At 66.6% G+C, this 47,365-nt stretch carries 39 protein-coding genes, 1 tRNA gene and 3 pseudogenes; 31 read left to right on the top strand and 12 right to left on the bottom strand.

Annotation, left to right across the window (positions count from 1 at the left end; genetic code table 11):
* Window positions 1-708, top strand: a 708-nt coding sequence (gene hutG / locus BFE01S_RS41425; protein ID WP_042339711.1) for an N-formylglutamate deformylase, incomplete at its 5' end; no start/stop codon positions are given.
* A 647-nt stretch (window positions 709-1,355) separates the two neighbouring features.
* Here the strand turns inward: hutG and BFE01S_RS34450 are convergent.
* Window positions 1,356-1,446, bottom strand: a tRNA-Ser gene (locus BFE01S_RS34450).
* A 206-nt stretch (window positions 1,447-1,652) separates the two neighbouring features.
* Here BFE01S_RS34450 and BFE01S_RS34445 point away from each other — a divergent pair.
* Both BFE01S_RS34445 and BFE01S_RS34440 read left to right on the top strand, forming a co-directional pair.
* Window positions 1,653-2,822 (top strand): porin, encoded by a 1,170-nt coding sequence (locus BFE01S_RS34445; RefSeq protein WP_028229402.1) that lies wholly within the window; start codon window positions 1,653-1,655, stop codon window positions 2,820-2,822.
* A 101-nt stretch (window positions 2,823-2,923) separates the two neighbouring features.
* A complete protein-coding gene (locus BFE01S_RS34440) occupies window positions 2,924-3,595 on the top strand; it encodes a nitroreductase family protein (RefSeq protein WP_028229401.1) in 672 nt (223 codons plus the stop codon).
* Window positions 3,596-3,646: 51 nt separating this feature from the next.
* Here BFE01S_RS34440 and BFE01S_RS34435 read toward each other — a convergent pair whose 3' ends face one another.
* Window positions 3,647-4,063, bottom strand: coding sequence for an HIT family protein (locus BFE01S_RS34435; RefSeq protein ID WP_028229400.1), 417 nt, complete (start codon window positions 4,061-4,063; stop codon window positions 3,647-3,649).
* Between the two features lie 184 nt (window positions 4,064-4,247).
* Between BFE01S_RS34435 and cfa the strand changes: the two genes are divergently transcribed.
* The gene (cfa, locus tag BFE01S_RS41420) at window positions 4,248-5,417 is read left to right on the top strand and encodes a cyclopropane fatty acyl phospholipid synthase (protein WP_042339706.1); all 1,170 of its coding nucleotides are present in this window, start codon (window positions 4,248-4,250) and stop codon (window positions 5,415-5,417) included.
* 61 nt (window positions 5,418-5,478) lie between these two features.
* On the opposite strand, the gene crcB is transcribed toward cfa, so the two are convergent.
* Window positions 5,479-5,859, bottom strand: coding sequence for a fluoride efflux transporter CrcB (gene crcB / locus BFE01S_RS34425; protein ID WP_028229399.1), 381 nt, complete (start codon window positions 5,857-5,859; stop codon window positions 5,479-5,481).
* Window positions 5,860-5,911: 52 nt separating this feature from the next.
* Between crcB and BFE01S_RS42180 the strand changes: the two genes are divergently transcribed.
* The 7 genes and pseudogenes from BFE01S_RS42180 to BFE01S_RS41405 all read left to right on the top strand — a co-directional run.
* Entirely contained in the window at window positions 5,912-6,091 is a 180-nt protein-coding gene (locus BFE01S_RS42180; protein WP_028229398.1) for a hypothetical protein, read from the top strand.
* A gap of 627 nt (window positions 6,092-6,718) precedes the next feature.
* Window positions 6,719-7,462 (top strand): (Fe-S)-binding protein, encoded by a 744-nt coding sequence (locus BFE01S_RS34410; protein ID WP_028229396.1) that lies wholly within the window; start codon window positions 6,719-6,721, stop codon window positions 7,460-7,462.
* A complete protein-coding gene (locus tag BFE01S_RS34405) occupies window positions 7,459-8,853 on the top strand; it encodes a lactate utilization protein B (RefSeq protein WP_028229395.1) in 1,395 nt (464 codons plus the stop codon). The genes BFE01S_RS34410 and BFE01S_RS34405 overlap by 4 nt, the downstream gene beginning before the upstream one ends.
* The gene (locus tag BFE01S_RS34400; RefSeq protein ID WP_028229394.1) at window positions 8,840-9,427 is read left to right on the top strand and encodes a LutC/YkgG family protein; all 588 of its coding nucleotides are present in this window, start codon (window positions 8,840-8,842) and stop codon (window positions 9,425-9,427) included. Before BFE01S_RS34405 ends, BFE01S_RS34400 begins: the two co-directional genes overlap by 14 nt.
* Window positions 9,428-9,544: 117 nt before the next feature.
* The gene (locus tag BFE01S_RS41410) at window positions 9,545-11,758 is read left to right on the top strand and encodes a cation:proton antiporter (RefSeq protein WP_084170404.1); all 2,214 of its coding nucleotides are present in this window, start codon (window positions 9,545-9,547) and stop codon (window positions 11,756-11,758) included.
* On the top strand, window positions 11,755-12,573 hold the full coding sequence (locus tag BFE01S_RS34390) for a bestrophin-like domain (protein ID WP_028229393.1): 819 nt from the start codon (window positions 11,755-11,757) through the stop codon (window positions 12,571-12,573). The genes BFE01S_RS41410 and BFE01S_RS34390 overlap by 4 nt, the downstream gene beginning before the upstream one ends.
* 35 nt (window positions 12,574-12,608) lie before the next feature.
* A pseudogene (locus BFE01S_RS41405) lies at window positions 12,609-12,857 on the top strand (hypothetical protein); the annotation flags it as partial.
* Between the two features lie 332 nt (window positions 12,858-13,189).
* On the opposite strand, the gene BFE01S_RS34380 reads toward BFE01S_RS41405, so the two are convergent.
* Window positions 13,190-14,641: an NYN domain-containing protein gene (locus tag BFE01S_RS34380; protein WP_084170403.1), complete on the bottom strand. Its 1,452-nt coding sequence runs from the start codon at window positions 14,639-14,641 to the stop codon at window positions 13,190-13,192.
* A gap of 327 nt (window positions 14,642-14,968) precedes the next feature.
* On the opposite strand from BFE01S_RS34380, the gene BFE01S_RS34375 reads away from it, so the two are divergent.
* Both BFE01S_RS34375 and BFE01S_RS41400 read left to right on the top strand, forming a co-directional pair.
* Window positions 14,969-16,249 (top strand): alkaline phosphatase family protein, encoded by a 1,281-nt coding sequence (locus tag BFE01S_RS34375; protein ID WP_028229391.1) that lies wholly within the window; start codon window positions 14,969-14,971, stop codon window positions 16,247-16,249.
* Window positions 16,250-16,251: 2 nt separating this feature from the next.
* Window positions 16,252-17,613 (top strand): cytochrome-c peroxidase, encoded by a 1,362-nt coding sequence (locus BFE01S_RS41400; RefSeq protein ID WP_084170401.1) that lies wholly within the window; start codon window positions 16,252-16,254, stop codon window positions 17,611-17,613.
* On the opposite strand, the gene BFE01S_RS41395 is transcribed toward BFE01S_RS41400, so the two are convergent.
* Complete coding sequence (locus BFE01S_RS41395; RefSeq protein WP_042339702.1) at window positions 17,610-18,485, bottom strand: IclR family transcriptional regulator; 876 nt, start codon at window positions 18,483-18,485, stop codon at window positions 17,610-17,612. The genes BFE01S_RS41400 and BFE01S_RS41395 overlap by 4 nt on opposite strands.
* Window positions 18,486-18,692: 207 nt before the next feature.
* On the opposite strand from BFE01S_RS41395, the gene BFE01S_RS34355 reads away from it, so the two are divergent.
* Together BFE01S_RS34355 and BFE01S_RS34350 are read left to right on the top strand one after the other, a co-directional pair.
* Window positions 18,693-21,032, top strand: coding sequence for a cytochrome P450/oxidoreductase (locus tag BFE01S_RS34355; RefSeq protein WP_028229390.1), 2,340 nt, complete (start codon window positions 18,693-18,695; stop codon window positions 21,030-21,032).
* A gap of 54 nt (window positions 21,033-21,086) precedes the next feature.
* Window positions 21,087-22,460, top strand: a complete 1,374-nt coding sequence (locus BFE01S_RS34350) for an MFS transporter (protein WP_028229389.1) — start codon at window positions 21,087-21,089, stop codon at window positions 22,458-22,460.
* A gap of 187 nt (window positions 22,461-22,647) precedes the next feature.
* Here the strand turns inward: BFE01S_RS34350 and BFE01S_RS34340 are convergent, their stop codons facing one another.
* On the bottom strand, window positions 22,648-22,848 hold the full coding sequence (locus BFE01S_RS34340; protein ID WP_028229387.1) for a hypothetical protein: 201 nt from the start codon (window positions 22,846-22,848) through the stop codon (window positions 22,648-22,650).
* 25 nt (window positions 22,849-22,873) lie between these two features.
* Complete coding sequence (locus tag BFE01S_RS34335) at window positions 22,874-23,941, bottom strand: hypothetical protein (RefSeq protein ID WP_028229386.1); 1,068 nt, start codon at window positions 23,939-23,941, stop codon at window positions 22,874-22,876.
* Between the two features lie 484 nt (window positions 23,942-24,425).
* On the opposite strand from BFE01S_RS34335, the gene wecB reads away from it, so the two are divergent.
* From wecB to BFE01S_RS45245, 9 genes and pseudogenes are all read left to right on the top strand, one after another.
* The gene (gene wecB / locus BFE01S_RS41390; protein WP_042339701.1) at window positions 24,426-25,634 is read left to right on the top strand and encodes a non-hydrolyzing UDP-N-acetylglucosamine 2-epimerase; all 1,209 of its coding nucleotides are present in this window, start codon (window positions 24,426-24,428) and stop codon (window positions 25,632-25,634) included.
* 214 nt (window positions 25,635-25,848) lie between these two features.
* Window positions 25,849-28,161, top strand: coding sequence for a cellulose biosynthesis cyclic di-GMP-binding regulatory protein BcsB (locus BFE01S_RS41385; RefSeq protein ID WP_063834461.1), 2,313 nt, complete (start codon window positions 25,849-25,851; stop codon window positions 28,159-28,161).
* A gap of 2 nt (window positions 28,162-28,163) precedes the next feature.
* Window positions 28,164-30,341, top strand: a complete 2,178-nt coding sequence (locus BFE01S_RS41380) for a glycosyl transferase family protein (RefSeq protein WP_084170399.1) — start codon at window positions 28,164-28,166, stop codon at window positions 30,339-30,341.
* The gene (locus BFE01S_RS34315) at window positions 30,338-32,881 is read left to right on the top strand and encodes an NfrA family protein (RefSeq protein ID WP_084170398.1); all 2,544 of its coding nucleotides are present in this window, start codon (window positions 30,338-30,340) and stop codon (window positions 32,879-32,881) included. Before BFE01S_RS41380 ends, BFE01S_RS34315 begins: the two co-directional genes overlap by 4 nt.
* Window positions 32,882-32,897: 16 nt before the next feature.
* Window positions 32,898-33,797 carry an alpha-amylase family protein gene (locus BFE01S_RS34310; protein ID WP_042339714.1) on the top strand — a complete coding sequence of 300 codons (900 nt, stop codon included), beginning with the start codon at window positions 32,898-32,900 and terminating at the stop codon, window positions 33,795-33,797.
* Between the two features lie 142 nt (window positions 33,798-33,939).
* A pseudogene (locus BFE01S_RS41375) lies at window positions 33,940-34,776 on the top strand (RNase A-like domain-containing protein).
* A 6-nt stretch (window positions 34,777-34,782) separates the two neighbouring features.
* Window positions 34,783-35,076 (top strand): contact-dependent growth inhibition system immunity protein, encoded by a 294-nt coding sequence (locus tag BFE01S_RS43690; protein ID WP_084170397.1) that lies wholly within the window; start codon window positions 34,783-34,785, stop codon window positions 35,074-35,076.
* Between the two features lie 520 nt (window positions 35,077-35,596).
* Window positions 35,597-36,428, top strand: a pseudogene (locus tag BFE01S_RS41370) (RNase A-like domain-containing protein).
* Between the two features lie 12 nt (window positions 36,429-36,440).
* On the top strand, window positions 36,441-36,725 hold the full coding sequence (locus BFE01S_RS45245) for a contact-dependent growth inhibition system immunity protein (RefSeq protein WP_028229383.1): 285 nt from the start codon (window positions 36,441-36,443) through the stop codon (window positions 36,723-36,725).
* A 198-nt stretch (window positions 36,726-36,923) separates the two neighbouring features.
* Here BFE01S_RS45245 and BFE01S_RS34290 read toward each other — a convergent pair whose 3' ends face one another.
* The gene (locus BFE01S_RS34290; RefSeq protein ID WP_028229382.1) at window positions 36,924-37,541 is read right to left on the bottom strand and encodes a LysE/ArgO family amino acid transporter; all 618 of its coding nucleotides are present in this window, start codon (window positions 37,539-37,541) and stop codon (window positions 36,924-36,926) included.
* Between the two features lie 134 nt (window positions 37,542-37,675).
* Here BFE01S_RS34290 and BFE01S_RS34285 point away from each other — a divergent pair, with 134 nt between their 5' ends.
* Together BFE01S_RS34285 and BFE01S_RS41365 are read left to right on the top strand one after the other, a co-directional pair.
* The gene (locus BFE01S_RS34285) at window positions 37,676-38,569 is read left to right on the top strand and encodes a LysR family transcriptional regulator ArgP (RefSeq protein WP_028229381.1); all 894 of its coding nucleotides are present in this window, start codon (window positions 37,676-37,678) and stop codon (window positions 38,567-38,569) included.
* 744 nt (window positions 38,570-39,313) lie between these two features.
* A complete protein-coding gene (locus BFE01S_RS41365; RefSeq protein ID WP_042339695.1) occupies window positions 39,314-39,787 on the top strand; it encodes a DUF3331 domain-containing protein in 474 nt (157 codons plus the stop codon).
* Between the two features lie 232 nt (window positions 39,788-40,019).
* Here the strand turns inward: BFE01S_RS41365 and BFE01S_RS34275 are convergent, their stop codons facing one another.
* Both BFE01S_RS34275 and BFE01S_RS34270 read right to left on the bottom strand, forming a co-directional pair.
* On the bottom strand, window positions 40,020-41,288 hold the full coding sequence (locus BFE01S_RS34275) for an MFS transporter (protein WP_028229380.1): 1,269 nt from the start codon (window positions 41,286-41,288) through the stop codon (window positions 40,020-40,022).
* Complete coding sequence (locus BFE01S_RS34270; protein ID WP_028229379.1) at window positions 41,285-42,304, bottom strand: PRC-barrel domain-containing protein; 1,020 nt, start codon at window positions 42,302-42,304, stop codon at window positions 41,285-41,287. Before BFE01S_RS34270 ends, BFE01S_RS34275 begins: the two co-directional genes overlap by 4 nt.
* Before the next feature lie 422 nt (window positions 42,305-42,726).
* On the opposite strand from BFE01S_RS34270, the gene BFE01S_RS34265 reads away from it, so the two are divergent.
* From BFE01S_RS34265 to BFE01S_RS42170, 3 genes are all read left to right on the top strand, one after another.
* Window positions 42,727-44,118 (top strand): NCS2 family permease, encoded by a 1,392-nt coding sequence (locus BFE01S_RS34265; RefSeq protein WP_028229378.1) that lies wholly within the window; start codon window positions 42,727-42,729, stop codon window positions 44,116-44,118.
* Between the two features lie 192 nt (window positions 44,119-44,310).
* Entirely contained in the window at window positions 44,311-44,532 is a 222-nt protein-coding gene (locus BFE01S_RS41360; protein WP_052421074.1) for an ArsR/SmtB family transcription factor, read from the top strand.
* 29 nt (window positions 44,533-44,561) lie between these two features.
* On the top strand, window positions 44,562-44,753 hold the full coding sequence (locus BFE01S_RS42170) for a hypothetical protein (RefSeq protein ID WP_156967261.1): 192 nt from the start codon (window positions 44,562-44,564) through the stop codon (window positions 44,751-44,753).
* Here the strand turns inward: BFE01S_RS42170 and BFE01S_RS34250 are convergent.
* Both BFE01S_RS34250 and BFE01S_RS34245 read right to left on the bottom strand, forming a co-directional pair.
* Window positions 44,750-44,932, bottom strand: coding sequence for a hypothetical protein (locus tag BFE01S_RS34250; RefSeq protein ID WP_028229376.1), 183 nt, complete (start codon window positions 44,930-44,932; stop codon window positions 44,750-44,752). The genes BFE01S_RS42170 and BFE01S_RS34250 overlap by 4 nt on opposite strands.
* 114 nt (window positions 44,933-45,046) lie before the next feature.
* Window positions 45,047-45,952, bottom strand: a complete 906-nt coding sequence (locus BFE01S_RS34245; protein WP_028229375.1) for an NAD-dependent epimerase/dehydratase family protein — start codon at window positions 45,950-45,952, stop codon at window positions 45,047-45,049.
* Between the two features lie 101 nt (window positions 45,953-46,053).
* Here BFE01S_RS34245 and BFE01S_RS34240 point away from each other — a divergent pair, with 101 nt between their 5' ends.
* Both BFE01S_RS34240 and BFE01S_RS41355 read left to right on the top strand, forming a co-directional pair.
* On the top strand, window positions 46,054-46,977 hold the full coding sequence (locus BFE01S_RS34240) for a LysR substrate-binding domain-containing protein (protein WP_028229374.1): 924 nt from the start codon (window positions 46,054-46,056) through the stop codon (window positions 46,975-46,977).
* A gap of 119 nt (window positions 46,978-47,096) precedes the next feature.
* Window positions 47,097-47,365, top strand: a 269-nt coding sequence (locus BFE01S_RS41355; RefSeq protein WP_042339692.1) for an aromatic amino acid lyase, incomplete at its 3' end; no start/stop codon positions are given.

Genomic DNA, 47,365 nt, shown 5'->3' with positions numbered 1-47,365 from the left:
AATATCGCGCTCACCGTCGCCGATACCGACTGGCACCTCGATCGTCTCTACGCGTTCGCGAAAGAGCTCGGTGCGACGATGCTCGGCGCGCGCGTGTCGCGCTACGTGATCGATCTGAACCGCCCGCCGAACGACGAGAGCCTGTATCCGGGCCAGACGACCACCTCGCTGTGTCCGGCCGAGACCTTCCGCGGCGAGCCGCTCTATCGCGCGGGCTGTGCGCCCGACGCTGCGGCGCGCGCGCAGCGTGTCGCGACTTACTGGCAGCCGTATCACGAAACGCTGCGCGCGGAGTTGCAGCGGCTGCGCGGTCTGCATGCGAACGTGCTGCTGTGGGAGGCGCACTCGATTGCGAGCGTGCTGCCGCGGCTGTTCGAAAGCAAGCTGCCGGACCTGAATATCGGCACGCAGGATGGCCGCACGGCAGCGGCCGAAGTGCAGGCAGCGGCGGCGAGTGCGGCGCAGGCGAGCGCCTATACGTGGGTGGCGAATGGGCGTTTCAAGGGGGGCTATATCACGCGCCATTTCGGCGCGCCGCAGGACGGCGTGCATGCCATTCAGCTCGAGATGTGCCAATCCACCTATATGAGCGAGACGGCGCCGTTCGATTATGTGCCGGCGCTTGCGGGCAAGGTCGAGCCTGTGCTGCGGGGGATGGTGGGGGGCGCGCTTGCAGTTGTGAAAGCGCTTAACTCTGCGGGGATGTGAGGGATTCGAGGATTTGCGGAGGAATACTGCGACTAGCGGCTTTGCCGAAATGCTTGCCCAGGAAGTGACGACGCCCGCGGACGCGGGCGTTGCTTTATGCGAAGCCGGATTAACGTTGGCGGATTAACGTTGGGTTAGTCGGCTGTGATGGTGGGCCGGCCGTGTTCTGGAATGTATTTAGAAGAACAATGGGCTATTCGCGGCCTGAATCAAGTTCATTTGCGGTGCTTTATCTTGATGGTAGACGCTTTCGCTGGCCGGTTTAGCGTAGGTGGGTCACATATCGATGAGCACGGAAGAACAAGATTTGGTGGAGTTGAAATTTCCCGTGCTGATCTGATTGTCATGCCATCCCGAAAGCGGTTCGAGAGACCTTGATCTCTATACGAAGGAGCAGAAAGGTCTCGTGAAGCCAGGCACATATGCGTTGCCAATACCGTCAACTCCACAGCGGATGCAGACGCCGCAAGTGTCCCAATAGGCGTTATCGCATCTGAGATGACCGGAGTAGAACAGTCGGTTACTTCGGCGCGCCACGACTTGAGCGCAGCGCGCCTGCTGCCGTTCGTTCTGGGTGTTGGATAGCCGGGCTGTGGGTCAAAAAAAACCCCGCAAATCATTGATTTTGCGGGGTTTTCCACATCTTTTGGCGGAGAGACGGGGATTCGAACCCCGGATAGGTTATTAACCTATACACGCTTTCCAGGCGTGCGACTTAAACCGCTCATCCATCTCTCCAGCGGGACGCGAATTATAGCAGAGTCCGCGCGCGAGGGGAAACCGGCCCATCGGTACTCCGCCTCCAGCGCCAAAACCTCGCCGCAAACAACCAAAATCCCCCGCCCATATAAGCAACGCAGAATTCCTTTGTTCCGCCCCCGCGCGGCCTTCCCGTATCGTTGCCGCCTGATTGGCCCAACAACACAAACACTACGGGAACCCGCATGAAAGCGCTCTCACGTCTCGCCGTCCCCACCGCACTGGCGCTCGCCGCCGCCGGCGCCCACGCGCAAAGCAGCGTCACCCTGTACGGCATCGTCGATGCCGGCATCGCCTACGTCCACAACGCTCAAGGCACGGGCGGCGTGAACCAGGCGACGCTCGTGAAGTTCAGCAGCGGCAATCTCTCGGGCAGCCGCTGGGGCCTCAAGGGCACCGAAGATCTCGGCGGCGGTCTCTCGGCGATCTTCCAGCTCGAAAGCGGCTTCAACGTCGGCACCGGCGCGCTCGGCCAGGGTTCGCGCGAATTCGGCCGCAAGGCGATCGTGGGTCTCGCCAGCAACACGTTCGGCACGCTCACGCTCGGCCGCCAGTACGATCCGCTCGTCGATCTCGTGCAGCCGCTCACGGAAGACGGTCCGTTCGGCGGCGTGTTCGGCACGCCCGGCGACCTCGACAACTACGACAACAGCCTGCGCGTGAGCAATTCGCTCAAGTACACGAGCCCGCTGATCGCCGGCCTGCAGTTCGAGGCCCTGTACGCCCTCGGCGGCGTCGCGGGCGCGACCGGCAACGGCCAGACGTACAGCTTCGGCGCAGGCTACGCGAACGGCCCGCTCTCGCTCGCCGCGGGCTACTTCTTCGCCAACGGCGGCAACACGCTCACGTCCGGCGTGCGCACCTGGACCAGCAGTTCGGACAGCCTCTTCAACACCGTCATCAACCAGGGCTTCGCCAGCGCGAACTCCATCCAGATCGTGCGCGCGGGCGGCGAGTATGCGATCGGCGCGGTCACGTTCGGTCTCGCGTATTCGAATACGCAGTACGGCAGCGACGCATTCTCGGCTTTCCACGAGACGGCGAAGTTCAACAACGGTTCGGCGTTCGTGAACTACCAGTTCACCCCGGCGCTGCGCGCGGGCCTCGGCTACAACTACACGTCGCTCACGGGCCCGGTTTCGGCGCACTACAACCAGGTGAACCTCGGCGGCGACTACGCGCTCTCGAAGCGCACCGAGCTCTATGCGCTCGCCGGCTACCAGAAGGCAAGCGGCCATACGCTCGGCACCAACGGCCACGCGGTGGCGGCACAGGCGTCGATCGGCGACTTCGGCGTGAGTTCGGGCACCGATACGCAGGAACTCGTGGCCGTCGGCATCCGCCACAAGTTCTGATGCGCCTTCGCTGAGCGCCGGCAACGGCAGCGACTGCCCTTCATAATGCAAGACGCCGGGTTCGCCCGGCGTTTTTATGCCTGGAACAGGGGAGGGTGCGCTTGAAGGTCAGCGAAGCAGTCGAAAGCCGCAAATCCGTGCGGCAGTTTTTGTCGGATCCCGTGGACCCGGCCGTGATCCGCCATGTGCTTTCGCGTGCCGCGCGTGCGCCTTCGGGCGGCAACCTGCAGCCCTGGCGCGTGCATGTGACGGGCGGCGAGCCGCTCGCGAGGCTCAAGGCCATCATGGCCGCCCGCGTGGCGGAGGCCCCCGCGGGCGAGCAGGCCGAATACGATGTTTATCCGCGCGAGCTTTCTTCTCCGTATCGCGAGCGGCGCCATCAGGTCGGCGAGGATCTGTATCGCAGCATCGGCGTGACGCGCGAGGATCGTCCCGGCAGGCTGCGCCAGTTCGCGCGCAACTACGCGTTCTTCGACGCGCCGCTCGCGCTCTTTTGCAGCGTGGACCGGCAGATGGGGCCGCCGCAGTGGGCCGATCTCGGGATGTTCCTGCAGACGGTCATGCTGCTCTTGCGCGAGGCCGGTCTGCACAGTTGCCCGCAGGAGTGCTGGGCGCGCTATCCGCAGACGGTGGGCGAGTTTCTCGCGCTGCCGCCGGAGCGCATGCTGTTCTGCGGCATGGCGATCGGCTATGAGGACAGCGCCGCGCCCATCAACCAGTGGCGCTCGGCGCGCGTGCCGCTCGAGGCATTTGCCGGGTTCGATGGCATCTGAGCGTCCGGCTTCCGGCCGGCGCGGGCAGGAAGCCTTTTGGCCCGCGTCGCTTCAGAGCGCCGCGCGGATGCGCTGGGCGATGGCTTCGAGCGTGGCCATATCGGCCATTTCACGTGCGTGCGGACGCAACGTTTCCCCTTCGCGGCGCGGAATGACGTGGAAATGCACATGCGGCACGGTCTGTCCCGCCGCCGCACCGTTGAACTGCGCGATCAGCAGGCCTTCGGGCGCCAGCGCCGTGCGCACCGCCACGGCCACCTTCTGCACCATCTCCATGGCCGCCGCGCCGGCTTCCAGCGGAAGCTCGTAGATCTCCCCGGCCGGCGCTTTCGGCAGCACCAGCACGTGGCCGTCCGCCTGGGGCATGACGTCCATGATCGCGAGCGTCGTCTCGTTCTCGCAGACTTTGATGCAGGGGAGTTCGCCGCGCAGGATGCGCGCAAAAATATTGTTCGGGTCGTAAGCCATGGGGTCTCCCGGGTGAGGGGGGCTGCGCGTGCAGCGCAGATCGGTCAATCGACGATTATGGCCTGGGCCGAAGGGCCCGGGCGGGTTTCCTGCAGGATTTTTCGACTAGGTGCATCATAAGAGGATGCAGCAGGGTATGCAGCACGATTGATGGCAGGGTTCGTCCAGTTGACACGGAGCACGTATGGCAACGCCCGATCTCGAAGCAGTTCATTCCGCCCGCGAGGCCACCGGTTCGGCAGCCTGGCGTTTCGCCGCAGACCTGCTGGCGCATGCCGACGTGAGGCTCAACGGCACGCGCGAGTGGGACATGCGCATCCATGATCCGCACGTGCCGGAACGGGTGCTCGCGCTGGGCAACCTCGGTCTCGGCGAGGCCTATATGGACGGCCAGTGGGACTGCGACCGGCTCGACGAATTCTTCGCGCGCGTGCTGCGCTCGCATCTGGACGAGCGCATCGATCCCGCGCGTCTGGTCTTTCACGCGCTGAAAGCGCGCCTCATGAACCGCCAGACCACGCGCCGCGCGTGGAAGGTGGGGCAAAAGCACTACGACATCGGCAACGCCTTCTACGAGGCCATGCTCGACCGCCGCATGACCTATACCTGCGGCTACTGGTCGGGCGGCGCGAAGACGCTGGACGAGGCGCAGGAAGCCAAGCTCGACATGATCTGCCGCAAGCTCGGGCTCCAGCCCGGCATGCGCCTGCTCGACATCGGCTGCGGCTGGGGCAGTCTCATGCAGTTCGCCGCGGAACGCTACGGCGTGTCGTGCGTGGGCGTGACGATTTCGAAGGAGCAGGCAGCGCTCGGCGCCGAGCGCTGCCAGGGACTGCCGGTGGAGTTCCGCTTGGAGGACTACCGGCTGCTCGACGAGAAGTTCGACCGCATCGCGAGCGTGGGCATGTTCGAGCACGTGGGCCCGAAGAATTACCGCACGTATATGGAGGTGGCGCAGCGCTGCCTCGCGGACGACGGCATTTTCCTCCTGCACACGATCGGCAAGAACCGCCGCGAAACCACGCCCGATGCGTGGATCGACAAATACATCTTCCCGAACGGCGAGCTGCCGACCATCGGCCAGATCGCGGACGCTTCGGGCGGCCTCTTCGTCACCGAGGATCTGCACAATTTCGGCGCCGACTACGATCGCACGCTGATGGCCTGGCACGCGAATTTCGAAGCAGCGTGGCCGCGCTTCGAAGCGCAGATGGGCGAGCGTTTCTACCGCATGTGGCGCTACTACCTGCTGTCGTGCGCCGGCGCGTTCCGCGCGCGGGACATCCAGCTCTGGCAGTGGGTGTTCGCGAAGCAGGGGCTTCGTGGCGGCTACCGGCGTCCGGCGCTGGGCTGAATCGCATGCGCACGGGCGGTGCGCTCGCGCCGCCCTCGCTTCGTTACGACACGCCGCGCGTTTAGCGCATTACCACCGTGACGGTCGCAATGCCGAGGATCGTCATGAGCACGGAAGCGCCCACGTGTATCGCGATCTCGCCGAGCGCCCAGCCAATGCGGCCTTGCTGCAGGTGCGAAACGACTTCGGCCGAGAAGGTCGAGAACGTGGAGAGACCACCCATCATCCCCGTAATGACGAAAAGGCGCCATTCTGCAGGGATCTCAGGCATGCGCGCGAAGAACGCCACGGCCACGCCGATCACGTAGCCCGCGATCACGTTTGCTGCGAGCGTGCCGAGCGGGAGCGAGGGAAAGAGTGCATTCAGGCGCAGGCCGAGCACCCAGCGGAGCAGCGAACCAAGTGCGCCGCCGATGCCGATGGCGAATATGGACAGATACATGGTGTGAACAGGTTGAAGGCGCAATGAAGGCCTGCACGGCGCAGGCTCCGTATTGAACACGGAGTTTAGCACCGAGCGCCGGCCTGCCCACGCCCGTACCCCGAACCGCGGCTGGTCGCTCGCGACCAACTACGCGAACGGGTCGGTGCCGCTCTCGGCGGGCTACCTGACGTTGCGCAACCCGTTGCAGACGGCGCTGGGCGGGCAAGAGCAGCTATATCGGCGACTTTAGCTTCAGCAATGCCAATGCTTCGTACTACGAACTACAAAACGCACAGAAAGTAGCGATCTGGGGCGTCGGCGGATCGTATGCCTTCGACACGGTGACGGTGGGGCTGACCTACACGCACACGCGCCTCTCGCAAAGCCTCTACCTTTCCTCCACGGCCGAGCCTCAGGGCGTAGACATTTCGTTCGACATCGCCGAGTTCGACACGACGTGGCAGGTCTCTCCGGCGTTGCGCGTATATCTTCAACGACGCGCCCCCGAGCAGCGAGTCCTCTACGCGCGTGCATCAGGTGAATCTGGGGGCGGTCTACAACCTCTCGAAGCGCACGGGGCTCTATGCGGTAGCAATCGGGCAGAAGTCGTCCGGCGCGAGCCTCGGCATCGACGCGTCGAGCGGTGCCACGCAGAAACTACGCGCAGATCCCGAACCTGGTGAATTCGGATACCGGCAAGCAGCTTGCCGTGATCGCGGGCATCCGCCATAACTTCTGAGCCTGGCCCGGCGTGGGGGCCGGCAGAGCGGCATGACGCGCCGCGGCAAAGGGCGCCGCGGCGCGCGGGCAGCCTGGGGTAGCAATCGTGGCGATCGGCAGTAGAATGGGCGCGTCCCCGTCCGGTATGAGCCCGCGCATGAAAGTCGCCCTTTTCATTCCATGTTTTATCGACGCGTTCTACCCCGAAGTCGGCATCGCGACGCTCGAACTGCTGGAGCGCTTCGGCTGTGAAGTCGACTATCCGCAGGAGCAGACCTGCTGCGGCCAGCCGATGGCCAACAGCGGCGCGCAGGCCGAAGCCGCCGGCGCGGAGCGCGTGTTCGTGCGCGCGTTCGCGGGCTACGACTATATCGTCGGGCCTTCGGCCAGTTGCGTGAACCATGTGCGCGACCATCTCACCGCCATCGAGCAGACCGACGAGGTGCGCAAGGTCCGCGCTTCGACCTACGAACTCGTCGAATTTCTCCACGACGTGCTTGGCGCCCGCGATTTCCCGTGGGCCGAATTCCCCTGGCGCGTGGGCCTGCACAACAGTTGCAGCGCGTTGCGCCATCTGCACGAAGCTTCGATATCGGAAATCGCCGGCCCGGCGTTTTCCAAGCCGCGCACGCTGCTGGCCGGCGTGAAGGGCATCGAATTCGTGCAGCCCAAACGTCCCGACGAGTGCTGCGGCTTCGGCGGCACCTTCGCCGTGACGGAGGAGGCCGTTTCGGTGCGCATGGGGCAGGACAAGGTGGTCGATCATGTCGGTGCGGGCGCGCAGTACATCGTGTCGGGCGACATGTCGTGCCTCATGCACCAGCAGGGCTGCGCCGAGCGCATGAGCGCCGACGTGCGCTTCATCCATATTGCCCAGGTGCTCAACGGAGCGCGCGAATGAAACGCGTCGAACATGCGAAGCTCGCGAGCGGCTTCCTCTCGCACCCCGAGCACGTGGCCTTTCACGACAAACGTCTGTGGGATCTGCGCTCGAAGCGCGATGCGCAGGCACACGCCATTCCCGAGTGGGAAACGTTGCGCTCGCTCGCCTCGGCCATCAAGGCCCATACGCTCTCGAAGCTCGCCGATTACCTCGAGCAGTTCGTGAGTCAGGCCGAGGCGAACGGCGTGCGGGTGCACTTTGCCGACACGGCCGAAGAGCACAACGAAACGGTGTACCGGCTGCTGAGCGAGCGCGGCATGACCGGGCTCGTTAAAAGCAAGTCGATGCTCACCGACGAGTGCGACATGCGCCCGTATCTGGAGTCGCGCGGCATCGCGGTGATGGAAACGGACCTCGGCGAGCGCATCCAGCAACTCGACGGGCAGCCGCCCAGCCATATCGTCGTGCCGGCCGTGCACAAGCTTCGCGGCGACGTGGCGGAAGTCTTCAGCCGCACGATCGGCACGGACCCGCACAACGAAGACATTCACTACCTTGCGCAGAGCCAGCGCATGAACACGCGGCCGTGGTTCGTGCGCGAGAAGACCGCGGGCATGACGGGCTGCAACTTCGCCGTGGCGGAAACGGGCACGGTGGTCGTCTGCACGAACGAGGGCAACGCCGATCTCTCCGCGAACATGCCGCCGCTGCACATCGTTTCGCTCGGCATCGAGAAGCTGATTCCGCGCCTCTCCGACCTGGGCGTGTTCATCCGCATGCTGTCGCGCAGTGCGCTCGGTTCGCCCATCACGCAGTACACGTCGCATTTCCGCGCGCCGCGCGAGGGCGCGGAACTGCACTTTATCCTCGTCGATCATGGCCGTTCGGAGCGGCTCGCCATGCCCGACTTCTGGCATTCGCTCAAGTGCATCCGCTGCGGCGCGTGCATGAACACGTGCCCCGTGTACCGGCGCAGCGGCGGCCTTTCGTATGGCAGCACCTACGCGGGGCCGATCGGGGCGATCATCAATCCGACCTTCGACCTCAAGCGCTTCAGCGCGCTGCCGTTCGCCTCCACGCTCAACGGCAGTTGCACGAGCGTGTGCCCCGTGAAGATCAACATTCACGAGCAGATTTACCAGTGGCGCCAGGTGATTGCCGCGCAGCACGAAGTGCCCTTCGTCAAGCAGGAGGTACTGAAGATGGCAGGGCGACTGCTAGGCAGTCCTACGCTCTATCGCGGCGCGGTGGCGTCGCTCGAAGGTGCGCTGCGCCGCTTGCCCAACTTCATGCTCTATAACCCGCTCAATATCTGGGGACGCCAGCGCGACCTGCCGCAGGCGCCGGCTACGACTTTCCATGCGTGGTACAAGAAGAACCGCCAGGGAGGCAGCCGTGGCCAATCGTGAAGCGTTCATTGCGCGTGTGCGCGCCGCCCAGCCCGCCGCGCTCGATCTGCCCGAGGTGCCGCACTTCGATACGCCGTCCGGCGATCTGCGCGAGCGCTTTGTCGCATCGCTCGGATTGATGGGCGGGCGCGAGGCGCAGGTCGCTTCGGCCGATGCGGTTTTGCCGCTGATTCACGAGCGCTTCGGTGCACAGGCGGTAATCGCCTCGGCGGTGCCCGAAGTGGCCGGCACGTTTGCGCTCGATCCGAAGATGCCGCCCGCAGCGCTGGAGAAGGTCGATGTGGGGGTGGTACGGGCGCGCTTTGGCGTCGCGGAGACGGGTTCGGTATGGTTGAGCGAGCGCGAGTACGTGGTGAACGCGCTCGGCTATATCGTGCAGCATCTGGTCGTGCTGCTCGACCCCGCCCAGATCGTGGCGGGACTGCAGGACGCGTACCGTCGCGACGATTTTCGCGGCGCGCGCTACGCAGCGCTGGTAACGGGACCGTCGGCAACGGCCGATATCGAAGGCGTGCTGATACAGGGCGCGCAGGGCGTGAAATCCTTGACGGTGGTCTGGCTGCCGGTGGCGTAAGCGCGATCTCGCGGCGGCCAGCATATTGCGGGGGACTTGCGCTGCCACGACGTGCCGGCCCGTTTCGCCGCCGGCGTTGAACACAACGGTTGCCATGGACACATCGACGCGCCGACGATGGTCATTCAGATCCTTCTCCTGAGCGGTTTTCTGCTCGCCAGCATCGCCTTCGTGCAGGCGATGAGCCTGCGCTGGGCGATCTCCGAATCGGTGCTGCTGGCCGCGTGGGGCTTCGCACTGGGCGGCGCGTACCTCCTGAGCGGCGAGGCGTGGCCGGATCTCGTGTCCGGCATTGTCACGCCCGCGCTTTCGCCGCGGCTCGCGCCCGAAGCCTACCTCTGGATCTTCCTGCCCCCGCTGCTTTTCCAGGCGGCGCTCAGCGTGAATGTGCGCGAAATGCTCGGCGACGCGGCGCCCATTCTGCTGCTCGCCGTGGTGGCCGTCTTCGTTACGACGGGCATGGTGGGCGAAGGAATCCGCCTGACGGGACTCGGCCCGCTCACCGACGGCCTGCTGCTGGGCGCGATGATCGCCACCACGGATCCCTCGGCGGTGCTGGCCGTGTTTCGCGAGGTGGGGGCGCCTGCGAGGCTCGTGCGGCTCGTGGAAGGCGAGAGCCTGCTCAACGACGCGGCGGCCATCGCCATCGCGAGCGTCCTGATCGCGGCCATCACGGGCGACGCGGCAGCGGCGAGCGCAGGTGCCGCGTTGCGCACGCTCGGCATTGGCCTGTGCGGCGGGCTGCTGGCGGGCGCGCTCGCCGGGCGCTGCTTTGCGTGGCTCCTGCCGCTGCTGGGCGGGGAGGGCAAGGCCGAGGTTTCGCTCAGCTTCGCGCTGCCGTATCCGCTCTATCTTTTTGCGGACCAGATGCTGCACGTGTCCGGCGTGGTGGCCGTGGTAGCCGCGGGACTCGTGATCAGCGGCCTGGGGCGCACGCGCCTCTCGCCTTCGAACTGGTCGCATCTGCAACTGATCTGGGAACAGATTGCCGCCATGGCAGGCGCCGCCATCTTCCTGCTCGCCGCCATGCAGATTCCGCGCACGCTGCGCGACGCCCATTGGCTCGACCTCGTTGCGCTTGCCGTGGTCGTGGCAACGGCGTTCGTCGCGCGGCTCGTGGTGGTGTTCGGCATGCTGCCGCTGCTTTCCCGGCTGCGCCTGACCGAGCCCGTGAGCGCCGCGTACAAGCTCGTGATCGCATGGGGCGGGTTGCGCGGTGCGGTGACGCTCGTGCTCGCGCTCGGCCTCGCGCAGAACACGGCGCTGCCCGAGAGCACGCGCCGCTTCGTGGCGATACTCGCGACGGGCTTCGTGCTGGTGAGCCTGGTGGTGAACGGCTCTTCGCTCAAGCTCCTGATCCGGCGGCTGAAGCTCGACCTGCTTTCGCCGCAGGAGCAGGCGTTGCAGCAACAGGCCGTGCGTCTTTCGGCAATCGCCGTTTCGGCCCGGGTCCATGCCGCGGCGCGCACGTTCCGCATCGCGCCCGAGGACGCCGCGGCGGCCTGCGAGACCTACCGGCGCAGCATCGACCTCAGCACGACGGCCTTCGATATCGAAGCGGCGCTCACCGAGCGCGAGCGCCTCGCCATCGGCCTCGTCACGCTCGCGGCGAAAGAGCGCGACCTGATCCCGCAGTACGGCAGCGGGATCATCACGATTCGCAATCTCGACGCGATGATGCAGAACACCGAGTCGATGATCGAGGCATCGCGCCTGAATGGCCGGGTGGGCTATCAGCGCGCGGCGCGGCTGATCCTCGACTATTCGCCCGGCATGAAACTCGCCCGATTCGCGCGCCGCTGGCTGCATATCCAGCAGCCCTATGCCGATGCGCTCGCCGATCGGTTCGAACTGCTGATGTGCCGGCGCGTGGTGCTGCATCAACTGATCTCGTTCAACGACGAAAGCCTGAAGCCGCTGCTGGGCGAGCGCCTTTGCGCGTTGCTCACGACGATTCTCAAGTCGCGCATTGCGCTCGTCGACAAGGCGCTGGAAGAGCTGCGGCAGTGCTTCGGGCGCGCGGCGGACGTGCTCGAACAGCGCATGCTGCTGCTCTACGCGCTGCGCGAGGGCCGCGAGCGCATTGTGGCCATGTACGAGGAGCGTTCGATCTCGAAGGAAGTCTACGATTCGATTTCGCGCGAACTGGGCGACGCGTGGAAGCTGGCCGTCCGGCGCGCGCATCCTGCCATCGTCGCACGGGTGAAGGAGGCGCAGGAGACCGCGGAGGCGAGGGGCGGCCAGGAGGCGGCGCCGGAGCCTGAGCCCCAGGCAGCACCCGGGCTGTCCACGCAGCCTCCGCAACCACCGGAAGGACCCTCGCAGCCATGACCGAGATCCAGTCCGCCATCCTGGTTTTCGTGCTGCTCCTCGGCGGGACCGGCCTTGGCATCCTGCTGCGGCCGCTCTTGCCAGAGGAGCATCGCCGCCACGAAACCGTGCAGCTGGTGCAGCTCGTGATCGGCATGCTCGTAACCTTCGCGGCGCTTGTCCTGGGACTCCTGACGGCTTCCGCAAAGGCCAGCTTCGATACGGCGTCCAACGACATGCGCGCCTATTCCGCCGAACTGATCCAGCTCGACACGCGCCTGCGCGAGTACGGCCCGGATGCCGCCGGCCCGCGCAACGCCTTGCGCGCCTATACGGCGGCGGCGATCGCTTCCACGTGGCCGGCCGAAACGCCGCCGCCGGGGAACGATTACCCGCGCGTGCCGGCGCTCGATCCCGATCAACTGGAGAGCCGGCCGCTCGGTGCGTTGCTCAATTCGGTCGGGCGGCAGATCGATGCGCTCGCGCCTCGCGACCGCTTTCAGCAGGTGCTCGCGGCGGATATCCAGCAGCATTTCGCCCGCGTGACCGATACGCGCTGGCGGCTCATCGAGGAGGCGCACAGCTCGATCTCGCGGCCCTTCTTCGCGATGCTGGTGCTCTGGCTGATCGTGATCTTTCTGAGCTTCGGATTGATCGCGCCGCGCAATGCGCTCGCCATCGTGACGATTCTGCTGGGGGCGCTGTCGATTTCGTCGGCGGTTTATGTGATCGTCGATCTGGATACGCCCTTTACCGGGGTCATCGTGATTCCCAGTGCGTCGATGCGCAATGCGCTCGAACACATGAGCGTGGCGCCCGCGCAAGCGCCTTCCTGAAGCGGTGCTGTAAGTAACGGAACGAGGAGGCCCCGATGCTGCGCAAGACACTCAACGCCTCGCGGCTGCAGGAGGAAGTGAGCCGGCGCCTGCACAAGCTCCAGGAAGTGATCGAAGACGGCGTGAAGTTCGTCGTGCCGCGTCCGCAGCTTCAGCCGGCGGACCGTACCGGCTGCAACTGGACGATGAAGCACTTCGGCAATGCGGCGGGCTTCGAGGCCGCGATAGCCGATGTGATGGCCCGCGTTCAGGCCGAATACAACCTCGCGGTGGAAGACGACGACGCGGCAGGCGACACGCTGCCGGCTGGCAAAACCGGTCCGTTCGGCAGCGCGACGGCAACGGCCGCGAAGGCCAATCCGTTTGGCGAAACCGCAGGATCGAAGGACAAGACGAATCCGTTTGGTGAGCCGGCGGAGCGGGCGAAAGCGTCGAATCCCTTCGGCGACGCGAAACCCGCAGGGCAGAGCGATCCGTTTGGCGGCGAGGCCCCTGCCGCGCCGGCGCCCAAGCGTTTCGGCAATCCGTTCGGCGACGCCTGAATCTCCCCGCCTCGCACTGCCGCTCGCGGACCCTCTGCGGATCTCGCGAGCGGCGGCGCGGGCCGATCTTGCGATCAGCTTTCGTCGGTAGTGGTAGCCGTGGCGGCTTTGGCGCGCGGACGGCGCGCGCGCGATGCGGTCTTCTTCGCCGGCGCGGGTTTCTTCACCGCTTCGGCTGTGTCTGCCGTTGCGGCGGGAAGGGCGGATGCAGCGGATGCAGCGTCGTCGCTTGCCGGCGCAGCGGTCGCCGTCTTGCGCGCGGGGCTCTTGCGCGAAGCCGTTTTGCGGGCGCGGCGCGGGGCCGGGCGCGCTTCCTCGACCGCTTCCTGCTGCACGCCGAATTCGGCGTGTTCGAAGGAGACAGTCTCCTCCACCGCCGGAGCAAACGGCGCTTCACTGAAGAGCGGCAAGGGCGGGTGCTCCGCGTGTGCCGGTGACGTGTCGCCATGCTTTGCGACTACGGCCTCGACGGGCGGCGCTTCGTCCTCCTGCGCGTCGCCCGCGGCTTCGCCGCCCTTGCCGCCACGCTTTGCACCGCCTGCGGCATTGCGCTCGTCGCGCCGGCCTTTGCTGCGACCCTTGCCGCGTCCGCGCGCTTCGTCGTTGCGCGGGGCGGCCGCTTCCTCCGCTACGCCGGGGGCAGCCGGCTCGGCGGCGTCGCCCGACGCAGGCTGGCTGGTACGCGAGACATAGGTGCCCGACTTCTCGTCGCGGCCCACTTCCAGCAGTCCGCGCGCCTGGGCTTCGTCAAGCAGGTTGCCGAACGCGCGAAAGCCATAGCGCGTTTCGCTGAAGTCCGGCCGGCGCCGCTTGATGGCGCTCTTGAGTACCGAAGCCCAGATCTTGCCGCTGTCGCCGCGTTCCAGCACGAGGGCATCGAGCGTTTCCACGGCGAGCGCGATTGCCTTCGACTTGCGCTCCTCGGCCTTGCGCTCGTCCCGGTCGTCCCGCTCGTCGCGTTCGTCGTTCTCGGCCCTGGCCGGGCGTTCCTCGCCGCCCTGACGCTTCGCGCCCGCCGCTTGCTCGCGCCTCGTCGCGCCGCGCGCGGCTTCGCGCACGAGGTCATCGTAGAAGATGAATTCGTCGCAGTTGGCCACGAGCAGGTCGGAGGTGGAGTGCTTCACGCCCACGCCAATCACCTTCTTCGCGTTCTCGCGCAGCTTCGAAACGAGCGGCGAAAAATCCGAGTCGCCGCTCACGATCACGAAGGTATCGACGTGCGACTTCGTATAGCAGAGGTCGAGCGCGTCCACCACGAGACGGATATCGGCCGAGTTCTTGCCCGACTGGCGCACGTGCGGAATTTCGATGAGTTCGAAGCTCGCTTCGTGCATGGAGGCCTTGAAGCCCTTGTAGCGCTCCCAGTCGCAATAGGCCTTCTTCACGACGATGCTGCCCTTGAGCAGCAGACGCTCGAGCACGGGCTTGATATCGAAGCGGTCGATCTTCGCGTCGCGCACGCCGAGCGCGACGTTTTCGAAGTCGCAGAACACCGCCATGCTGACGTTTTCCTGGGGAGAGGCCATGTGATTCGCTGGTTTCATAGATGGATTCGAACGCACATGATAGCCCCCCGCGGCGGGTGGGGGAGAAAACGCGCACCAGGGCGAGTCCCGCACTCATCGAGAACGGCGCATGCCGCCCATATTGTTTCGCCCATGGGCAAACGAACAGGTTGCGTGCGCAAACATGCTGATGTTTCGCGTTTGCCCGATATTTCGGGTATTTGGGCCCGATTTTTCATGTGTCCGTCACATCCCGTCCCTAAGCTTGCGCGGCCCCATCCACTGCGCATGGGGCGGGCAACCATAAATAACACTCTCCATAACGACTCGACACTCCAGAGGACTTCCATGGCTGTACGCTTTTCAGGCAAGGTCTGGGCGCTTTTCGCGACCCTCTTTGCCGCGCTTTGCGCTGCGCTTTTCGTGAGCGCGTGCGGTTCGTCCACGGCGCTCACGGGCCAGCAGCAGATTCGCCACGTGTTCGTCATCACGCTCGAAAATGAGAACTACGCGACCACCTTCGGCTCCAGCACGAAGGCGCCGTACCTGGCGCAAACGCTTGCGGCTCAGGGCGCGCTCGTGCAGAACTACTACGGCACCGGCCACGTGAGTCTCGACAACTACATCTCGATGCTGAGCGGCCAGGCGCCGACCCCGCAGACCGACAACGACTGTACGACCTATGAAGACTACAGCATGAGCGGCACGACCTCGGACGGTCAGGCAATCGGCACGGGCTGCGTGTTTCCGGCGAGCGTGAAGACGCTGCCCGATCAGTTGAAGGCCGCCGGCTTCACGTGGAAGGGCTACGAAGAGGATATGGGCAACGACCCGTCGCGCGAAGCCGCGACCTGCGGCCACCCCACGCTGAACACCACGGACCTCACGCAGGAGGCCGAGGCGCCGAGCGCGGCCGTGCCGCTGGGCGACCAGTACGCCACGCGTCACGACCCGTTCATGTACTTCCACTCGATCATCGATTCGTCGGACTGCCTGACGAACGTCGTGAGCCTGAACAACCTGCAAAATGACCTGCAGTCGGTCGCGACGACCGCCAACTTCAACTTCATCACGCCGAACCTCTGCGACGACGGCCACGATTCGCCGTGCGTGAACGGCCAGCCGGGCGGCCTGACGAGCGCGAACACCTTCCTGCAGAAGTGGGTGCCCATCATCACGTCGTCGGCGGCGTTCAAGCAGGACGGCCTCCTGATCATCAACTTCGACGAGAGCAGTTACGCGAGCGAATCGCTGAACACGAGTTCGAAGCCGCCCACGCTCACGCTCACGTATTCGGGCAGCACCTGCTGCAGCGAGCAGCCTGGCCCGAACCTCGCCGCGTTCCCGCAGTCCTCGACCTACGGCACGCTGCCGGCCAGCGCGATTCCGGGCCTGCCGTCCTCGCTCGGCACGATCTCGCTCGTGATGACGAAGGCGAACTACGGCGGCGACCAGACTGGCGCCGTGATGATCTCGAAGTTCATCAAGCCGGGCACGGTCTCGACGGTGCAGTACAACCACTATTCGATGCTCAAGAGCATCGAGGACATCTTCGGCCTCGGCCACCTGGGCTACGCCGGGCAAACCGGGCTTGTGGGCTTCGGCAACGACATCTTCACGAACCTGTAATCATGTCCGCGTTTTTTGCAACCACGACGGCGCGCCGCGCCGTCAAGGCTGCGCTCGCCGCCACCGCCGCCTCGGTGGCGGCGTTTTGCGCTGCGGGCGCTGCCCCCGCGCTCGCGCAGTCTTCTGCCCCACAGCCGCAGCCTGCCTCGCACGCGGCCGCGCCCGCTGTTCTTAGCGACACGGCGGCGCTCGGCAAGCTGGTGTTCTACGATCAATCGCTTTCGGCCTCGGGGCGCATGTCGTGCGCAAGCTGCCATAGCCCCGCGCATGCCTATGGTCCGCCCAACGGCCTCGCGGCCCAGACAGGCGGCCCCGATCTGCATTCGCAGGGCACGCGCGCCGTGCCCACCTTGCGCTACGTGCTCAACCGCACGCCGGTCTGGACCCATGTGCAGGCGGCGAGCCTCGGCGAGCGCTTCGAGGACGACAGCTCGCCCTCGGGCGGATTCGGCTGGGACGGGCGTTTCAATCATCTGCACGACCAGGCCACGTTCCCGCTCTTCAATGCCAACGAGATGGCGAACCGCAATGCCGCTTCGGTGGTCGCGAAGCTCGCGCATGGACCCTACGCGGCGCGCTTCCGGCAGGTGTTCGGCGAGACCGTGTTCGATGCGCCCGACGTGGCGCTGAAGGACGCCATGATGGCCGTCGAGCGCTACGAACTGGAGGAGCCGGACTTTCATCCGTACACGAGCAAGTTCGACTATTACCTCGACGGCAAGGTCCATCTCACGGCGGCGGAGCTGCACGGCAAGAAGCTCTTCGACGACCCGAACAGCGGCAACTGCGCGTCCTGCCACATCGACCAGCCGGGCGTGAACGGCGCGCATCCGCTTTTCACGGACTTCCAGTTCGAAGCGCTGGGCGTGCCGCGCAATCCGGAACTGAGCGCGAATCGAGATCCTTCGTACTACGATGAAGGTCTGTGCGGACCGCTGCGCACCGATCTCGCGAAGGACAGGACGCTGTGCGGCCTCTTCAAGACGCCGACGCTGCGCAACACGGCCACGCGCCAGGTATTCTTCCACAACGGCCGCTTCCACACGCTGCGCGAGGCGCTGCGCTTCTACGTGCAGCGCGATACGAATCCGGAGAAGTGGTATTCGCACGACCGCGCGGGCCATGTCGTGAAGTTCGACGACCTGCCGGCTGCCGAACGCGGCAACGTGGACACCATGGATGCACCGCTCACCTACAAGAAGGGCGACAAGCCGGTCTGGAGCGAGCACGACATCGACGACGTGATCGCATTCCTGAAGACGCTCAACGATGGTTACGAGCCGAAGCCGCAGGCGGCCGGCCTGGCCAAGCCGGCCGATCCAGCCGATCCGGCGAGATCGCCGCTGACCCAGGCGGCGCGCTAGCGCTTGCCGCCGGTGGCCGCGGGCGGCGCATGCGCCGCCGCGGCATCGAGATAGCCGAGCAGGGCGCTCGCCGTAGCCGCTTCGCGGCGCAGCGCCTCGCCGATGGGCCCGTCGGGCGAGGCGTCGAAGCCGCCCGTGGCGCCGAGCGCGGTGAGCACGGCGCACACCTTGCCGGTGTGATCGAAGAGCGGCGCGGACACCGCGCTGATCCCCTTCAAATTCGTGTCCTTGACCGACGCGCAGCGCATGGCCTGCACGCGGCGGCGCAACTCGCCGATCGGATCGGCGGCGTCGAGCTGCGCGCGCAGCGAGGCATCCGCATGCGCGAGTTCCTCTTCGGCGAGCGCGAGCACGCGCGTGTCTTCGAGCAGGCCCAGAAACACGCGCCCCGTGGACGACCACAGCAGCGGCATCACCGATCCCACGCGCGCATTCACGGTCACGGGCAGCCCGGGTTCCTCGAAGCGGATGATCGTCGGCCCCTTGTTGCCCATCACCGCGACGAACGTCGTCACTTCAAGCTGCTCGCGCAGCCGCACGAGGGCGGGTTCGGCAATCCGCACGGGATCGGCCTGGCGCATCGCGGCCGCGCCGATCATCATCGCTTCCGGTCCGAGCCGGTATTGCTGCGTGAGCGCGTCCTGCGTCACGAGCCCTTCCTCGATCAGGCTCACCAGATAGCGGTGCACCTTCGCGGGGCTCTCGCCCACGTAGGCGGCGAGACCCGTGAGACTCGCCCGGCCGCCCAGGCGCGCCAGGCCCTTGAGTACGGCCATGCCGGTCTGCGCCGACTGCACGCGCTGGCGCCGCTCGCGCGTGGCCGTCGCCGCTGTCGTGGCGCTTTTCGCGGTGCGGCCAGGCTTCGACGCCATGGCGGACGCGGGCGACGAAGCGGGGTCGGCAACGGCCAGGGATTCCGGGATTGAAGCGGGGACGGGGGCGGTTTTCATGGAGCGATTCTAAGTGGCCGGACGAGCCACGCGGCACCAGGGTCGTTGCAGGTTAACCCCTATCTCTGAATTACGCAATGCGTACTAGAGTTACGCAAAATGCATTGCGCAGGCAGGAGGAGGAAGTCCATGAGCGAAGCCACCGAAACCCCCGCGGCGCGGGCAGGGGGCTGCCCCTTTCCCCATGGCGCGGCAGCGGTCGCAGGCGGTTGCCCGGTGAGCGCGAACGCCGCGGCGTTCGACCCGTTCAGCGACGGCTACCAGCAGGACCCGCCCGAATACGTACGCTGGGCGCGCGAGCAGGAGCCGGTGTTCTACAGCCCGCAACTGGGCTACTGGGTGGTGACGCGCTACGACGACATCAAGGCGATCTTCCGCGACAACCTCACTTTCAGTCCTTCCATCGCGCTCGAAAAGATCACGCCCACGGGGCCGGAGGCGAACGCGGTGCTGGCCTCGTACGGCTACGCGATGAACCGCACGCTCGTGAACGAGGACGAACCCGCGCACATGCCGCGCCGCCGCGTGCTGATGGAGCCGTTCACGCCGGAGCATCTGAAGCATCACGAACCGATGGTGCGGCGCCTGACGCGCGAATACGTGGACCGCTTCATCGACACGGGCCGCGCCGATCTCGTCGACCAGATGCTCTGGGAAGTGCCGCTTACGGTGGCGCTGCATTTTCTCGGCGTACCCGAGGAAGACATGGACCTGCTGCGCCAGTATTCGATCGCGCACACCGTCAATACGTGGGGCCGGCCGCGCCCCGAGGAGCAGGTGGCGGTCGCGCACGCGGTGGGCAACTTCTGGCAGTTCGCGGGCAAGGTGCTCGAGAAGATGCGCCAGAACCCCGACGGTCCCGGCTGGATGCAGTACGGCATTCGCAAGCAGAAGGAGCATCCGGAAATCGTCACGGACTCCTATCTGCATTCGATGATGATGGCGGGCATCGTGGCGGCGCACGAGACCACGGCAAACGCCACCGCCAATGCCATGAAGCTGCTGCTGCAGCATCCGCATGCGTGGCGCGAACTCTGCGAAGACCCGGGCCTGATTCCCAACGCCGTGGAGGAATGCCTGCGCCACAACGGCTCGGTGGCGGCGTGGCGGCGCCTCGTGACGAAGGACACCCAGGTCGGCGGCATCGACATTCCCTCGGGCGCGAAGCTTTTGATCGTCACGTCGTCGGCGAATCACGACGAGCGCCATTTCGCCGACGCGGATCTCTTCGACATTCGCCGCGAGAACGCGAGCGACCATGTCACGTTCGGCTATGGCTCGCACCAGTGCATGGGCAAGAACCTCGCGCGCATGGAGATGCAGATCTTTCTCGAAGCGTTCACGCGCCGGCTGCCGCACATGCGGCTCGCCGGGCAGTCGTTCAGCTACGTGCCGAACACCTCGTTTCGCGGGCCGGAGCATCTCTGGGTGGAGTGGGATCCGGCGCAGAACCCGGAGCGCAGGCAGCCCGCGCTGGCCGCGCCGCAGGCCGCCGTGCGCATCGGCGAACCCTCCGCGCATGCGCTGGCCCGGCCCGTGATCGTGGAGCGCGTGAGTACGGTGGCGAACGGCATCGTGCGGCTGCGGCTCGTTGCGCCGGAGGGCGCATCGCTGCCGCGCTGGGCGCCGGGCGCGCATATCGACGTGGAATGCGGCGACACAGGCCTCTCGCGCCAGTACTCGCTGTGCGGCGACCCCGCGCACACGCAGGCGTTCGAGATTGCGGTGCTGCGCGAAGCGGCAAGCCGCGGCGGCTCTGCCTGGATGTACGATGCGGTGCGCGAAGGCATGCGGCTCAGAATCCGCGGGCCACGCAATCATTTTCGTCTCGACGAGGAAGGACGCCGCGCGATTTTCGTCGCGGGCGGTATCGGCATTACGCCGGTGAGCGCCATGGCACGCCGTGCGAAGGAACTGGGCATCGACTACGCGCTGCACTACAGCGGCCGTTCGCGCGCCACGATGGCCTTTATCGACGAGCTCGCGCAACTGCATGGCGACAGGCTGCATCTGCATGTTTCCGATGAAGGTACACGGCACGACTTCGGTACGCTCGACGTGGATGCGCACACGCGCGTCTATGCCTGCGGTCCGGCGCGCATGCTCGACGCGCTCGCCGCATGCAGCGCGGCATGGCCCGAAGACGCGCTGCGCGTCGAGCATTTCGCCGCGAGCGCCGGCAAGCTCGATCCCGCGAACGAGCACGCGTTCGAAGTCGAGCTGAAGGACTCGGGCCTCGTGCTGAACGTAGCGGCGGGCCAGACCGTGCTCGATGCGCTGCGCCGGGCAAACATCGACGTTCAGAGCGACTGCGAGGAGGGCCTGTGCGGCTCGTGCGAAGTGCGCGTGCTCGCGGGCGAGATCGATCATCGCGACGTGGTGCTCACGCGTGCCGAGCGCGAGACGCACACGCGCATGATGACCTGCTGCTCGCGCGCGAAGGGCCGGCGATTGACGCTCGAACTCTAGGCGCGCTGGCCGGGATCGAAACGAAAACAACATGGCGGGAATGGAGACTTTTTCATGAGCAAGACCGTGGAGGTGACCGGCGTTATCGACGAAAGCCGGTTCGGGCCGTATCAACTGCTGGTGGTTGCGCTGTGCGCGATGTGCCTCGTCATGGACGGCTTCGACGTCCAGGCCATGGGCTACGTCGCGCCCGTGGTGATCCGCGAATGGGGCATCGCCAGGGAAACGCTCGCGCCCGTGTTCGGTGCGGGCCTGTTCGGCATGCTGGTGGGCTCGCTCACCTTCAGTACGCTGGCCGACAAGATCGGCCGCCGCCCCGTGCTGATCGGCGCCACGCTGTTCTTCTCGGTCTGCATGCTGGCCACGGGGTTCGCGCAGTCGATCGAACAACTCGTGGCTTGGCGCTTCGTGGCGGGGCTCGGGCTCGGCTGCATCATGCCCAACGCCATGGCGCTTGCAGGCGAGTACAGCCCGCGCCGCGTGCGCGTGACGCTCATGATGATCGTCTCGTGCGGCTTCACCGTGGGCGGCGTGGTGGGCGGCCTCATTACCGCCGCGCTGATCCCGGCCTTCGGCTGGCGCGCCGTGTTCTTCGTGGGAGGTGCGATTCCGCTCGTCATGGGCGTGCTGATGTGGATCGCGCTGCCCGAGTCGATCCAGTTCCTGCTCTTTCGCAATGGCCGCGACGCCACGGCGCGCGTGCGCCGCAACCTCGCACGCGTGGCGCCCACGCTGCCGCTCGCCGCGGACACGACGTTTACGACCACCGAAACGCGCGCCCGCGGCGTGCCGTTCGTCGAACTCTTCAAGGAAGGCCGCGCCCGCGTGACGTTGCTCCTGTGGGTCGTGAACTTCGCGAATCTGCTGGACATGTACTTCCTTTCGAACTGGCTGCCCACGGTGATCCGCGACGCGGGCTACTCGACCCAGACCGCCGTGCTGGCCGGGACCGCCCTCTGGGGCGGCGGCGTGATCGGCACGCTGCTGCTCGGCCGTGTCATCGATCTCGCGGGCTTCACACGCGTGCTCGCCACGACCTTCGTGATCGCCATCGTCGCCACGGCGGCGATCGGCAATCCGGCCGTGATGGTCTCGGTGGTCGCCATGTTCGTCGCGATCTTTCTTACCGGGTTTTCGATCATCGGCGGGCAGCCCGCGCTCAATGCACTGGCGGCTACGTACTATCCCACCTCGCTGCGTTCGACCGGCATTGGCTGGAGTCTCGGTGTGGGACGTATCGGCTCGGTCGTCGGGCCGGTGCTGGGCGGGGCGCTGATGCATCTGCAGTGGTCTTCGGCTTCGCTCTTCATGGCCGCAGCCGTGCCCGCGTGCGTCTCGCTGGCCGGGATCGTCGCGATCCATTACGCGCAGGGTCGCGCATCGCACGAGGCACAGGGAGGCGGCCGTGCGGCGGCGCAGGTGGAGTGACTGGCGCTCGCGCAAGCGCGCGGCCGCGCTGTGCGGCGCGCGGCGCCAGCACGGGCATCGGCGTGGCGCGGGCGGCAGCATGACGGCGGAGATGAACGGGCGTGCGGCATTGAGCCTGTGCGCGCGTCCGGGTGCATCGACGGCGCGCTGGCGGCTCGTTCCGTCGCGCTAGACCGGGTTCGAACGGCTACCGCTGTGTAGCCGTTCTCACTTGCAATTTCGTTATCCTCATGAATGGCAGCGCAAAGCGCACGAGCTTCGGCACCGTCTCGGGGCGCAAGAGGCGCGTGTCGTAGCCGGAAAAGTACAGGTCGCTTTCGGCGAGACAAAGGCGCATCCGTTCGGTCACGCCGATATCGACACCGCTCACCGCCTGCGCGCCATTCACCGTGCAGTGGTTGTCGTGCCGGCGCTCAGGGCTCCACCCCTTCGCGCGGGCGCTGCACCGGCTCGCCACATTGGCTGCAAAACGGGAAGAACGCGAAATTGCGCCCGCCGCAGGCGCATACCGTGAAGAGTCCGAGCCCGCACTGGCTGCAAAACGAGACCTCTTCGCCGCCGAGATTCCATGCCTTGTCGCAGGACGGGCAGAGCTTCTTCTGATACGCGCCGATGGCTTTTTCGTCCGCAATGGCCCGGGCCCGTTCGCTCTGGCTCTGCTGCATCTCCACCCGCTTTCTTTCCACATAGCGCTGAAAGGCGCGCAGCATGTACACGCCCGCGAATACGGTGAGCGCGATGCCCACGAGCACGCGCACGTAGCCGCCGAAGTCGGGCAAATACGGTACGAGCTCGATGAAGAACGCGCTCAGCGCGAAGAGCCCGAAGCCGTAGACGAAGGGCCAGTAGCGGCTCTTGCGGTAGCGCACGACGAGCCAGACGGCGACGAGCAGCACCGGCAGCGTGAGCGCTACGCGCCACGCGAAAACGACGAGTTCGTAATGGCGCCCGGCCGCTGCATAGCGCGCGTCGGCCGCCGCCTGGGCGGCGTCCTGTTGCGTGCGGAGCTGCGTCGTTTGCGTATCGAGCGCGCGTTGCTGGTCCGCTAGCGCGTCGAGCTGACGCTGCCAGTCCATGGCTGTGGCCTGCAAGGCGTCGAGCTGGTGCGTGCGCGCGAGCAGTTCGGGATCGTTGCGGCTGTCGCCCGTGGCCTCGCGGGTGGCGATCCAGTTGCGGAAGCTGTCCTGCGCGTTGCGATAATCGGTGCTCGCGCGCCCGTGAGCGGCGCGCACGGTTTGCAGCTTGTCGTCGAGTGCTTCGTGCTCGCGCTGCAGGTCGCGCAGTTTCGTTTCGATTGGCGCGGTCACGCTCTGATCGACATACTGCTGTGGCTCGGGCGGCCCGCCGCGCGGCGCGAACATGAGGTCGCGTATCACGAGCGCGCCGAGCATGTTGAGGAACACCGCGAACAGCACGGCGATGATCCATGAAGCGATCTGGAGCAGGCGCGCGGGGCGCGAATAAGCCTGGCTGGTGGTCATGGAAGGCGTTCCGGAAGGTGATCGTATGGCGCAGAGCGTAACGCGAAACGCATAGAAAGGGGCAGAACGGTGGCCGGTTCGCGCGGCGAGTGGCATGATGGGCTCGCGTGGGGCGGTGCAGGGTCGGGCAGCGGATAAACCGGCGTGAAAGCGCTCGTAATGCCCGCAATGCGTAACGCGTAAGACGTAACAATCGCCCTGATCGATACTGAAACGTTGAACAATGCCTCGGGCCGCGGCGCAATCTGGTGTGCATTGCGCATCTCGCACACTAGAATGCGTTCGGGCACGTGGGCGGCCCGATGTAAGCGAACCGTGTAGAGTACCCCGACCGGTCCTGCAAGCTGCGTAAGCAGGCGCGAAAGCAGCCGGTAAGCAGTGCATAAGGAAACGGGAGGCGCGGTGCATGGGCTGGCGGACCGCCGGTTCGTGCGGTGCTGCTGTGCCTGGCGCTCATCGCCGGACGAGTCAAGGAAGCCTGAACGTGCGCATTCTGTCGATATTCGGTACGCGGCCCGAGGCCATCAAGATGGCGCCGCTCGTCAAGCGTCTCGAAGCCGAGCCCGGCGTCGAGTCCATCGTCTGCGTCACGGGCCAGCATCAGACCATGCTGCAGCAGGTGCTCGACCTGTTCGGCATCGTGCCCGCGCACAACCTCCAGGCCATGACCGCGAACCAGACGCTCAATGGCCTCGCGGCGCGCCTCTTCGCCGGCCTCGACGACGTGCTGGCCGAGGTCGGCCCCGACCGCGTGCTCGTGCACGGCGATACCACCACGAGCATGGCGGGCTCGCTCGCCGCCTTTCACCGGCGCATTCCGGTGGGCCACGTGGAGGCTGGGTTGCGCACCGGCAACCTGTACGAGCCGTGGCCGGAAGAGATGAACCGGCGCGTGGTGGACGTGGTGAGCGATCTGCTTTTCGCGCCCACGGCCAGTTCGAAGGCCAATCTCCAGGCCGAAGCGCTCACGGGCCGTGTCATCATTACCGGCAACACCGTGATCGACGCGCTGCGCCTCATGTGCGCCCGGCTCGATAGCGACACCGCGCTGCGCGAAGGGATCGATGCGCAGTTTCCCTTTCTCGAACCGCAGGAGGGCGGCCGTCCGCTCCTGCTCGTCACGGGCCACCGGCGCGAAAGTTTCGGCGAGGGCTTCGAGCATATCTGCGCGGCGCTTGCCGCGCTCGCGCATAGCGGCAAGATGCAGATCGTCTATCCGGTGCATCTGAATCCGAATGTGCGCGGGCCGGTGCTCGCCGCGCTCGGCAATGCGCCCAATGTCCATCTCACCGATCCGCTCGACTACCCCGAGTTCGTGCGCCTCATGCAGCGCGCGGCGATCGTGCTTACCGATTCGGGCGGCGTGCAGGAGGAGGCGCCCGCGCTCGGCAAGCCGGTGCTCGTGATGCGCGACGTGACCGAGCGGCCCGAAGCGCTGGCGGCCGGCACCGTCAAGCTGATCGGCACCGACCGCGCGGCCATCGAGCGGGCGGTGCTCGAACTCGTCGACGACGAGGAGGAGCGCCGTGCATATGCGCGCCGCGTGAATCCGTATGGCGACGGGCATGCGTCGGAGCGCATCGTTGCGGCGCTGACCGGCAAGCCGTTCAGCGAGTTTTCGAGCCGTGCGCTGCCGGGCTATCGGCATCCGGTGCTGGCCGGGCGGGGCGAACCGCCGGAGCCGCAGGATTGATGCGAAGCTCGCGTACCGGCGCTACGGATTACGCAGCGCGGCCGCCTGGTTTTCCTGAGGTTGTTGTGCAGTTCGCTCCAGGGTTTCTCGAAGCTTCTCCGAAGTTGCGTTGACTGTTGCGTTGATTGTTGCCTTGGCTGTTGCGCTGTATTTGCCCCGACCTTGCCCGCTTGCCGCAAGGCCTGCACCGTGCCGACCCCATGGGGAGTAACACGTGAGATTTCAGCTGACTTCGCATTGCGACGACACCGCGCCCAAGCGCCCGCGCACGCTTTCCCGCACCGGTCTGGCGGGTGCAATTGCTCTCGCCGCGCTTTGCGGGGTCGCGCATGCGGCGCCCGGCGACCTCGCCGGCGCGTTTGCGCAACTCGGGGCGGGGCGCGTGGAATCGCGCAGCATCTCGCTTGCCGATCTCGGCGTACGCGAGCCGCTCGTGCTGCGCGCGCCCGATGCCGTGCAGGAGCTCTATTTCCCGGTGCCCGTGGGCCTGCCGATCGCCAACGCCGCATTGCAACTCGACGCCAATTATCTGCGCGGCAACGGCGGCCGCACGACCTTCGTGCTCTCGCTCGACGGCTCGCCGGTGCAGGCGCGCAACCTCACCGACGCCCAGGGCGACGGCTCCGTGAATCTCGGCGTGGACGATGCACCGCGGCCTTCGGGCTTCGTGCGCGTGGGGCTGCAATGGTCCTCGGTGCTCAACGACACGTACTGCACGGACCAGACGGCCATCGGCAATCTCTGGCGGGTCGCGCCCACCACGCGCCTGACGTATCAGTTCGATGCATCGGCCGTTCACGACGTGCGCACGGCCTGGAGCGCGCTGCCCGCGAAGCCCGTGGTGGTGATTAGCAGTGCGAAGCTCGACGCGAATGCATACGATGTGGCGTGGCGTCTCGAAGCGTTGCTGATGCGCGGCGGGGCGACGCCCGTGACCCAGGTGATGCCGGCGGTGGGCGATACCGTCGATCTCGGCAGCGTGAGCGTGCCGGGCGCGCTGCAGGCCGTGCCGGCGTTCGCGGCACTCGCGGCGGGCGGGCAGCACAAGATCGCCAGTCCGGCCGAGCTGGGTGCGCTGATCGCACTGGCGCCCGCGGGCGCTTTCGCGCCGAACGTGGTGGTGGCCGACGACACCTTGCGCGCGCATGCGAACGCGGCGCTCGACGCCTTGCGGGCGCAGGTCGCCGCCGTATCGGCCGACGCCGCGAGCGCATTCGACGCCTGGCGCACCCGCGCAGCGGGCCCGCTTGCGGCGCCGTTTGCGAAGGGCGAGGTGCAGCTTGCGCACCTGGGCGGCCTGCCGGCCGTGGTGGTGGGCGACAGCCTTGGCGTGAGCGCGCTCTCGCGCACGTGGACGCCCATCGACGTGGCGAACCGCTTTATCGTGCACGAGGTCGCGGCCTCGCCCAATCTGAGCGCGGGCGGCGACAGCGACAAGGTCGCGCTCTCGCTGATCGGCGGCACGCCGCGCACGCTCAACGTGCTGACGAGCGCCGCGTGGGAGGCGAACTTCGATCTCGCGGCGGTCTCGGGCAACGGCAAGATTCCGCGCCGCGTGGTGCTCGATCTGGCGGCCGCGCCTTCGGCCGACCGCAACGGGCAGACCGCGTCGATCTTCTTCAACGGCGTGCTGATCGGCGCGCATCTGCTCGACGCGGACGGCCGCGCGCAGCGCGTGAGCGCCGATATTCCCGCCTATGCGCTCGCCTCCGTCAACACGTTGCGCGTGCTGTTCCAGCGCCAGCCCGCAGGCGGCTGCCGGCCGCGCGAAGACGGCTATCCGGCTGCGGTGTTGCCCACGAGCTATCTCGTGCTGGGCGAGGGGCCGCTCGGCGAGGACTTCGCCGGCATGGTGGCGCGCTACTCGCGCGAGGCGAACGTGCTCGTGCCCGACGCCTATCTTGCCGATCCGCTCGCCACGCTGCCGCGCGTCGCGCGCCTCGCGAACGCAACGGGCGTTGCGCCGACGCGTGCCGCCACGCAGGTCGTGAGCAGCGGCCAGGCCGTGCAGCCCTCCGGCCCGTTCCTCGCCCTCGACGTGGCGCTCGACAAGGAAGACGGCCACGCGAGCTTCAACGACCAGCGTCTCACGCTCAAGGGCCGCGGCGGCGCCACGCTCGTCGACATGACGGGCCTCACGAGGCTCGGGCTCATCGAAGTGGTGCGCTCGGGCGGCACGCCAGGCATCGTCTGGCGCAGCGTGGGCGCCACGCCGCCGGTGCTGCCGGCGAGCCTGCAACTGCTGAGCGGCGACGTGGCGATCGTGGACGACACGGGCGTGCTCAAGCAATTCGACACGCAGTACGCGGGCGGCGTGCCGCCGGTGGACGACCAGCGCGCGTGGCTCACGCGGCATTGGGCGGGCTGGGGCATCCCGACCGTCGCAATCGTCGTGCTGCTGTTGCTGCTGCTCGCGGCCGCCATGGCGCGCAGCCGCGCGCGGGCGCGCACCGCTGCCGCCGCGGCGGCGAAGGTGGAGGCGCAGGAAAGCGGCGATCCGCACGGCCCGGCCAATCCGCAGGGCTGACCGTGAGCCTCGCCGCGTTCGAATGGTGGCTCGGCTATCTGGCGAGCCGCTACTACCAGGGCATGGAGTACCTTGCCGCGGTGGTGGCGGTCATCATCCTGATCTCGAGCCTCGACGATCTCTTCATCGACGCCTGGTTCTGGGTGCGCCAGACCTACCGCCATTTCACGGTCGAGCGCCGCTATGCGCCGCTGCGTGCGGAGCAGCTCTACACGCGCGAGCAGCAGCCGCTCGCGATCATGGTGCCTGCCTGGCGCGAGGAGGACGTGATCGCTTCGATGGTGTCCGACCTCGTGCGCGTGCTCGACTACACCAACTACGTGGTGTTCGTCGGCACTTATCAGAACGACGCCGCGACGATTGCCGAAGTGGAACGCATGCGGCGGCGCTACAAGCAGCTCCACCGCGTGGAGGTGCCGCACGACGGTCCCACCTGCAAGGCCGACTGCCTGAACTGGATCGTGCAGGCGATCTTCCGCATGGAGCGCGAGACGGGCATCCAGTTCGCGGGCGTGATCCTGCACGACAGCGAAGACGTGCTGCATCCGCTCGAACTGCGCTTCTTCAATTATCTGCTGCCGCGCAAGGACATGATCCAGCTGCCGGTGGCCTCGCTCGAGCGCAACTGGTACGAACTCGTGGCGGGCACCTACATGGACGAGTTCGCCGAATGGCACGCGAAGGATCTCGTGGTGCGCGAGAGCCTGGCGGGCACGGTGCCTTCGGCGGGCGTGGGCACCTGCTTCTCGCGCCGCGCGCTGGCGGGACTCGTGGAGCAGACCCAGAACCAGCCCTTCAACACGGAAACGCTTACTGAGGACTACGATGTAGGCGAGCGGCTGGGACGCATGGGCATGCACTCGATCTTCGCGCGCTTTCCGGTGCAGTTCGCCACGCGCCGCAAGTCGTGGTTCGGCCTCGGGCCCGAGCGCGAAGTCACGCTCACCATGCCGCTGTGCGTGCGCGAGTTCTTCCCCGACACCTTCCGCACGGCCTACCGGCAGCGCGCGCGCTGGACGCTCGGCATCGGCCTGCAAGGCTGGGAGCAGACGGGCTGGGTGGGCTCGCTCGCCAACCGCTATCTGCTCGCGCGCGACCGCAAGGGCATCGTTACGGCGTTCGTGGGCATCCTGGCCTATGTGCTGCTGGTGCAGTTCCTGCTGTTCACCTTCGCGGATCTGCTCGGCATTCGCCCCAGCCTGATTGCCTCGCCGTTTGCCGATTCGCGCTTTCTGACCTTCGTGCTGTGGGCCAACGGTATCGCGCTGCTCATGCGCGTGGTGCAGCGCGTGTTCTTCGTGTCGCGGCTCTACGGCTGGGAGCATGGCGTGCTGTCCGTGCCGCGCATGGTGATCGGCAACTTCGTGAACTTCATGGCGGTGGCGCGCGCGTGGAAGATGTACCTGAGCTATCTCGTCACCGGCAAGCGCCTCGTGTGGGACAAGACGATGCACGACTTCCCGTCGTCGGATGGCTTTGCCGACCGGCGCCAGCGGCTGGGCGAACTGCTGCTCTCGTGGCAGGCCATCGGCGAGACGGAGCTTGCCAAAGCGCTGGAAGAGGAGCACGCGCAGGAGGCGCCGCTCGGCCGCGTGCTCATGGCGCACGGCTGGCTCGACGAGGAGACGCTGGCCGAGGCGATCGCGTTTCAGTCGGACCTGCCGCGCGGGCGGCTCAATCGCGCGAAGCTCGAAGCGAACGCGCAGCAGGTGCCGCTCGAACTCGCGGTGCGCTACCGCGTGCTGCCGCAGGGCGACGACGGCAACGGGCACGCCGTGCTGCTGTGTGCGAGCCCGCTGGCGGAGGAGGCCGCGCGCGCGCTTCAGGCGCAATTGACGCTGCCGTTCGTGCAACGCATCGTGCGCGAGGGCGAGATCGCGGATGGACTGCGGCTCTTGCGCGGCGTGCCCGTGCCCGAAGCGCGCGCGGCGCATGAGGCGAGCGCGCAGCACGAGGAGAGCGGCCACGCGGCAACGAGCGTGCCGCTCCTCGGCGACCTGCTGATCGAGCGCGGCGCGGTGCGGCGCGCCGACTTCGACGCCGCCTTGCAGCGCTACCGGCCGCAGGAGCACGGACGCATCGGCGACTATATGGTGGCGCGGGGCGTCATCACGCGCGAGGCGCTGGCGGATGCGATCGAGGCGCAACGGCGTCAGCGCGACGAGGCGGCTTCCCTATGAAGAGGATTCCGAAACTGTTGAGCGTGCGTACGCCGGGCTCGGTGTCGTCGCGGCATGGGGCGCGACGCGCGCTTGCCGCGGCGTGTGCGGCGCTTTGTGCCGGCCTCTTCGTGCCAGGCGCGGTGCACGCCGAAGCGGTGCCCGCCGGCACGCTGCCGTTGCCGTTGAGCGGACCGGCGCAACGCGTGGCGCAGCAGGGCTACGACGCCTATACGCGCGGCGACTATGCGGCGGCGCAGGCCTATGCCCGCAAGGCGATCCGTCAACGGCCCGACGTGGCCTCGCTGCGCCTGTTGCTCGCAAACGCGCAGGCGGCCCAAGGCAAGCTTGGCGAAGCGAGCCGCACGCTGGGAGAAGCCGAGCGCCGGATCGGGCCCGATCCGTCGCTCGTCGCGCGCCGGCGTGCAATCGATGCGCAGGTCACGGCGGCTTCGGCGCGACCTGCCGGGGCGCGTGCGGGGCGGCAGGCAGTGCCGGGCGCGGGGTCGCCCGACAATCTTACCGGGCGCGCCTATGAACTCGCGCAGCAGGCCTATCGGGCCTACGACGCCCACCGCTACGACGACGCATGGCGCGACGCCAACGCGGCCATCGCACTGCGGCCCGACGTGTTGCGCCTGCGTCTGCTTGCCATCGACGCCGCGAGCGCCGCGGGCCACGACCGCGACGCATGGCAGGCGGCGCAGGACGCCACGCCGCGCTTCGGCAGCAGCGCCGATTTGCGCAGCCGGCGCCGCGATATCGGAGCGCGGCTCGCGCCGCCGCTCGCCGCGGATGCCGAGGCGGCCCGCGAGCGCGGCGACACGGCGCAGGCTGTCGCGCTGCTGCGCGAGGCGATTGGCTACGCGCCCGACCGTGCGGGCTATCGTCTTCAACTCTTCGACGCGCTGGCCGCCCAGAACGACGAGGCCGGCCTCGAACGGGCGGCAACCGACGCTATCGACGCCGGCATGAAGCCCGCACTGATGGCCTACGTGATGCGCGGCTACGCGCGGGCATCGCAGGGCCGTTTCGCCGATGCCGATCAGGACTTCGACCAGGCCCTGCAGTCCACCGACGCCACGCAGCGCGACCAGCGCGTGGCGCGCGTGATCGTGGCGGACGTGTGGACGCAGGAAGGGCAGCCGCAGCGCGCGCTCGACCTGCTTGAGCCGCTCAAGCCCGTGGGCGATGCGACCGACGCGCAGATCGAAGCGCGCCGCTACTACGCGCGCGTGGCGCTGGCGCACCCCGCCGCAGGCGCGGCAGCGGAGCGCGTGGCAAGTGCGGCGCGCCCGGTGTTCGACTGCACAGTGGACCGCTACGGCCCGGCCTGCGACGTCTATGCGGCCGACCCGGGCTTTGCGGCGCGGCGCGCCTCGATCCTGGCCGCCCGGCGGGGCGACAAGGCCGCGGCACTCGACTACGCGCGCCGGGCGGTGGATGCCGATCCGCGCAACCCGCAGCACCGGGTGGAACTCATCAACGCGCTCGTCGATGCGGGCGACACGGCGGGTGCGAAGCGCGAAGCGCGGGCGACACTCGATGCGGGACTGCTCGATGCGATGCCGCCGCTGCAGGCCGCGTACATCGCACAGCGCGCCGGCGACGACCGCCGCGCGTATGCCTATTTCGCGCGTGCCGACGAGGCGGGCCAGTTGCCGCCGCAAGCCGCAGGCGACGTGGGCTACAGCGCGTACCGCGCGCATTTCGACGAACTGGCCGCGCGCTACTTCGAGCGCGCTATCGACTATGGCACTGCACCGCCCGACGGCGCGGCACCCGCCACGCTCCAGCAGCTCCAGGACCTGCGCAACGCGCACGCCGACGTTACGCGCGACTGGGGCTTCATCGCCTCGCTCAACTATCGCGGCGCGGGCCTGCAACCGGGCGTCACGACGGGCTCGGTTCCCGGCACCTACAACAACTGGCAAACCGGACTCGAAGGCTACTGGCGGCCGTTCGGCTCGCTCGGCGACCGCATGTTCGAAGTCTATGCGCGCGCCTACGAAGACTTCGGCGCTCAGGGCGATGCGCCCAGCGGCATCTCCACGGCGCTTGCAGCCGTGGGCGCGCGGGCGAAGCCCTTCGAGTCGGTCAATGCAATCATCGCGTTCGAGCGGCTCATTCCCATCGGTTCCCGCGCGCCAGCCGACTGGCTCCTGCGCCTCGCGTATTCGGGCGGCTTCGGCACCGAACTCCGGCTCGACGTGCCTTCGTGGTGGACCGTGCAGGACTACGCGGAAGTGGGCCACTACGTGAGCAACGGCTGGAACTACGGCACGGGCTATATCGAAGCGGGCCGCACCTGGCGGCTCGACACCATCAGCCCGAAGCTCACCGTGTTCCCGTATGCCGTGGTCGGCATGGACTACGATTCGAGCATCGACCACAGCATCCCGGTGGGGATGGGCGTGGGCATTTCGTCGCGCTACTGGTTCCGCGACGGCTTCTACGATTCGCCGAAGTCGTATGTGGACGTGTCGGTGCAATACCGCTGGCGCCTCACCGGAGACAACCGCGCGGGCGGCGTGTTCTTCGGCACGGTGCTGTCTTACTGAGGAGGGAGTGTCGATCATGCCAGAGCGTTTCGCGAGCCCCCGCATGGCGCGTGCCGCTGTCGTGCAGACGGCGGCCCGTGCGTTTGCCGCTGCGATGTGTGTCCTCGCGGCCGCGGGTTGCACGCTCCAGGTGCCCGCGCATGCCGATTCGCTCGCGCAGGGCATTGTCTGGCAGCCCGATAACGAACACCTCGACCTGCACGGCAACTGGGACAAGCTCGGCGTGAACGAGTTGCTCGTGCAATGGATCGCCGTGGACGACGTCGCGTACATGGCCGGTGCGGGCCTGCCCGCGCCGCGCGTGCCCGACTGGGTCCGCATTGCCAACGAGCCGTGGGCGCGCGGCGTGATCGTCGGCCTCGCGGGCTATTCGAACGAGCAGAAGGCCCGCGCGAACATGGAAGAACTGGTCGAGCGGTCGCTGGCGCTCGCGAAGGTGCGCCCGCCCGTGCACGTCACGGGCTGGTATTTCCCGGTGGAAGCCGATCCCACCTGGAAGGACGCCGCGCGCATGGCGCCGCTGCTCGAACGCCTGCCGCATCCGCTCTGGATCAGCGTGTACGACACCAGCAATATCGGCGGCGAGGCGTTTGCGAAGTGGCTGGATAGCTGGTTGCCGAACGACGTGGGCGTGCTGTTGCAGGACGGCTGCGGCGTGTATGCGCGCGGGCCCGCCGCGGCGCGCGCATATGCCGATGCGCTGGCCGCACATCTCGGCAGCAAGCGCGTGCGCATCATCGCGGAGGCATTCAGGCCGAAGGAGGGTGGCGGCTTTCGCGCTGCCACGCCCGAGGAACTTGCCCCGCAGCTTGAGGCGTATCACGGCTACCGCGTCTACCTCTTCGACGGGCCGCACTACATGTCGCCGGCGCTCGTCGATGGACTTCTGCAGCAACTGAAGCCTCAAGGGCAGTAGGGGCGGGAGCTCTCGGCTCGCCGGGCATACGCTTTTTTTAATATCGATTGACCGACTGGACGCAGGAATCATCCTTCGCCCATTCCAGAGTACGAAGGTGACTGTTAGCCTGGAAGTCCTAACGACCAGGAGACAGTTTCAGATGTCATACCAGGAGGATTCAGACGGCGTGCGCGTGGTACTCAGTGCGCCGCAACTGGCGGCCGTACTTGCGCGCCAGTCGATTAGCCACTCCGAAATGCTTTCCAACCGGCTATGGGGCGGCTTGCAGGTTGTCGGCGGGGTGCTGGAGATGGTCGGCGCGGGGGCGCTGTGCGCGCTGCCGGAACCGACGATGGCGAGCAAGGCCGGGTGCGTGGTGTTTGGCGTGCATGGCTCGGATACAGTGGCGGCGGGACTCCGTCAGGTCTGGACAGCCCGGGATACGGCCACATTGACCCGGCAGGGCACAACGAAGCTGGCCGAGGCGATGAAAGCCAGCCCCGAGATGGCGAACAATATCGGCCTGTCGCTGGATATGGCCGTGCCGTTCGGCTTCGCTGGCTCGATCAAGGCCGCGCGGGCAGCCAGCGTTACATTGGGCCGGATCAACCTGGATATGCATGAGGCGAAGATGCTTGGCGGGATTGGCGGGCATACGCTGGAAAAGCACGTCGGAAAGGATAGAGCTTGGCTACAAGCAAGACTTGCGCGCGAGACCGAGCTTGCAATAGTTACATCATTCCGTAATCAGGAAATGGCGGAATGGGCTATTTCTCAAGTAATGCAACAAAACGCAGCAAGGATCGGTGCATGGGCACAGGCGAGCAATGGTACGAACAGACTTCCCTTGGTTGGTGAGACCGGACGTATTGTAGGATACGGCCTGGTCCGGAGAACTGGGTAGCTGATTGACCTCAGCAAGGTTCGGATGTTCCTGCAAAGGAAACAATATAACGGTATGCCGTATTACATCATCACCGCTTATTTGATTAAATAGATTCTCATGGAACAGGCGAACGAATATCCGGAATTGTCAAATTTCATTCAGATTTACTTCGGAGAAGATTTTGCTCTGTGGGGAAATACCATAGAGGAAATCCTTGCTTTATATAGAAGCGAAAGCGATCCAGCATCGCGTTCAATATTGCGAAATGAAATTGACAGATTCTGTCGCGACAATTCCCGCGACCTGGATGCTTCCTTTGAAGCTGCCTACGGACTTTTCCTTGATCCTACGTTATGGGGCCACACAACCGCCTCTTTCCTTGATGAGATAAGGCGCTTCCTGGGCGAGTAGCGTGCTTTTCACCGCGTCCGGGCGGTTTCGTGCTGCCCGGCGCATGCACACACGCGGCGATGTTCGCATTTCCCCCAAACTGTCATAAACCACACCGCGCTCACGCTCCCCGCGCCGAGCGCGAACGCCAGTCAGCCGCCGCGCGCGAATATACCGACACGCTGGCCGCACATCTCGGCAGCAAGCGCGTGCGCATCATCGCAGAAGCGTTCAGGCCGAAAGAGGGTGGCGGCTTTCGCGCCGCCACGCCCGAGGAACTCGCCCCGCAACTCGAGGCGTATCACGGCTACCGCGTCTACCGTCTTCGACGGGCCGCACTACATGTCGCCGGCGCTCGTCGATGGACTTCTGCAGCAGTTGAAGCCTCAAGGGCAGTAGGGGCGGGAGCTCTCGGCTCGCCGGGCATACGCTTTTTTTAATATCGATTGACCGACTGGATGCAGGAATCATCCTTCGCCCATTTCAGAGTACGAAGGTGACTGTTAGCCTGGAAGTCCTAACGACCAGGAGACAGTTTCAGATGTCATACCGAGAGGATTCAGACGGCGTGCGCGTGGTACTCAGTGCGCCGCAACTGGCGGCCGTACTTGCGCGCCAGTCGATTAGCCACTCCGAAATGCTTTCCAACCGGCTATGGGGCAGCCTGCAGGTTGTCGGCGGGGTGCTGGAGATGGTCGGCGCGGGGGCGCTGTGCGCGCTGCCGGAACCGACGATGGCCAGCAAAGCCGGGTGTGTCGCATTTGGCGTGCATGGCTAGGATACGGTGGCGGCGGGACTCCGTCAGGTCTGGACAGCCCGGGATACGGCCACATTGACCCGGCAGGGCACAACGAAGCTGGCCGAGGCGATGAAAGGCCAGTCCCGAGATGGCGAACAATATCGGCCTGTCGCTGGATATGGTCGTGCCGTTCGGCTTCGCTGGCTCGATCAAGGCCGCGCGGGCAGCCAGCGTTACATTGGGCCGGATCAACCTGATGCAGCATGAAGCGAAACCGGGGAGCCGGATCGGCGGCCATACATTCGAAAAGCACGTTGGCAAGAACGAAACGTGGCTCAGGGAACGGTTGAAGTGCGAACCGCATATACGGGGGGCGTCATCGTTCACAGATATCAGGGTTGCAGAATGGGCAATCTCGGAAACGATGCAAGCCAATGCAATGAAAATCAAGGCATGGACAGTTGCACCGCATAACGACCTGATATTGGTCACGGACGTTGGAAGAGACGTTGGAAAAATCGTGATCAGACAATCAGGCGAGTATCGACCCGCGAGCAGAGTCAGGGTAATTCTCCGCTATCAGACATACAATGGTATGCCCTACTACGTATTGACAGCGATGCTTCTGGCGTAACACTCCGCACTTATGAACTACGGCACATACGACAATCTCGAACAATTGCTCATGGGGCGATTCCATGAGGATCATGCGATCTATGGAAATTCGATTCCTGAACTCGTCCGCTCGTATAACATGACACCCGGCGAACGGACCGCAATGCTGGATGAGATAGACCGATTCCGGCAGGTCAACTCGGGCTGCCTCGATACAGCGTTTGCTAGCCTTTTTGGCGGTGACTGCGATCCCGCTCTATGGGGCCACACTACGGCCTCATTTCTTGACGAATTGAAGCGCCTTCTCGGCGAGTAGTCCCCTTTTCGCAGAGCTCGATCGGCTGGCAAGCAGGCATCGCTCGCAGGACAAACTGCTCATTGACCATAGCTGCCTGCCCGTCCTGCAACCCACCCAAACTGTCATAACCCCTATGCAGCGCTACTAGAGGGGCACGGGGGCAGCCAGCCAGGCCCCGCGCCGGTTGAGCGCTTGCAGCCCGCAGCGCAGCCCACCTCAGCGCAACTGCGTGAAGGCGATCAGCAACACCATGCTGCCGATGGCGCCGTCGAGCACGCGCCAGGCGCCGGCGCGGCGAAAGAGCGGGGCGAGCGCCCGCGCGCCATAGCCCAGCGCCACGAACCACACCGCACTCACGCCCGTCGCGCCGAGCGCGAACGCCAGCCGGCCGCCTTCGGGCTCGCGCGCGCCCGCGGTGCCGATCAGCAGGAACGTGTCCAGATAGACGTGCGGATTGAGCCACGTGAAGGCAAGCGTCATGAGCACGATGGACCACGCGCGCTGCACGGGCGCCTCCTTTTGCGCCGCCGCGTCGAGCACCGCGTGGCCCGGGCGCACGGCGCGCCGCAGCGCGCCGATGCCGAACCACACGAGCCAGGCGAGGCCCACGTAGAGCACGAGATGGACGAAGGTGGGATAGCGCTCGACGAGCGCCGAAGCTCCGCCCACGCCCGCGCCGATGAGGATGAAGTCCGAGAGCGTGCACAGCACGACGATCTTGGCGACGTGCGAGCGCAGGATGCCCTGGCGCAGCACGAAGGCGTTCTGGGCGCCGATGGTGACGATCAGCGAGGCGCAGAGCGCCGCGCCGTGAGAAAAAGCGAGCCAGTTCATAGTCGGGAGCCGAGGTGCGGCAGTCTTCGCTGCCGGTTGCCGTACACGTTGCACGGCAGGGGGAATGGCGCTAGTCTGCGGCCATCGGCGACCTAAGAGAAGCTGATTTTCTTAAACCCGATTAAGGAACGCTAATGCTCGACTATGCGTTGCTCGATGCGCTTGCCGCCGTCGTGCGCCACGGCTCGTTCGACCGCGCGGCCGGTGCGCTCAACGTCACGCCTTCGGCGGTCTCGCAGCGCGTGAAGCTGCTGGAGGAGCGGGTGGGCACCGTGCTCGTGAAACGCGGGCAGCCGTGCGTGGCGACGGCCGCGGGCGCGCTTTTGTGCCGCCATACCGAACGCGTGCAGTTGCTCGAAGCGGAACTGGGCGGCGCGATGCCCACGTTCACCGGCGCGTCGGACGGCACGCGGCCCACGCTGCGGATCGCCGTGAACGACGACAGCGTGGGCACGTGGTTCATCGACGCGGTGGCCGACTTCTGCGTGGAGCGCGGCATCCTGCTCGACCTCGTGATCGACGACCAGGACCACACGGCCGAGCGCATCCGCGATGGCAGCGTGCAGGGCGCCGTGACCACCCAGGCCGAGCCGGTGCAAGGCTGCCGCTCCACGCGCCTTGGCCGCATGCGCTATCTGGCCGTCTGCTCGCCCGCGTTTCTGGAGCGCTATTTCGCGCAGGGCGTGACGCGCGAGTCGCTGCGGCGCGCGCCGTGCATCGAGTTCAATCCGAAAGACCAGCTACAAAAGCGCTTCGTGAGGCGTATCACGCGCGCGCAGGTGGACGCGCCGCTGCACTGGATTCCGCACGTGGCCGGTTTCTTGCGTTGCTGCCTCAACGGACTCGGCTGGGGCATGTGTCCCGAGCGCATGATCGCGCAACACCTGGCCCGCGGCGAACTGGTCGAACTCATCCCGGGCCGGGCGCTCGACGTCGATCTGTACTGGCAGAGCTGGCGGCTCTCGATCGGCTGGCTCGACGAATTCGGTGCCATGCTCAGGCGGCGGTGCACCGAATTCCTCGACTAGCGCTGTGCAACGGCTGGCGAGAGTTAGCCGCGCGACTTATGCGGCGTGCAGGATTTTTCTTTGCGTCCGGTGAAATCGTCGAACTATTTAGAGAAGCCCGGTTGTCCATTTCGGTGCAATCTCCGCCCAATGCCTCATGACAAAATGACTAAAACGCGATTCACTCTGGATTAATTGACTTTGATATAGAGCATAGTCTCGGTATTGGCCGCAGTCAGGCTGCCGGCCTTGTCGGGCGGCAATTTCGCGCCTTTTCTCCTGATGTTTTGTATGCGAAACGCGCGGGAACGGTGCCTTCGCCGCGTATTGCGTTTCATTGATTGGTCATCATTGGGCGAGAACATGCAAGTGGGCCGCAACGACCGGAGAGCGCCCGCCGATGGCCGCCGATGCTTGCCCCGGAGGCACCCGCGGCAATCAACCGCAGCGGGCGCGCAACCAGTTCGGCTGATCCGTCTATCCCGTGCTATCGGGCTTCCAGGCGGATTTCGGTTAATTTTTCCGGTCTGTCAATGACAAAGATCGTGAAATCGGAAAAAAGTGTTCACAAGGTAAAGAAACTCTTGATGTTTCTCATCAGTCGGAACGGAAAGGCTGGCCGTCCGGCATTTTGCTGTTTTGATTTATCGTGTGAAAATTGAGTTTTCCCTGTGGATCGCGAGAGGGACACGCTATAATCCGTTCGTGGCAGAGTGCTTATTCGACCGGCATATTCGAATCGTTTCCGCGTGCACGAGGTGCATTATGACGAAATTAGATACCGGCAGCGTCTGGCAACAAACCATCGACCTTCTGTCCGCAGCGTCGGAGCCCCTGACCATGGTGGCCGAGCCCGCGGGCGGCAGGAGTTGCAAGCCGGTACCCATCACACGCAGTGCTTCGGAGGCGGCCAACCGGCGCCGCGCCACCGTACGCTCGTGGGATGCGCAGGGCATTACCTTGATCCGGCGTCATGATCCGGACAGCATCACGGTCTGCTGGAGCGACGCCACTTACGGGCGTTATTCCGACCAGCTCTGGCGCGTGTGCACGGCGAGGCGCAGTTCGGTGTGCGCGCTGACCGGCGAGAAGATCCGCCGCGGCGACGCGGTGTTCCGCCCGAGTCCCAACCGGCGTCACCGCCCGGCCAATGCCGACGCGATGATCCTCGCCAGCAAGATCGACAACTTGCCCAACAGCGTGATCGCCGCGCGCCTCGACGAGGCTCTCGCGGCCTGAGCGTCGCGCGTTCGATGCACCCCGCTGGCCACGCCGGCGGCTTTCTCCAGATGAAACGCTCGCTACGGTCCGAACCTTGAAGGTTCAGGTGGGGGCGAGCGTTTGTGTCTGCTCGCGCCTCGGTGCGGCGCTTAGGTGCCGTGCTTAGATGCCGCGCTTAGGTGCTGCGAGTCCGGGACAGCGGGCCGCAGCCCGCCCCCTCGATACGTCTCAATCCCGGCTCGATCCGCCCTCAGGCCGCCACGTCGCGGGTTTCCTCTTCCTCCAGCGCATCGCGCGTTTCCGGCATGGCGAGCCAGACCATCAGCACGGCGGCCGCGCCGGCGGCGGCGAGGCCCATGAAGCTCACCGTATTGCCGAAGTGATCGGCGATAAAGCCGGCCACGGCCGTCGAGAGCGTCGCGCCGATCCCCGCCGACAGCCCGAAGAGCCCGATGCAAAGGTTGTAGCGCCCCTTGCCGCCGGCGACGTCGGCCGCAATGAGCGGCAGCATCACGCCGAACACGGCCGCCGACAGCCCGTCGAGCATCTGCACCGGCACGAGGAAATACGGATTGTGCACTGCGGCAAAGAGCAGCGCGCGCGCCGGCAGGGCGGAGAAGCCGAGGATCAGCACCGGGCGGCGCCCCCAGTGCTGGGCCGTGCGGCCCACCCATGGCGACATCATCGCGACGATCGCCTGCGGCACGATGATGCACGCGGCAATCACGAGCTGGACGTTGTCGCCCATCCCCGCCGTCACTTCGCCGGCCGCGAGATTGAGCATCGCGGCGTTCGAGAGGTGGAACAGCATCACGCAGCCGGCGAACGTCAGCATGCGCTTGTCGCGCAGCAGGTCGAAGATCGTCTCGCGCGGCTCGCCGCCGGCCGGGGTGGCCGGAGTGGCCGGCTTCGGCGTGCCCGGCGCGGACGCGCCGGCGGTGCGTCGGTCGTACTCGATCATCGCGAGCGCGACAAGCGCGGGCAGGGCAAGCGCGGCGGTCAGCCAGAACACGGCGCGCGGCGAGACGTATTCGCCGCACAGGCCCATGAGGCCGGCCGCGACCGCGCTGCCGATGGACGCCCAGCGCGCATTGCGCCCGAGCCGGTCGCCCAGGTTCTGGCGGCCCACCAGCATGAGGGCGAGCGCCGCCATGGCAGGCGTCAGCATGCAGCTTGCGAAGCCGTGGAACACCTCGGCGGCCATCACCGGGATGACGGTCGGGCTGCTCGCGAGCAGCACCGCCGAAAGGATGATCGCAATGATCGCCCACGCGGCGGCGGCTTTCTTGTTGCGCAGCGCATCCACGGCGGCGCCGCCCGGCACCTGGCTCACCATCGCGCTGATCGTGCCGACCGAAAGCGCCAGGCCGATTTCGCCCTGGGTCCATTTATGCGAGGCGAGATACGACGCGATGAACGGACCGAAGCCGGTCTGCACATTCGCGACGAAGAAGTTCAGCCAGTCGAGCGCGCGCAAACTTCGCGTGCTGGCCATCGTACGCAGGGTGGCTCCTGTCATTTGTCACCGCGCGCGGAAGCTGCAGGAGCGGGGGCGGCCGAAGCCGTGGACGCCACGGCCGGTGGCGCCGGGGGCCTCGGCACCGCGGGCGTGACCGCGCGCACGGGCTGATCGGTCTCGTACTCGGGCGAGGCGTCCACCTGCTGGTCGCTCATGTCGAGCTGGGCCGTCAGTTCGTTGTTCTTCCGGACGAAATGCAGCGCCGCCCAGTCGGCGGCGATCGTATGACGTTTTTCCAGCGTGCCGCTCACGTCGAGCACGACGGCGAGCGGGTCGGCGCTGGTGTCGAGCAGCACGTCCACCACGCGGCCCACCTTGGCGCCGTTCGTGCGCTCCACGGTGGCGTCGAGCATCGGCAGGCGCGTCGGGCCCGGCTCCCCGGGGCCGGGCTGCGCACCGCTGCCGCCGGACTTCGGCCGCTCGGGCAGCGGCTGCTGACCCGCGGCCAGCGCGAGCGTGATGGCGGGCGTTTTCGGCTGCGGGTTCACGCGCACGACGTTCCACGGGAAGGTGGCCTTGCGGTCGCCCACGCCCATGAAGCCCTGCAGGTTCACCACCACCTCCGCGGGCTTGCCGCCGGGGCCGGCCACGAGGTCCACCGCGCGGCCCACCACTTTGCCGTCGGTCTTCTGCACCTCGGCGTCGAGCAGCGTGCGATAGGTGCCGCGCTCGATCGTGCGCATCGTCACGAGCGGTGCGGGCGCGTGCGCGGGCGGCGCCGAGGCCGGCACGGGCGGCGGCGGGGCCGGACGGCGGCGGTGAATCGGCGCGGGGCGCGGCTTTTTCGGCGACGGTTTGGCCTCGGCCGTTTCTTCGGGCGCGCTCGCCATTTCGGGCGCGGAAGCGGCTTCGGGCTCGCTCGCCGGGGCCTCGGGCTCGCTCGCGGCGACGGGCGCCTCGGGCTCGGGCGGCGGCGCGGGGGTGCGGAACAGGCTGCAGCCCGACAGCATGAGCAGAAGCAGCAGGGGCAGGGCGTACGGGAGGGTTGCAACGGGACGTGCGAAACCGCCTCTCATCAACGAAGACTCCTTGAAGCGGCCGGCGCTCATGGCGCGCGGCGGGGAAAACCGGGTCGGGTGCGTGAGAGTGTAACCCGGGCGGTGAGGGGGCCAGGTGTAAACGCGGGGGCGGGCCGCCCGCCGAGCCCTGAGAGCGTAACTATAAGGATCGTGGCATGACCTGAATGCGATTCCTGCGATGGGAGCCCCGATTGTGTTGGCCTAACCTTCGAATCAGCAAAAAAAGATGTCAAAACGATGAGGATCGCGAATCCGGGTTATCCGGCAAGACGGTCCGGAGACAACGCCGTAACGGCATTTTTGCTTCAAGCGTGCCGGCGGCCCTCGCATCGCGCCGGCACGACTATTCCAAAGAGACGAACCTGATGACGGCCCCGCCAGGGGCGTGTTTCAGCACGCTGATAAAGGAGGCACTCACCATGATGGAACCCCACGCCACGCCGCTCGCAGAGACGGCCGGCACGGAAGTCGAGCCGATCGGCTCGACCGGCTTTCTCGACCGCTACTTCGATATCTCCGCGCGCGGCAGCTCGCTGCGCCAGGAGGGCATCGCCGGCGTTACCACTTTCCTCGCGATGGTCTATTCGGTGTTCGTCGTGCCGGGCATGCTCGGCAAGGCGGGCTTCGACACGAGCGCGGTGTTCGTCGCCGTGTGTCTCACCACGGCGTTCGGCTCGCTCCTGATGGGCCTGTGGGCGAAGCTGCCCATCGCCATCGGCTGCGCGATCTCGCTCACGGCGTTCACCGCGTTCGGCCTCGTGCTCGGCAAGGGCCTCAAGCCCGAAGTCGCGCTCGGCGCCGTGTTCCTCATGGGCCTCGTCTTCACCGCCATCTCGGTGACGGGCGTGCGCTCCTGGATCCTGCGCAATCTGCCGCACGGCATTGCGCACGGCACGGGTATCGGCATCGGGCTCTTCCTGCTGCTCATCGCAGCGAACGATGTGGGCCTCGTGGTGAAGAATCCGGGCGCGGGCCTGCCGGTTTCGCTCGGCCACATCACGTCGCTGCCGGCCATCCTCTCGGTGGCGGGCCTCGCCGCGATCTTCGGCCTCGTGCGCCGCCGCGTGCCGGGCTCGATCCTGATCGTGATCGTCGCGATTTCGGCGTTCGGCTTCGCAGTCGATCCCGAGGTGAGCTTTCACGGCGTGTTCGCATGGCCGTCGCTCTCCACGCCGGGCCATGCCTCGCTGATCGGCGCGATGGACATCAAGGGTGCGCTCTCGCTCGCCGTGCTGCCGAGCGTCCTCGCGCTCGTGATGACGGCCGTGTTCGACGCCACCGGCACGATCCGCGCCGTGGCGGGCCAGGCCGGCCAGCTCGACGAGAACGGCCGCATCGTCAACGGCGGCCGCGCGCTGACGGCCGACTCGCTGTCCTCGATCTTCTCGGGCTTCTTCGGCGGCGCGCCGGCGGCGGCCTACATCGAATCGGCGGTCGGCGTTTCGGCCGGCGCGAAGACGGGGCTGACGGCCGCCGTGGTCGGCGTGCTGTTCCTCGTGGTGATGTTCTTCGCGCCGCTCGCCGGGCTCGTGCCTTCGTATGCCACGGCCCCCGCGCTGATGTACGTGGGCATCATGATGCTCTCGGGCGTCTCGCGCCTCGACATGAGCGACATGGTCGATGCGATGTCGGGCCTCGTCTGCGCCGTGTTCATCGTGCTGACCGCCAACATCGTGACGGGCATCATGCTGGGCTTCAGCACGCTCGTGATCGGCCGCATCGTGAGCGGCGAGTACCGCAAGCTCAACGTGGGCACCGTGGTGATCGCCGTGGCGCTGGTTGCGTTCTACCTGGGCGGCTGGGCCATCTGATGCGTGCTCCGGCACGTTGATGGCCCGGTCATTCGGCCAGGCGGACCCGGCGGCTCGCCCGGCCGGCTGCACGGCCCGCGTCGCTTCACGGCGGCGCGGGCCGTGCGGCTTTTTGCGCCGGTTTTTGCCGGGCGCCTTTGCGCATTGTTCTCCTTCGTTCGCGCCCGCCTGGCTTCCCCCCGCGAGTCTCCTGTGCTTCACCACAGGGTTAAGCATGACGACGACGCGCTGAACCGCACCTTCGCGGCACTTTCCGATCCCACGCGGCGCGCGCTTTCGGTGAGTGCGCTTGCCGAGCCCTTCGCGATCTCGCTGCCCGCCGTGATGAAGCACCTCGACGTTCTCGTCGAAGCCGGGCTCGTCACGTTCGAACAAACGGGTGCACCTTTGCGTGCCGCCTCGCTCGCGTGCTGATGCGCGGCCCGGATGGTGAGGAGAGCGAAGTGAGCGACGCGTTGCCGGGCGTGAGCGGGTTCTATCGCGACGGGCGCGGCGAGGTCTATCGCACGTATTCGACCCGCGGGTGCGGCGCCACGACCGCTACGGCAGCGCGCCGCAGGCAGCGTGCCGTGCGCACGGGGAGCACGCGCAGCGCGAGCAGAAACGCAATGTATGAGGCGTCGGCGCCCGCCTAGAGCGACATCTCGAAGGTCGGCCGCAGCAGGACCTCGATCGCCATGACGATGAGGCCCATCGCCGCGGCGGCGAGCGTCAGCGTGCCATATTCGTCGTAGCGCGCGTCGTAGAGACACGCGATCACGAACAGGATGGCAAGCAGATTGGTGAGCCAGTCGAAGTTCAGCGCGAGGATCATCGGGCGTATCCGCGACGCGGGCCGTGACGGGCGCGTCGGGACGAGTCGTACGAATGGCCCGGATTCTAGCGAATCGACCTTACGGATACGCAACAGTCAGGCGGTGTCCCGCGCTTATTTCTGCGGCACGCGCATTTCGTCGCGAATCCACGCCATGACCGAAGTGCGCCGCGGCTGCCAGCCGAGCAACGTGCGCGCCCGCTCGCCGCGCACGCGGCTGTTCGACCCGAGTCCATACGAGGCCATCTCGTAGCCCCACTCGCCAATCGCGTCGTCGAGCGGCCAGTCCTGCGGCGCGGGCAGCTTCATCGCCGCGGCGAGCGCCGTGCTCATCTCGTTGAACGCCGCCTCGCCGCTCTCGACGAAGTAGAACGTGCCCGCAGGCGTCTTCTCCAGCGCGAGGCGGTAGAGCTCGGCCACGTCGTCGACATGCACGTTCGACCAGACGTTCGCGCCGCGCCCCACGTGGCGCATGATGCCGCTCTTCTGCGCCTGGCGCACGAGCCGCGGCAACTGCACGCTTGCCGCGCCCGGCACCGCGCCCTCGCCGTAGATCAGCGTATTGCAGAGCACCGCGCTGCGAATGCCGCGCGCCGCGCCCGCGAGCACCAGGTTGTCGATCGCCACGCGCGGCGCCTTGTCGGCAGTCGGCTCGGGCAGGGCGTCCTCGCGGTAGACGCGATCGGCCGGCTCGCCGCCCGAAGCGTCGCCCACGATGCTCGATCCGCTCGTGTGCAGCAACACCTTGCCCGAGCCTTCGAGCGCGTCGAGCAGCGCCTCGACGGCGCCGCGATGGTCGCTGCTGGCCGCGTTGATCACGGCGTCGGCGGCGCGCGCTTCGGCCATCAGCAATTCGCGCTCGTCGAGATCGCCCGCGACCGGCGCGATGCCGAGCTGTTCGAGGTCGGCAAACTGTTCGGGCCGGCGCACGAGACCACGCACCGAGTGGCCCGCGCGCGCCAGATGCGCCGCAATCGATCCGCCGATGAAACCGCCTGCGCCCGTTACGAAAATCTTCATGGAATGGCTCCCGTTGCTCTGTCGATGCGGGCGAGTATCCGCCGCTTCGGCAGGCGGACAAACCGTGTTAGCCTCAAATCAATCTTGACTGCGGATCAACAATGAAGACATCCACCGACGAACTGCTCGTGTTCGTCACCGTGATCGACGCGGGCTCGATCACGGCCGCCGCCGAAAAGCTCCAGCAGACCGTCTCGGGGGTGAGCCGCGCGCTCACGCGGCTCGAAAAGCAGCTTGGCGTGGCGCTGATCCTGCGCACCACGCGGCGCCTGCAACTCACCAGCGAGGGCGAACTGTTCCTCGACCGCGCCCGCGCGATTCTTGCGGCCATGGAGGATGCGGAGGAGGCCGTGGCGCGCCGTCGCGAGGCGCCTTCGGGGCGGCTGCGCGTGGATGCGGCCACGCCGTTCATGCTCCATTGCATCGTGCCGCACATGGCGGCGTTTGCCGCGCAGTATCCGGCGATCCAGCTCGAACTGACCAACAACGAACGCATCGTCGATCTGCTGGAGCAGCGCGTCGATATCGCGATCCGTATTGGCGCATTGCAGGACTCGACGCTGCATGCGCGCGCGCTCGGTTCGAGCCGGCTGCGGCTGGTGGCGAGCCCTGCGTATCTCGCGGCGCACGGCACGCCGCATGCCGTGGACGAACTGGCCGCGCACCGGCTGATCGGCTTCACGGCCCCCGCGCATCTGAACCGGTGGCCCTTGCAGGCGCGGATGCACGCAGGCGAAGGCCACGACGATGCCGAGGCCCGGCCGGCGGGTTTGACGGTCGAGCCTTCGCTGGCGGCGTCCAGCGGCGAAACGATCCGCCAACTGGCGATCGGCGGCGCGGGCATTGCGTGCCTCGCCGATTTCATGACGGGAGCGGATCGTCGCGACGGGCGCCTCGTGACGGTGCTCGATGCGGCGCTCGCCGACGAGCGCCAGCCCATTCACGCCGTCTACTACCGCAGCGAGGCGCTGGCGGCGCGCGTGCAGTGCTTCCTCTCCTTTATTGGGGGCAGGCTGGAACGGTAGGCATCAGGCGCCTCGTGGATAGTCCCAGGGCGGCAGATGCGCGGAATCTGTTGTCTATACAAGCTCGCCAGGCTAGACTTCGGCCACGTTCGGCTTACTTGTATAGACAGGATTTGACAATGCGACTCACGCCCGGCCACCTGACCCTGCACCAATTGCGCCAGATCGCGCGCCAGACCGACCAGCATCCGGTAAAGCTCGAACTCGATCCGGCAAGCTTTGCCGCCATCGACGCGTGCGCGCAGGCCGTTGCCGCGATCGCCGCGAAGGGCGAGCCCGCCTACGGCATCAACACGGGCTTCGGCCGCCTTGCCAGCACGCACATTCCGGCCGACCAGCTTGAACTCCTGCAGCGCAACCTGGTGCTCTCGCACGCCGTGGGCGTGGG

Source organism: Paraburkholderia ferrariae NBRC 106233 (genome assembly GCF_000685035.1).
GTDB classification, from domain to species: domain Bacteria; phylum Pseudomonadota; class Gammaproteobacteria; order Burkholderiales; family Burkholderiaceae; genus Paraburkholderia; species Paraburkholderia ferrariae.
The sequence above is the reverse complement of the archived record's forward strand: the minus strand, read 5'-3'. Positions and strand labels throughout refer to the sequence as shown.

Coding starts and splice junctions, on each gene's coding strand:
- BFE01S_RS34350 (WP_028229389.1), top strand. CDS start 21,087: ATGAGCAAGACCGTGGAGGTGACCGGCGTTATCGACGAAAGCCGGTTC.
- BFE01S_RS34405 (WP_028229395.1), top strand. CDS start 7,459: ATGAAACGCGTCGAACATGCGAAGCTCGCGAGCGGCTTCCTCTCGCAC.
- BFE01S_RS34270 (WP_028229379.1), bottom strand. CDS start 42,304: ATGAGAGGCGGTTTCGCACGTCCCGTTGCAACCCTCCCGTACGCCCTG.
- BFE01S_RS34310 (WP_042339714.1), top strand. CDS start 32,898: ATGCCAGAGCGTTTCGCGAGCCCCCGCATGGCGCGTGCCGCTGTCGTG.
- BFE01S_RS34410 (WP_028229396.1), top strand. CDS start 6,719: ATGAAAGTCGCCCTTTTCATTCCATGTTTTATCGACGCGTTCTACCCC.
- BFE01S_RS34315 (WP_084170398.1), top strand. CDS start 30,338: ATGAAGAGGATTCCGAAACTGTTGAGCGTGCGTACGCCGGGCTCGGTG.
- BFE01S_RS43690 (WP_084170397.1), top strand. CDS start 34,783: ATGGAACAGGCGAACGAATATCCGGAATTGTCAAATTTCATTCAGATT.
- BFE01S_RS41410 (WP_084170404.1), top strand. CDS start 9,545: ATGGTCATTCAGATCCTTCTCCTGAGCGGTTTTCTGCTCGCCAGCATC.
- BFE01S_RS34390 (WP_028229393.1), top strand. CDS start 11,755: ATGACCGAGATCCAGTCCGCCATCCTGGTTTTCGTGCTGCTCCTCGGC.
- BFE01S_RS41400 (WP_084170401.1), top strand. CDS start 16,252: ATGTCCGCGTTTTTTGCAACCACGACGGCGCGCCGCGCCGTCAAGGCT.
- BFE01S_RS34380 (WP_084170403.1), bottom strand. CDS start 14,641: ATGGCCTCTCCCCAGGAAAACGTCAGCATGGCGGTGTTCTGCGACTTC.
- BFE01S_RS45245 (WP_028229383.1), top strand. CDS start 36,441: ATGAACTACGGCACATACGACAATCTCGAACAATTGCTCATGGGGCGA.
- BFE01S_RS34435 (WP_028229400.1), bottom strand. CDS start 4,063: ATGGCTTACGACCCGAACAATATTTTTGCGCGCATCCTGCGCGGCGAA.
- BFE01S_RS41365 (WP_042339695.1), top strand. CDS start 39,314: ATGACGAAATTAGATACCGGCAGCGTCTGGCAACAAACCATCGACCTT.
- crcB (WP_028229399.1), bottom strand. CDS start 5,859: ATGTATCTGTCCATATTCGCCATCGGCATCGGCGGCGCACTTGGTTCG.
- BFE01S_RS34275 (WP_028229380.1), bottom strand. CDS start 41,288: ATGACAGGAGCCACCCTGCGTACGATGGCCAGCACGCGAAGTTTGCGC.
- BFE01S_RS34240 (WP_028229374.1), top strand. CDS start 46,054: ATGAAGACATCCACCGACGAACTGCTCGTGTTCGTCACCGTGATCGAC.
- BFE01S_RS34265 (WP_028229378.1), top strand. CDS start 42,727: ATGATGGAACCCCACGCCACGCCGCTCGCAGAGACGGCCGGCACGGAA.
- BFE01S_RS34285 (WP_028229381.1), top strand. CDS start 37,676: ATGCTCGACTATGCGTTGCTCGATGCGCTTGCCGCCGTCGTGCGCCAC.
- BFE01S_RS34375 (WP_028229391.1), top strand. CDS start 14,969: ATGGCTGTACGCTTTTCAGGCAAGGTCTGGGCGCTTTTCGCGACCCTC.
- BFE01S_RS34290 (WP_028229382.1), bottom strand. CDS start 37,541: ATGAACTGGCTCGCTTTTTCTCACGGCGCGGCGCTCTGCGCCTCGCTG.
- BFE01S_RS41395 (WP_042339702.1), bottom strand. CDS start 18,485: ATGGCGTCGAAGCCTGGCCGCACCGCGAAAAGCGCCACGACAGCGGCG.
- BFE01S_RS34245 (WP_028229375.1), bottom strand. CDS start 45,952: ATGAAGATTTTCGTAACGGGCGCAGGCGGTTTCATCGGCGGATCGATT.
- BFE01S_RS34445 (WP_028229402.1), top strand. CDS start 1,653: ATGAAAGCGCTCTCACGTCTCGCCGTCCCCACCGCACTGGCGCTCGCC.
- BFE01S_RS34335 (WP_028229386.1), bottom strand. CDS start 23,941: ATGACCACCAGCCAGGCTTATTCGCGCCCCGCGCGCCTGCTCCAGATC.
- BFE01S_RS34250 (WP_028229376.1), bottom strand. CDS start 44,932: ATGATCCTCGCGCTGAACTTCGACTGGCTCACCAATCTGCTTGCCATC.
- cfa (WP_042339706.1), top strand. CDS start 4,248: ATGGCAACGCCCGATCTCGAAGCAGTTCATTCCGCCCGCGAGGCCACC.
- BFE01S_RS34355 (WP_028229390.1), top strand. CDS start 18,693: ATGAGCGAAGCCACCGAAACCCCCGCGGCGCGGGCAGGGGGCTGCCCC.